This is a genomic window from Martinezella calliandrae, from assembly GCF_030272695.1.
Lineage (GTDB): Bacteria > Pseudomonadota > Alphaproteobacteria > Rhizobiales > Rhizobiaceae > Rhizobium > Rhizobium calliandrae.
On record NZ_JARFYN010000042.1, the window covers coordinates 1 to 57,671 of the forward strand.

At 59.7% G+C, this 57,671-nt stretch carries 49 protein-coding genes and 1 pseudogene; 36 read left to right on the plus strand and 14 right to left on the minus strand.

Annotation, left to right across the window (positions count from 1 at the left end):
* Positions 1–164: 164 nt before the first annotated feature.
* Entirely contained in the window at positions 165–635 is a 471-nt protein-coding gene (locus tag PY650_RS25665) for a chromate resistance protein ChrB domain-containing protein (RefSeq protein ID WP_285882406.1), read from the minus strand.
* A 188-nt stretch (positions 636–823) separates the two neighbouring features.
* On the opposite strand from PY650_RS25665, the gene PY650_RS25670 reads away from it, so the two are divergent.
* From PY650_RS25670 to PY650_RS25695, 6 genes are all read left to right on the plus strand, one after another.
* A complete protein-coding gene (locus PY650_RS25670) occupies positions 824–1,810 on the plus strand; it encodes a chromate resistance protein ChrB domain-containing protein (protein WP_285882407.1) in 987 nt (328 codons plus the stop codon).
* A 14-nt stretch (positions 1,811–1,824) separates the two neighbouring features.
* On the plus strand, positions 1,825–3,240 hold the full coding sequence (chrA, locus tag PY650_RS25675) for a chromate efflux transporter (protein ID WP_285882408.1): 1,416 nt from the start codon (positions 1,825–1,827) through the stop codon (positions 3,238–3,240).
* Positions 3,241–3,363: 123 nt separating this feature from the next.
* Positions 3,364–3,630 carry a PepSY domain-containing protein gene (locus PY650_RS25680; RefSeq protein WP_285882409.1) on the plus strand — a complete coding sequence of 89 codons (267 nt, stop codon included), beginning with the start codon at positions 3,364–3,366 and terminating at the stop codon, positions 3,628–3,630.
* A 3-nt stretch (positions 3,631–3,633) separates the two neighbouring features.
* Complete coding sequence (locus tag PY650_RS25685; protein ID WP_285882410.1) at positions 3,634–4,200, plus strand: cytochrome b/b6 domain-containing protein; 567 nt, start codon at positions 3,634–3,636, stop codon at positions 4,198–4,200.
* Entirely contained in the window at positions 4,197–4,874 is a 678-nt protein-coding gene (locus PY650_RS25690) for a response regulator transcription factor (protein WP_285882411.1), read from the plus strand. The genes PY650_RS25685 and PY650_RS25690 overlap by 4 nt, the downstream gene beginning before the upstream one ends.
* Complete coding sequence (locus PY650_RS25695) at positions 4,871–6,226, plus strand: sensor histidine kinase (RefSeq protein ID WP_285882412.1); 1,356 nt, start codon at positions 4,871–4,873, stop codon at positions 6,224–6,226. The genes PY650_RS25690 and PY650_RS25695 overlap by 4 nt, the downstream gene beginning before the upstream one ends.
* A gap of 360 nt (positions 6,227–6,586) precedes the next feature.
* Here PY650_RS25695 and PY650_RS25700 read toward each other — a convergent pair whose 3' ends face one another.
* Positions 6,587–7,651 carry a four-carbon acid sugar kinase family protein gene (locus tag PY650_RS25700; protein ID WP_285882413.1) on the minus strand — a complete coding sequence of 355 codons (1,065 nt, stop codon included), beginning with the start codon at positions 7,649–7,651 and terminating at the stop codon, positions 6,587–6,589.
* A gap of 161 nt (positions 7,652–7,812) precedes the next feature.
* Here PY650_RS25700 and pdxA point away from each other — a divergent pair, with 161 nt between their 5' ends.
* Together pdxA and PY650_RS25710 are read left to right on the plus strand one after the other, a co-directional pair.
* Entirely contained in the window at positions 7,813–8,805 is a 993-nt protein-coding gene (pdxA, locus tag PY650_RS25705; RefSeq protein WP_285882414.1) for a 4-hydroxythreonine-4-phosphate dehydrogenase PdxA, read from the plus strand.
* A gap of 86 nt (positions 8,806–8,891) precedes the next feature.
* Positions 8,892–9,653 carry a DeoR/GlpR family DNA-binding transcription regulator gene (locus PY650_RS25710; protein WP_285882415.1) on the plus strand — a complete coding sequence of 254 codons (762 nt, stop codon included), beginning with the start codon at positions 8,892–8,894 and terminating at the stop codon, positions 9,651–9,653.
* A gap of 105 nt (positions 9,654–9,758) precedes the next feature.
* On the opposite strand, the gene PY650_RS25715 is transcribed toward PY650_RS25710, so the two are convergent.
* A complete protein-coding gene (locus PY650_RS25715) occupies positions 9,759–11,318 on the minus strand; it encodes a B12-binding domain-containing radical SAM protein (RefSeq protein ID WP_285882416.1) in 1,560 nt (519 codons plus the stop codon).
* Between the two features lie 367 nt (positions 11,319–11,685).
* On the opposite strand from PY650_RS25715, the gene PY650_RS25720 reads away from it, so the two are divergent.
* The gene (locus PY650_RS25720; protein WP_285882417.1) at positions 11,686–12,192 is read left to right on the plus strand and encodes a hypothetical protein; all 507 of its coding nucleotides are present in this window, start codon (positions 11,686–11,688) and stop codon (positions 12,190–12,192) included.
* Between the two features lie 39 nt (positions 12,193–12,231).
* Here PY650_RS25720 and PY650_RS25725 read toward each other — a convergent pair whose 3' ends face one another.
* Together PY650_RS25725 and PY650_RS25730 are read right to left on the minus strand one after the other, a co-directional pair.
* On the minus strand, positions 12,232–12,582 hold the full coding sequence (locus PY650_RS25725; protein ID WP_285882418.1) for a hypothetical protein: 351 nt from the start codon (positions 12,580–12,582) through the stop codon (positions 12,232–12,234).
* A 336-nt stretch (positions 12,583–12,918) separates the two neighbouring features.
* Positions 12,919–13,380: a DUF4168 domain-containing protein gene (locus tag PY650_RS25730; protein ID WP_285882419.1), complete on the minus strand. Its 462-nt coding sequence runs from the start codon at positions 13,378–13,380 to the stop codon at positions 12,919–12,921.
* A gap of 486 nt (positions 13,381–13,866) precedes the next feature.
* On the opposite strand from PY650_RS25730, the gene PY650_RS25735 reads away from it, so the two are divergent.
* The 6 genes from PY650_RS25735 (at position 13,867) to PY650_RS25760 (ending at position 20,691) form a co-directional block, all read left to right on the plus strand.
* Positions 13,867–14,919 (plus strand): alpha/beta fold hydrolase, encoded by a 1,053-nt coding sequence (locus PY650_RS25735; RefSeq protein WP_285882420.1) that lies wholly within the window; start codon positions 13,867–13,869, stop codon positions 14,917–14,919.
* 255 nt (positions 14,920–15,174) lie between these two features.
* Complete coding sequence (locus PY650_RS25740; RefSeq protein WP_285882421.1) at positions 15,175–15,915, plus strand: response regulator; 741 nt, start codon at positions 15,175–15,177, stop codon at positions 15,913–15,915.
* Positions 15,912–17,234 carry a sensor histidine kinase gene (locus PY650_RS25745; protein ID WP_285882422.1) on the plus strand — a complete coding sequence of 441 codons (1,323 nt, stop codon included), beginning with the start codon at positions 15,912–15,914 and terminating at the stop codon, positions 17,232–17,234. The genes PY650_RS25740 and PY650_RS25745 overlap by 4 nt, the downstream gene beginning before the upstream one ends.
* Positions 17,235–17,415: 181 nt before the next feature.
* On the plus strand, positions 17,416–19,182 hold the full coding sequence (locus PY650_RS25750) for a cytochrome c biogenesis protein DipZ (protein WP_285882423.1): 1,767 nt from the start codon (positions 17,416–17,418) through the stop codon (positions 19,180–19,182).
* A gap of 11 nt (positions 19,183–19,193) precedes the next feature.
* Positions 19,194–19,931, plus strand: coding sequence for a peptide-methionine (S)-S-oxide reductase MsrA (gene msrA / locus PY650_RS25755; RefSeq protein WP_285882424.1), 738 nt, complete (start codon positions 19,194–19,196; stop codon positions 19,929–19,931).
* Between the two features lie 343 nt (positions 19,932–20,274).
* A complete protein-coding gene (locus tag PY650_RS25760) occupies positions 20,275–20,691 on the plus strand; it encodes an organic hydroperoxide resistance protein (protein ID WP_285882425.1) in 417 nt (138 codons plus the stop codon).
* Here PY650_RS25760 and PY650_RS25765 read toward each other — a convergent pair.
* Complete coding sequence (locus tag PY650_RS25765; RefSeq protein ID WP_285882426.1) at positions 20,688–21,158, minus strand: MarR family winged helix-turn-helix transcriptional regulator; 471 nt, start codon at positions 21,156–21,158, stop codon at positions 20,688–20,690. The genes PY650_RS25760 and PY650_RS25765 overlap by 4 nt on opposite strands.
* Positions 21,159–21,434: 276 nt before the next feature.
* Between PY650_RS25765 and PY650_RS25770 the strand changes: the two genes are divergently transcribed.
* The 5 genes from PY650_RS25770 (at position 21,435) to PY650_RS25790 (ending at position 26,701) form a co-directional block, all read left to right on the plus strand.
* Positions 21,435–22,391, plus strand: coding sequence for a S1C family serine protease (locus PY650_RS25770; protein WP_285882427.1), 957 nt, complete (start codon positions 21,435–21,437; stop codon positions 22,389–22,391).
* Between the two features lie 187 nt (positions 22,392–22,578).
* Entirely contained in the window at positions 22,579–23,523 is a 945-nt protein-coding gene (locus tag PY650_RS25775; RefSeq protein ID WP_285882428.1) for a TIGR03571 family LLM class oxidoreductase, read from the plus strand.
* A 78-nt stretch (positions 23,524–23,601) separates the two neighbouring features.
* The gene (locus PY650_RS25780; RefSeq protein WP_285882429.1) at positions 23,602–24,726 is read left to right on the plus strand and encodes an NADH:flavin oxidoreductase/NADH oxidase; all 1,125 of its coding nucleotides are present in this window, start codon (positions 23,602–23,604) and stop codon (positions 24,724–24,726) included.
* Between the two features lie 157 nt (positions 24,727–24,883).
* Positions 24,884–25,255, plus strand: coding sequence for a hypothetical protein (locus PY650_RS25785; RefSeq protein WP_285882430.1), 372 nt, complete (start codon positions 24,884–24,886; stop codon positions 25,253–25,255).
* A 246-nt stretch (positions 25,256–25,501) separates the two neighbouring features.
* Positions 25,502–26,701, plus strand: coding sequence for an MFS transporter (locus PY650_RS25790; RefSeq protein ID WP_285882431.1), 1,200 nt, complete (start codon positions 25,502–25,504; stop codon positions 26,699–26,701).
* A gap of 36 nt (positions 26,702–26,737) precedes the next feature.
* Here the strand turns inward: PY650_RS25790 and PY650_RS25795 are convergent, their stop codons facing one another.
* Positions 26,738–27,109, minus strand: a complete 372-nt coding sequence (locus PY650_RS25795) for a DUF4143 domain-containing protein (RefSeq protein ID WP_490390931.1) — start codon at positions 27,107–27,109, stop codon at positions 26,738–26,740.
* Positions 27,101–27,229: pseudogene (locus PY650_RS37695) on the minus strand (DUF4143 domain-containing protein); the annotation flags it as partial. The gene PY650_RS25795 and the pseudogene PY650_RS37695, both read right to left, overlap by 9 nt.
* 111 nt (positions 27,230–27,340) lie before the next feature.
* Here PY650_RS37695 and PY650_RS25800 point away from each other — a divergent pair.
* From PY650_RS25800 to PY650_RS25815, 4 genes are all read left to right on the plus strand, one after another.
* Positions 27,341–27,601: an AAA family ATPase gene (locus PY650_RS25800; protein WP_285882432.1), complete on the plus strand. Its 261-nt coding sequence runs from the start codon at positions 27,341–27,343 to the stop codon at positions 27,599–27,601.
* 459 nt (positions 27,602–28,060) lie between these two features.
* Positions 28,061–29,905, plus strand: a complete 1,845-nt coding sequence (locus PY650_RS25805) for an MFS transporter (RefSeq protein WP_285882433.1) — start codon at positions 28,061–28,063, stop codon at positions 29,903–29,905.
* A gap of 151 nt (positions 29,906–30,056) precedes the next feature.
* The gene (locus tag PY650_RS25810) at positions 30,057–31,448 is read left to right on the plus strand and encodes an FAD-binding oxidoreductase (RefSeq protein WP_285882434.1); all 1,392 of its coding nucleotides are present in this window, start codon (positions 30,057–30,059) and stop codon (positions 31,446–31,448) included.
* A gap of 222 nt (positions 31,449–31,670) precedes the next feature.
* Entirely contained in the window at positions 31,671–32,387 is a 717-nt protein-coding gene (locus tag PY650_RS25815; RefSeq protein WP_285882435.1) for a hypothetical protein, read from the plus strand.
* A 162-nt stretch (positions 32,388–32,549) separates the two neighbouring features.
* On the opposite strand, the gene PY650_RS25820 is transcribed toward PY650_RS25815, so the two are convergent.
* The gene (locus PY650_RS25820; RefSeq protein ID WP_285882436.1) at positions 32,550–33,512 is read right to left on the minus strand and encodes a dihydrodipicolinate synthase family protein; all 963 of its coding nucleotides are present in this window, start codon (positions 33,510–33,512) and stop codon (positions 32,550–32,552) included.
* Positions 33,513–33,810: 298 nt separating this feature from the next.
* On the opposite strand from PY650_RS25820, the gene PY650_RS25825 reads away from it, so the two are divergent.
* The 5 genes from PY650_RS25825 (at position 33,811) to PY650_RS25845 (ending at position 41,045) form a co-directional block, all read left to right on the plus strand.
* Entirely contained in the window at positions 33,811–34,527 is a 717-nt protein-coding gene (locus PY650_RS25825) for a GntR family transcriptional regulator (RefSeq protein ID WP_285882437.1), read from the plus strand.
* Between the two features lie 235 nt (positions 34,528–34,762).
* Positions 34,763–35,833, plus strand: a complete 1,071-nt coding sequence (locus PY650_RS25830) for an HlyD family secretion protein (RefSeq protein ID WP_285882438.1) — start codon at positions 34,763–34,765, stop codon at positions 35,831–35,833.
* A complete protein-coding gene (locus tag PY650_RS25835; protein ID WP_285882439.1) occupies positions 35,833–38,172 on the plus strand; it encodes an ABC transporter permease in 2,340 nt (779 codons plus the stop codon). The genes PY650_RS25830 and PY650_RS25835 overlap by 1 nt, the downstream gene beginning before the upstream one ends.
* A complete protein-coding gene (locus tag PY650_RS25840; protein WP_285882440.1) occupies positions 38,162–39,154 on the plus strand; it encodes an HlyD family secretion protein in 993 nt (330 codons plus the stop codon). Before PY650_RS25835 ends, PY650_RS25840 begins: the two co-directional genes overlap by 11 nt.
* Positions 39,155–39,830: 676 nt before the next feature.
* Positions 39,831–41,045: an SfnB family sulfur acquisition oxidoreductase gene (locus tag PY650_RS25845; protein ID WP_285882441.1), complete on the plus strand. Its 1,215-nt coding sequence runs from the start codon at positions 39,831–39,833 to the stop codon at positions 41,043–41,045.
* 74 nt (positions 41,046–41,119) lie between these two features.
* Here PY650_RS25845 and PY650_RS25850 read toward each other — a convergent pair whose 3' ends face one another.
* Positions 41,120–42,328 (minus strand): acyl-CoA dehydrogenase family protein, encoded by a 1,209-nt coding sequence (locus PY650_RS25850; RefSeq protein ID WP_285882442.1) that lies wholly within the window; start codon positions 42,326–42,328, stop codon positions 41,120–41,122.
* A gap of 74 nt (positions 42,329–42,402) precedes the next feature.
* Positions 42,403–43,446, minus strand: a complete 1,044-nt coding sequence (locus tag PY650_RS25855; protein ID WP_285882443.1) for a substrate-binding domain-containing protein — start codon at positions 43,444–43,446, stop codon at positions 42,403–42,405.
* A gap of 229 nt (positions 43,447–43,675) precedes the next feature.
* On the opposite strand from PY650_RS25855, the gene PY650_RS25860 reads away from it, so the two are divergent.
* The 7 genes from PY650_RS25860 to PY650_RS25890 all read left to right on the plus strand — a co-directional run bounded on the left by PY650_RS25860 (position 43,676) and on the right by PY650_RS25890 (position 52,381).
* The gene (locus tag PY650_RS25860; protein WP_285882444.1) at positions 43,676–45,160 is read left to right on the plus strand and encodes a sugar ABC transporter ATP-binding protein; all 1,485 of its coding nucleotides are present in this window, start codon (positions 43,676–43,678) and stop codon (positions 45,158–45,160) included.
* Positions 45,157–46,206 carry an ABC transporter permease gene (locus PY650_RS25865; protein WP_285882445.1) on the plus strand — a complete coding sequence of 350 codons (1,050 nt, stop codon included), beginning with the start codon at positions 45,157–45,159 and terminating at the stop codon, positions 46,204–46,206. The genes PY650_RS25860 and PY650_RS25865 overlap by 4 nt, the downstream gene beginning before the upstream one ends.
* Before the next feature lie 115 nt (positions 46,207–46,321).
* Entirely contained in the window at positions 46,322–47,329 is a 1,008-nt protein-coding gene (locus PY650_RS25870; protein ID WP_285882446.1) for a sugar ABC transporter substrate-binding protein, read from the plus strand.
* A gap of 57 nt (positions 47,330–47,386) precedes the next feature.
* Positions 47,387–48,925 carry a sugar ABC transporter ATP-binding protein gene (locus PY650_RS25875; RefSeq protein WP_285882447.1) on the plus strand — a complete coding sequence of 513 codons (1,539 nt, stop codon included), beginning with the start codon at positions 47,387–47,389 and terminating at the stop codon, positions 48,923–48,925.
* A gap of 16 nt (positions 48,926–48,941) precedes the next feature.
* On the plus strand, positions 48,942–49,934 hold the full coding sequence (locus PY650_RS25880) for an ABC transporter permease (protein WP_432761583.1): 993 nt from the start codon (positions 48,942–48,944) through the stop codon (positions 49,932–49,934).
* A 2-nt stretch (positions 49,935–49,936) separates the two neighbouring features.
* The gene (locus PY650_RS25885) at positions 49,937–50,914 is read left to right on the plus strand and encodes an ABC transporter permease (RefSeq protein WP_285882449.1); all 978 of its coding nucleotides are present in this window, start codon (positions 49,937–49,939) and stop codon (positions 50,912–50,914) included.
* 33 nt (positions 50,915–50,947) lie between these two features.
* Positions 50,948–52,381 (plus strand): LLM class flavin-dependent oxidoreductase, encoded by a 1,434-nt coding sequence (locus tag PY650_RS25890; protein ID WP_285882450.1) that lies wholly within the window; start codon positions 50,948–50,950, stop codon positions 52,379–52,381.
* Positions 52,382–53,123: 742 nt separating this feature from the next.
* On the opposite strand, the gene PY650_RS25895 is transcribed toward PY650_RS25890, so the two are convergent.
* From PY650_RS25895 to PY650_RS25905, 3 genes are all read right to left on the minus strand, one after another.
* Positions 53,124–54,335 (minus strand): DUF3422 domain-containing protein, encoded by a 1,212-nt coding sequence (locus PY650_RS25895; RefSeq protein WP_285882451.1) that lies wholly within the window; start codon positions 54,333–54,335, stop codon positions 53,124–53,126.
* A 130-nt stretch (positions 54,336–54,465) separates the two neighbouring features.
* Positions 54,466–54,696 (minus strand): hypothetical protein, encoded by a 231-nt coding sequence (locus tag PY650_RS25900; protein WP_285882452.1) that lies wholly within the window; start codon positions 54,694–54,696, stop codon positions 54,466–54,468.
* A 153-nt stretch (positions 54,697–54,849) separates the two neighbouring features.
* Positions 54,850–57,132, minus strand: a complete 2,283-nt coding sequence (locus PY650_RS25905; protein WP_285882453.1) for a CDC48 family AAA ATPase — start codon at positions 57,130–57,132, stop codon at positions 54,850–54,852.
* Between the last annotated feature and the right edge of the window lie 539 nt (positions 57,133–57,671).

Genomic DNA, 57,671 nt, shown 5'->3' on the forward strand with positions numbered 1-57,671 from the left:
TCGTTTTATCTTCGCATGGTCACTCTGGCGGCGCATGCATCAAGCGTCTGCAATGATCGCTCACTATAAATCAAGAGATCAAACGCAACTGTAGTACTACCCCGCTCGCGCGCGGCAGCATATCGACATCGGCAATCGTACCCCGTTCGACCGGTCAATAAAGCTCAAGCGGCCGTAGGCTTCATCGCCGGCGGCCAGCTATGCGTCTCGGTCTTGCGCCGAGAGGCCCAGGCGTAGAGCGCGTCATAGATGACGAAGCCATGCTTCAGTACCTCCTGATCATCGGGCGTCAGATCCCGAAGTCCCATGGAGATCGCGAGCAGCCCGGCCGATTGCGGCGTGAGCTCGTGCCGGTCCGTGTCCGCGCCGCGAACAATGGCGGTGATGGTCATGATTGCCGGATCACTGCCGAGTCCATGCTTGGCGACGAAGGTGTCGAAGCTGCAGCCATCGCCGACATGGGTGTATTCGACGCCGGGAACATCGTAGGGGATGGCACCGGTTTCCTCCGCCACCTTGATCACCTGGTCCGGCGGTACGAACAGGAATTCTGGTTCCTTGTCGATGAACCGCGCGATCAGCCAGGGGCAGGCGATACGGTCGATGACCGGACGTTCGCGAGTAACCCATTTCATGTCACTATCCTCCTTGAGGGATTTCCAGCATGTGCAAATGGGGCGGTCGGGCGCCGATTGCATGCCCAGTAGCAAATTCGCGGGAGAGCGCGTACGCGTTCAGGCTCGACACGACCGAACCAAGGCTACGCCCGAACTGAAATAGATACAAGTGTTGCATTTATACGCCCTGATGATACAGTATAAACATGAGCGATAATGCAACCTCGGTGGAGCGACGCTGGCTGCTTCTGATCCACCAACTGCCGAGCAAGCCAGCCTACTTCCGGGTGAAGATCTGGCGCCGCCTACAGCGCATCGGCGCCGTCGCCGTCAAGAGCACGGTCTACGCGCTGCCAGCGAATGCCGAGACACAAGAGGATTTCGAATGGCTCTTGAAGGAGATCATCGAAGGCGGTGGAGAGGCCATGGTGTGCGAGGCGCGCCTCATCGACGGCCTCTCCGACGCTCAGGCGCACGCCCTGTTCGACGCGGCTCGCGACGAGGACTACGAGGCGATCGCCAACGAGGCACGGATGCTTTCAGCACGACTGGTGGCGCATGCGAAGGCGGAGGAACGGGCAGACGTTCGCGCGATGACCGGTCGTTTGCGCAAGCGGCTTGCCGACGTGGCCGCGATCGATTTCTTCGGAGCGACCGGCCGGCTTTCTGCGGAGAGCTTGATTGCGGAACTGGAGCACATGCTAATAGAGGACGCGGACATGGTCGAAGAACGCCAGGAGGCTCCACCGCTCAAGGTGGCCGATCTGAAGGGGCGCATCTGGGTCACCCGCAAGGGCGTGCATGTCGACCGGATCGCCTGCAGTTGGCTCATCCGCCGCTTCATCGACCCGGATGCTGCGATCCGCTTTAGGCCGGGCAAAGGCTACGTCCCGAATCCGGGCGAAATTCGCTTCGACATGTTCGAGGGCGAGATAACCCATGAAGGCGATCGATGCAGTTTCGAGACCCTGATTGCCAAGGCCGGCATCGCCGATCCCGCGTTGCACGCCATTGCCGAGATCGTTCACGACATCGATTTGAAGGACATGAAGTTCGGACGCGAGGAGACGAGCGGCATCGCCAGTCTGATTGCCGGAATCTGCGCGGCCAACCCGCAGGATGAACAACGCATCGCTCAGGGGGCGCCCGTCTTCGACAACCTCTACCAATATTTCCGCGCGAAGCGCGGCTGACGCGGACCCCAACAATGAACAGGATCAAGAGTCTCGATGCTACCCCGGTACAGCGCGCTGGTCCGCCTTCCCATGGGATTTCATTTGGCGAAGCAGTCCGCGTCTGGGCGCGCGTGGCCGCGCTGAGCTTCGGCGGCCCCGCCGGTCAAATTGCCGTCATGCACCGGATCATTGTCGAGGAGAAGCGCTGGATTGGCGAAACGCGCTTCCTGCATGCGCTGAACTACTGCACGCTGCTGCCTGGACCAGAGGCGCAGCAGCTTGCGATCTATATCGGCTGGCTTCTGCACAAAACCAAGGGCGGGCTGGTGGCGGGGATTTTGTTCGTGCTGCCCGGCGTCGTCGCTATCATGGCGCTGAGCTGGATCTACGCCATCTTCGGTAACATCGGAGCGGTACAGGCGCTTTTCTTCGGATTGAAGGCGGCGGTCTTGGCGATCGTGCTCGAGGCTGTTCTCCGGATTGGTCGGCGGGCTCTCAGGAACAACGTCATGGTAGGCCTTGCTGTAGCGGCCTTCATCGCTCTCTTCCTGTTCCATGCCCCCTTCCCGCTCGTCGTGCTGGTCGCCGGTGTCGTCGGCTACCTCGGTGGCCGGGGCGGCTGGGTAGCATTCCGCGCGGCCAACAGCCACGGCAAGGTCGGAGGCGAACAGGTTGCCGACGCCGACAGCGTTGTCGGCGAAGAGATCCCCGAGCACGCCCGCCCGCCGATCAGTTGGTCGCTCAAGGTCGCGACAGTCGGGCTGCTGCTTTGGGGCGGTCCCGTCCTTGCACTGCTGATATTTCTCGGACAGGGCAACGTCTTCACGGACATCGCGATCTTCTTTTCGAAGATGGCCATGGTCACCTTCGGCGGTGCCTACGCCGTCTTGTCATATGTTGCTCAACAGGCGGTGGACCACTATCACTGGCTGAAGCCCGGCGAGATGCTGGATGGCCTCGGCATGGCCGAAACCACGCCCGGCCCGCTGATTATGGTGACGCAGTTCGTTGGCTTCATGGGCGCCTATCGCGCGCCGGGGGTCCTCAGTCCATTGCTTGCAGGTACGTTGGGCGGCCTGCTGACGACATGGGTGACGTTCGTCCCCTGCTTTCTCTGGATCTTCCTTGGCGCGCCGTTCATGGAGACCATGCGCAACAACAGGGCGCTCTCGGCGGCACTGGCGGCAGTCACCGCGGCTGTCGTCGGGGTCATTTTGAATCTCGCGGTATGGTTCGCGCTGCATGTCCTGTTTCGCGAACTCCACGAAGTTCGCGGCTTTGGCATGGCCATCGATCTCCCGGTACTGAGCTCCGTCAACGTCCCGTCCCTGGTCCTGACACTGGGCGCCATCGTCGCGGTGTTCCGCTTCAAGATCGGCATGCTGGCGGTGCTCGCCGCTTGCTCGATCCTTGGGCTTGCCTATGGACTGCTCATGGGTTGGGTGTAGCGACATTGGGCGCGTCGTTCGCGCCAAATCCGGCTAATCACGAACACGGACAGCAAACAGACAGGTTCGCCGTTCTATCGATTTTCCCGTCGGCCTTAAGGGGCAATAGCAAAGGGTAAAATCATGAAGCTGAAACTTGTAACCGCACTCGCGATCATAACCGCCACTCCCGCACTGGCGCTTGCCAGCCCGAGCTGCACCGGCGAACCGAAGTCCAAATGGATGTCCGAGGATGCCATGAAAGCGAGGATCGACGCGATGGGCTACAAGGTCAAGACGTTCCAGATCACCGGCAATTGCTATGAAATCTACGGCAAGGATAAGAGTGGCAGTCGCGCCGAGGTCTATTTCAACCCGGTCTCGGGTGACATTGTCCAAATGGGCGACTGACCGATGACGACGATCTCATCGAAAAAGGGGGGCGCCCAGCCCTCCACCGCCACCTTACGCGTGATCAAGGTGTGGGATCCGGTGGTAAGGCTGTTTCACTGGACCATTGTAACGGCTTGCGTCCTCAACCTCTTCATCCTGGATGAAGGCAAATACTGGCACCGCGTTACAGGATACACTGTTGCCTTCGCTATCGCTCTCCGTTTCATCTGGGGTTTCGTTGGCACGAAACACGCGCGGTTCGCTGACTTCCTGCCGACGCCGGCAAAGGTCATGAACCAGATCCTTAGTATTCTGGATGGCAACGAGAAGCGGTACGTTGGCCACAATCCACTGGCATCGGTCATGATGCTCTGCCTGATGATGCTTCTCGCGGCGACGGCGCTGACCGGCTGGATGACAACGCTCGATGCCTTCTGGGGCGAAAAATGGCTGGAAGAATTGCACCGCAGCATCGCCAACGGCATTATGGTGCTCGCATTTGTCCATGCCGGCGCTGCCGTCATCGAAAGCTGGAGGCATAGGGAAAATCTCGTCTGGTCGATGGTCACAGGTCGAAAGAAGGCATGAGGATACTGCTAATCGAGGACAGCGCCCGGCTTCGCGAACTGCTTTGCGAGACCATCCGAGATGCCGGATGGAAAATTGATGCCTTCGCAACCGCGCAGGAAGGGCGGCTTACACTCGAAAGCGCGAATTACGATCTCCTTCTTCTCGACCTCGGTCTGCCTGACGAAGACGGGATTGACATGTTGAAATCGCTCCGGGCGGCAAGGGTTCAAATGCCTGTCCTCGTGCTGACGGCACGCGGGGCTATTGACGAACGCATCATCGGCTTGGATGCGGGCGCGGACGACTATCTCGCCAAGCCATTTCATAATGGCGAGTTGATCGCGCGCATTCGCGCCCTGATGCGCCGGGCGCCTGTGACGGCCATGCCAACATTGGAGTTCGCGGCCATTCAGTACGAGGTGGCTCAGGGCTGCGTAACCTGTGCCGGGAGCGAGATTGCGCTGACACCGTCGGAGAAGGGGCTGCTCGAACTACTGCTGCGTAACGGCGGCACGGTAGTGCCCAAGCCAAAGATCGAACATGCTCTTTCCGAATTCGGCGGCGAGAAAAGCAGCAATGCCATCGAACTGGCCATTTCGCGATTACGCAAGAAGCTCGAAGGACATCCGACCAGAGCGGTCATCGAAACCATCAGGGGCGTGGGATATATGATGCGCGAGGTACGCGATTGAGCCGGTCACGTCCTACGCTTGGCACCATTCTGACACGTCGGATCGCGTTCTTTGCGGTGCTGGCGATGGTCTTTCAGCTCGCCGTCGTCGTCTTCGACTACTATTGGAATGTCGGCGAGCTCTCGCGCCTATTCGTCGAACAGGAAACCGAGAGGCTCGCGGCCGGCATCGCCGCGGCGGCCGGAGGTGTCCGCTACGATCTTCCCGAAAATGTGCGCCAACGTTACCAGCATTCGCAAACCGGCTACGTCGCACAAATTCGGGACGCCAAAGGCAGTCTGGTTTTCGAATCCTGCGACGATGCGTGTGAAAGCCGGTTTCTTTCCCGGGAAGTCAATCCGCCAGACTTCTGGCTAAGATCGCTTAAACCAGGCCGGCCCCTCACGCTGGTCGGTGGCCGCGCGTTCCTCATCGGAAACCAGCGCTTCGTCGTCGACGTAGCCACGATGGGGGACCCACAAAATGTGGTCTCGGATGTCCTCTGGAACGAAATCATCGAACACATGATCGTCCCGATGAGCATTCTGCTGGTGCTCGTTCTTGGCGCGACTCTGCTCTCAGTGCGCCAGGCGCTCAAACCAGTGCGGGCGGCGGCCGAGGCGGCCGACCAGATTGACCCGATGAATTCGCGCTCGCACCTGCAGTTTCAGGAGATGCCGCGCGAGGTTGCGCATCTTGCAATTGCCGTCAACCGCGCCTTCGAACGCGTCGGGGAGCTTATGAAGTCCCAGAAGGTTCTGACGTCCGGAATCGCGCACGAAGTCCGCACTCCGCTTGCAGCGATCAAGCTGGAACTCGGCCGCATCGATCATCCGAGGGCGAGAAAGGCAGAAGCAGATCTCGACGATCTCGTGCGTTTCGTCGGACAGCTGACGACGCTCGCTCGCCTCGACACGTTCGATCATGCGATGTTCGAAAAGATCGATCTCGTCGAACTGTCATCAAGTGTCGTCGAGCAGCTTGCTCCATGGGTCTACGAAAACAAACGTTCGCTCGAGCTTTCCGCTCAGATCGACACATCAATCGTTCAGGGTGTTGCGGCCCTCTTGAGAGATGCTCTGCGCAATCTCATCGAAAATGCCGTGCGCCATACCCCTGAACATACCAATATCGTCGTGCATGTAGGCAGCCGCACTGTTCAGGTCGAGGATCGATATCAGGAGGGCTGTCGGCAAAAAACCAATGTTGGCCACCGTCCCGACAGCCTTGGCATAGGCCTGAAAATTGTGGAGCGCATCGCCGAAATACACGGAGGCTCGCTCCGCTGCTCTTCGTCCAAGCATGGCCACGTGTTCGAATTGGAAATTGGTCCGCGAATTGGCGAAGGAACAGCGATGCGTCAGCGCGCTTAGTTCCCTATGAACGGCCCCAGAACAGGTGCTGGCGCCGGACGGTTACTTGTCGCGGCTCCCGGCGGCTATGTTGGCTAATATTAGTTGAAATTCTCAGATGCCATCGCAGCAACGGTCGAGAAGAGCAATGATACTCGAAGCTTCGTAGCCGGTGTCTACGTACCATTGTACCACCGTTTCCTGAAGGCTTTTGATGATGAACGGTCTATGGCTCATGGCAAAGCTATTGAGCATGCCAACGCCCAATATGGCCAGTCGTGCCGTCTTTTCGAAACGAAGGCCGCTTTCTAGCCGTCGAACGCTTTCCACGACGTCGGATTTGTGGCGACGTCAGCACCCTTCTGGCCGGCTGCATGCCGATCAGGCCGGAGAACACGCTCCGCCCACGATTTCACTTAGGACGTCTTCAGCACCGAAACCTCCAGATTTGGTGATCAGATGTGCGGTCCTGCCCCCGAGATTGAAGGAGGAGATCGGCAGACTTGCCTCGATTTCGCCGATCGGGTGCAAAGTATCGACACCGGCAGCCCGCAGAATGGCGGCCGCGGTATCTCCGCCCGATGCGATCAAAGTGCGCGGTGTTTGGCGCTCAATCAGCGCAGCGATACCTTCGCCGAAACGGCAGGCGACGGTGGCGCCGTCCTCGGCGGGTCCGGCCTCGATGCATCGCACCAGCGTGACGGGCGAACGCTGTGTCACAATCGCGGGAACCTCTCCCTTTGGAGCGACTATATCCGTCACGTCGGCGCGGACACGCGTTAGATGCTCCATTTGGCGGATGGTGATGGGATCACGCGAGCCCACGGCGATCAGCAGGGGAAACTCGAAAGCGATCGGGGCGACGCAATCAGTTCCTCGCGCCAAATGTTTCGCCAGCGCCTGCCCTAAGCCCCTAGCTCCGACCGCAAGCACATGAGGATCGGCCAAAATCTGTGCGGCGACGGCCGAAAGATCAGCCTGAGTTACTATGTCGGGGGCATGAACGCCGATTGAAGCGGGGAAGGCCGGCAGCGGGATCGGCTGATCGACACCCATGCCCGTCACATGCCCCGCCCGCTGCAAGCGCCCCTGTTCGGGAATGGCCGGGACCAAGGCGATCTCGTCGCGCTGCAGGCCCCGCAACATGGCGACGGATTCCGCCACCACGTTTCCCTTCAATCGACTGTCGATTTTCTTAAAATAGACCCTTGGCGAGAACCGCCGTAGAAGATCTGTCGTGTGGAGCAGGCGCTCCTGCGCCTCGGCCTCGCTGACATGGCGCGTGCCGGTCGCGACGGTCAGCACGACCGGATCCTCTTTCATCGCCTTGTCCAAATGATCCGGGCTGAGAGCGACTGCGACCGACATTCCACATTGCGCGAATGGCGTCGCTGTATCGATGGCGCCGGTCAGATCGTCTGCGACAATGGCAATTTCCAGAAACATGGTTGTTCCTCACGATGAATAGTTCACTCAGATTGCTAGCGGAGAGTGGACCAAAGCGTCAAACAAAATGATCGAATCATTCATTTCTGAAATATTTGATTGAAAAGATCACTGAGATGCGTTTTCATGATGCTTAGCGGCGGATATCCGAGGACGGACGAATGACTAAGCCAATCATAGCAATCACGATGGGCGATCCTTCCGGCATCGGACCGGAGATCATCGCCAAGGCGCTGTCGTTGCCGATAGTTCGGGAATTTTGCCGACCGGTGGTCGTTGGTGATTTGGACAGGATGCGAAAGGCCGCCGCCATCTTGCAAACAACGGTGGCGATCCGGCCGATCACTGCAATCGGCCATGCCAGCGAGAAGATCGGGATCGACGTTCTCCAGACGGGCGATCTTCCGTCCGAACTGCCCTTCGGCGTCGTAAGCCGCGAGGGCGGTGAAGCCGCCTATCAATTCATCGTCTCGGCTGTCGAGCTTGCGCAATCCAAGCAGGTCGACGCCATCTGCACGGCGCCCTTGAGCAAGGAAGCGCTGCATCTTGCAGGACATCGATATCCGGGACACACCGAACTCATCGCGCATCTGACACACACCAAGGAAGTCTCGATGATGCTGGCTTCGCCGAAGCTGCGCGTCGTCCATGTCACGACCCATATAGGTCTCATCGACGCCATCGCGAAGATCGAACCGGGGCTGGTTCTGCGGACCATCGAACGCGGGCGCGCGGCACTCATCGGCACGATGGGCCGTGAACCACGCATCGGCGTCTGTGCCATCAATCCGCATGCCGGCGAAAACGGGCTTTTCGGGCACGACGAGGAAGCGATCAAGATCGCGCCGGCCGTCGCCGAAGCAATCAGGAAGGGCTATGACGTATTGGGTCCACTCGCCGCGGATACCCTCTTCTTCCGGGCTGTGCGGGGCGATTTCGACCTCGTCGTGGCTATGTATCACGATCAGGGACACGGACCAGTCAAGGTGCTCGGCATCGAGGAAGGCGTCAACGTTACCGTGGGCCTGCCGATCGTTCGCACGTCGGTCGATCACGGAACCGCCTTCGATATTGCCGGCCAGGGCAAGGCCGATGAGCGCAGCTTGATCTATGCTCTGCGTCAGGCCGCGATTCTATCCGGCAAAGCCGCCTGACCATGTTATTGGCCCATCGGTGGGTTTGCTGGTTTGCCGGGCGCTTCTCTGTGGCTGGCTTGGATCGAATGGTCACGAGGGTCATCATGAGTGGTTTTAACCAAAGAAAGGACGCACTGCTGCGGCTGCTCCAGATAGGAGCGCCGACTGTGCAGGCTTTGAGCGCCGCGCTTGGCGTTTCGGTCGCGACGGTGAGGCGCGATCTGGCGACCCTTGCGGACGAAGGTGTGATTGCCCGCACCTATGGAGGCGCGACGCTGCTGCAACGAGCCGAGCCGACCTTTGATTTCCGCATGCGGGTCGCCGCCGCCGCAAAGCGCAGGATCGCCGAAGCGGCCTTCGATGCACTCGACGGAGCCTCTACGATTTTTCTGGACGCCGGCACGACCATCGGCGCGTTTGCCGAAAAACTCGCCCTCATGCAGGACAGCCTGAACGGTCTTGTTGTCGTCACGCAATCGCACCGCGTCGCTGCCATTCTGGCGAATATCGCCTCTATCGAACTTTTCCTGCTCGGTGGCCGCTACCGGGCCAATTCGGAAGGCGTGTTCGGTCCGCTTGCGGAACGAACCATCGAAGCCTTTCGCTTCGAAAAAATCTTTCTTGGGGCGGATTCCGTTTCCGCTGAATTCGGGCTCGGCGAAACAACGCTGGAACAGGTCCGCCTGAAAGAAATCGCCATGCACCGAACCAAGGCGACCATCGTGCTCGCCGATGCGACCAAATTTCAGGATCAGAACTTACCCTTTTGGGCAAGGCTGCCCGAGGGCGCAATATTGCTCACCGATGAAGCAAGCGAACATTTGCGGAAGCAATATCGTGACGCGGGCCTTACGATTTGCACATGAGTTGCACCGCCCAGCGACAGGCATTTCAAGATCCGGCCCGGCACTCATCGATCAAAAGTCGGCAGCCAAGTCTCGCAGTCCTTGGCGCCTGCCTCGGCTTTCCAATCAGAACGAATTGACGATGTCACCGCCGGTTTGCATTTGCTGGACCATCTTGTGCGCGTGATAGTGCATGGCGCATTTGATGGCATAGATCTGCAGGATCACCGGAGAACGGCGGCGCAATAGGAGTTTCCAGAGGCGTTTGCGATAGATATTGCGCAGGTCCGCCTCTTGTACCCGACGCATCAATCTTGTGAAAATCCCCGCAGCCTCAAAAGCCCACATCAGATTTAGGGCAATCAGGCGGATGGGATGGCGACGCAAATGGCGCAGGCGCGTCCGCTCCGGCTGGATTCGAGCATCGAGATAGAGCGCGTCCAGCCTGTCGAAATAAGCAGCAGGTTGGTGAAGGTCGCTCAGCACAGCGAGATAGCCGTCACGCAAAGTTTCCCGGCTGAGATTGAGGGGAATGACGTTGGTGCCGTAAGCCGGTGGATCGGCGTGGTCCAGCCGTCCTTCCTTTTCCAGGCGCGTATAGAGCGGCGTCTTGGGAATGGCGGCCAGCATGCCGATCATCGCATTGACGATCCGTGCGTCCTTGATGAATATGCGCTGGGCGTCAAAGATCGTGGCGTCGTCGCTATCAAAACCCAAGATCATACCGCACCAGACCTCCATGCCGGTCTGCTGGATGGAGTGGATCTTCTCCAGCATCGTTCCACCTTTTCTAAGATTCTGGAGCTTCTTGGTCTCTCGTAGCGCTGCTTCGTTCGGCGTCTCGATGCCGATGAAAACGATGCGGATATTGGCATCGACCATGAGCTGCATCAGCTCGTCATCGTCGGCAAGATCGATCGAGGCTTCCGTGAGGAACGTCATCGGATAGTGGTTGCGCTCCTGCCAAGCCACGACTTCGCGCAGCACTTCCTTGATCGCCTTCTTGTTGCCGATGAGATTGTCGTCGACGATAAATGCCGTATCCATTCCGGCGGATAGCAATGCCTCCATCTCGGCGATAATTTGTGCGCTGGTCTTAATCCGCGGCTTTCGACCGAACACGACAATGATATCGCAAAAGTCACAGGTGAACGGACAACCTCGCGAGAACTGGAGACTGCCGAGCGCGTACTCATCCATTTTCAATAGATCGAAACGCGGGATCGGCACCTTACTCATGTCGGTCTTGTCGGATTGCTCGTAGCGCCTGACATGACGACCCTCTTTCCATTCGAGCAGGAATTGCGGCCAGGTCTCCTCGGCCTCGCCGATAAATGTGACGTCCACAAGCCCTTCGAAATAGTCCTCCTTGACGGTGACCCATGGTCCCCCGACGACGGTGAAACAATTGCGCCCTTTGAGCTCCGTCAAAATTTCCTTCATCCGAAACCGTTGTACGATCATGCCGGTGAGCGCGACGATATCCGCTTGCGCGCAGAGATCGTAGTCGATCGGCTCCACATTCTCATCCACGAGCGTAACGGTGTGTTCGGCGGGCGTGAGTGCTGCCAGCAAAGGCAGACAGGCGACGGGAAGGTTTGCTTTTACGTCAAACAACGGAAGCGCGTGTTCCATGCCCCAATAGGAGGTTTCGAAACGCGGATTGATGATGATGATATGAGCCATTGATCCCACCGCTCCATGACTTTGAAGACTTAGTTCGGCATTCTGTTAAGGCTTTTCGTTCGGATCGGCTTGGTACCTGGTTGCCCTGCCCCAAACGGAACGGGACCACCCTCCCGCGGCACCGCCAGGCGCTGTATTAGCAGTGTTAAATGAGCTCAAAATTAAAATACAGGAAGCCGCGAAAGTCCCGACCCGCGATTGCCCAAGCAATCGCAATTTATCAGAGCCGGGCGCCGGAAGCAGATCCAACTTCTTTGCTACATCTTTCCGGGCGTTAGTCGACGACAAAGAGCATCCGCGTGCAAAATATAAGGAACTATACGAACATATGCGCGTTGAGGAAAATTCGTCGTTCGGGGGTTCAGTCATGCCGTGCTTCGCTCGCGTCCTCCTGATCTTGTCTATCGGCCTTTTCCCAAGTTTGGCAGCCGCAAATGAAAGCGATTTTCTGCAATCTCTGCAGGGAAAATGGACCGGCAAGGGGACAATCCTGCGTCGGATCGGGACGTCACCGATCAACGTCGCATGTACCTTTGCATTAACAACAAGCGGGCTCTCGCTCTCCATGCGCGGCGATTGCCGGGGCATGCTCGTCGTCAGTCGCCCGATCTCTGCCGACCTCAGAGTGAATGGCACGCACTATAAGGGCGTCTATGTCGGCCCCGCGGGGGGACGTTCAGGATTGTCCGGAAAGCGCCAGGGAAATACCATCGATCTTGCCGTTCACTGGGCAAAAGAGGTCAACGGCAACCGGACGGCGAGGATGACGCTACAGGAAGTCGGCGGCAGTGGCCTCAATCTGCGAACGATCGACCGCGATCCGAAAACCGGCAAATCGGTAATAACGAGCGATATCGCTCTTCGCCGGATCTAGCATGACCGCCGGCTCGAAGACCCGAAGAAGCGGTACAGTCTAGCCGAGCATCTTCTGACTACTGATCCCAAGGATGTCGTTGGCGAGAGCAAGAGCAATGCCAGCGGCAACGATGATGACCCCAATCAGAAAAAGACGGCGGGCGCGGTCGTATTTGACCACCAGCAGAGAATCCCGTGCAAGCAAATCGGCGAAGACTTTCACCTGCACAGCAATTCCGACGACCATCACCGTCATCGGCAGAATATCGACGCGGCTCCAATCGTTCGGATTGGAAACCCAGCGATTGATGAAGCTCAGCGAGAAACCGACGATGATCCCAACGGCGGTCAACGATCCGTTGCGAAAGGTCGCATCAATTTTTTCCTGATCGTCTATTTCCGGCGCCATGTCGCTTCCCGCCAAATGACGACCTGGTCGTCAAGTTTCCCAGGTCAGCCAAGCATCCTCGCAGCCTTATGTCCAGATCTATCGGTTCTCTGTTTGGTTCCGCACAGTCCTTTTGCGTTTCGCCGAGATATTTGTCATGCAAGTCCTCCGTGCGGCGCAGCAGGTAATTTTAAGAAATCGTCGGGAAAGCTTTGTGAAACTCAAGCTTGGTTCCCGTCTGGGCGTATTTCACCGTGGCAGAGGTCATTCCTTGGAAACGACGAAGCCGCGTCAAGATTACGATACTCGACGCGGCTCGAGTTGCCGATCAATTTGCTTGTTGATCGCAGCCGCAGCTTACTGTTGCGCAGGCGGAGCGGCCTGCTGTCCAGGTGCCGATTGCTGTGCAGGCGCCGCCTGCTGGATCTTTGCCTGAACTTTTTTTACGAGCGCAGGATCCTTCTGAGCAGCGGTTAGAATTGAGTTGTATTCCTTTACAGACATGCCCGAGGAGGCCTGGACAGCCTGCACCATCTGTTTGCCCGCTTCGGCCTGTAACTGTTGCTTCGCGTTCGCATCCGGCGTTGCTCCGATCTTGGCTGAATATTCCTGCCTGATCTTGTCCACCTGGAGATACGCGACTGCAAAAGCCTGAATTTTCTGATCGCTGATAGCCGCACCCTGAGTATCTGGTTGCCCCTGGGCAGGCTGCGGTTGCTTGTCTTGCGTTGCCTGCTGCGCGGACGCAGGGCTGATGAGAAACATCAAGCTCAAGGCCGCAGCGGTCAACGATGTAGCGGTGATATTGCGAGTGATCATCTTCATTCCTCTTTAATAGCGCGGAGAGAGAGAACGCCTCTTTGATGGCGCAGAGTGAAGGGCGGCATATCGCATTGATTAAGCCGTCGGTTAGGGTTGAGGAGCGAACCGGCGACAATGTGGCTCTCAAACGTTTTCTGTGGGGCAATAGCGCGGCGATCTGCTGACCATAGGGTGGCAGCTTTGTGGCTCCGCCAGCTGGGGCTCACCACCCCGCCACTTCACAGCACGATGCGGGCTGAACGAATTCCGCCGCATAAGGCTGGTTCCGCTTACAGAACCACAGAGATAAAGATGCCGTCGCCGGGTCGACATGCAGTCAGGCAGGTGGAGAGGCTGACCACGAAAACGCGGTCCTTTGTAACCAATTGTATCAAAACGTCGGAAAGCTACATCCCCATTCAAAGCCCATGAGATCGTGACACATCGCGGATACATGGAAGCGGTTTCTTCATCACCACGTCGGATCCACTTGGAGAGAGATCAATGTCAGAAGATATCAACCATCAACGCCGCCGTTTTTTTGGCACCGCGGCCATGACCATCGCTGCCGCGCAGCTCGGTATGCTTGGCGTCGCGCAAGCGCAATCCGCTCAGCCCAAGCCGACGGCCCTGCCCCCGGTCAAGCCGGGAGCCAACACGACCTTTAGTTCCCTCAAGCAGATCAATGCCGGTGTGCTGAATATCGGATATGCCGAGGCCGGTCCCGCCGACGGTCCGCCTGTCATTCTTCTGCATGGCTGGCCCTATGATATCTACAGCTTCGTAGACGTCGCTCCCGTGTTGGCGTCGCAGGGCTACCACGTGATCATTCCCTATCTGCGCGGTTACGGCACGACGCGCTTTCTTTCCAATGATACGGTCCGCAATGGCCAGCAGTCGGTCGTGGCTGTCGATATCCTTGCCTTGATGGATGCTCTGAAAATTCAAAAAGCGATCCTCGGCGGTTTCGATTGGGGCGCCCGTACGGTCAACATTCTCGCTGCGCTGTGGCCGGAGCGCTGCAAGGCCATGGTGTCCGTCAGCGGCTATCTGATCGGCAACCAGGAAGCCGGCAAGACCCCGTTGCCGCCGAAGGCTGAGCTCCAATGGTGGTACCAGTATTATTTTGCCACTGAACGCGGTCGAGAAGGCTACGACAAATACCGGCGCGACTTTGCCAAGCTTATCTGGCAGATCGCTTCGCCGAAGTGGAACTTCGACGACGCGACCTTCGATCGCAGCGCCGCATCCTTCGACAATCCGGATCATGTCGCCATCGTCATTCACAATTATCGCTGGCGGCTGGCTCTCGCGGAGGGCGAGGCGCAATATGACGATCTGGAAAAGCGGCTGGCAAAGGCTCCGGTGATCAATGTGCCCACCATTACGATGGAAGGCGATGCGAACGGCGCCCCACATCCCGACCCCGCAGCCTATCGCAACAAATTCACGGGCAAGTATGAGCATAGAACCATCGAGGGCGGCATCGGCCATAACCTGCCGCAGGAAGCGCCGCAGGCATTCGCCCAGGCAATCATCGATGTCGACAAATTCTAATCCTCCGAGCATGTCGCCAGCAGTGGTATAAAATACCATGCTGGCGACTTCAGACGGGCTCAAGCTCCCCCTGATGCCCATCCCGGGCAAACTCCTATACATTTGTTTTGTCATAATTATTAATGTGATAAGCGAAATGAGGTTGCCCGGTTTGAACAGCGGCGGCATAGCCGCCGGCAACAATCCGTTCAAGGGCATCCAGCTGCCGTTCAAATATTGCTGTTGCGCCGTTCCGCAGAATAGAGGGCCCCGACGATGGATCACATCGACCACATCTTGATCGTCGATGACGATCGCGAAATCCGTGAGCTGGTTTCGAACTATCTCAAAAAGAACGGACTGCGCACCACCGTCGCGGCGGACGGTCGGCATATGCGGGCGTTTCTGGAAACAAGCTCCGTCGATCTCATCGTCCTCGACGTGATGATGCCCGGCGATGACGGCCTGGTTCTTTGCCGGGAGCTGCGCGCCGGCAAACACAAATCGACGCCGATCCTGATGCTGACGGCGCGTGATGACGAAACGGATCGGATCATCGGCCTGGAAATGGGAGCGGATGATTATCTCGCGAAACCCTTTGCCGCACGCGAGTTGCTGGCTCGCATCAAGGCAATCCTGCGCCGAACGCGCATGCTTCCGCCAAATCTTCAGGTCACGGAGGTCGGCCAGCTCTTGTCTTTCGGCGACTGGCAACTCGACACGACCGGCCGTAACTTGCTCGATCGCGAAGGAACCGCCATAGCGCTCAGCGGCGCGGAATATCGCTTGCTTCGCGTCTTCGTCGACCATCCGCAACGCGTCCTCAACCGGGATCAGCTTTTGAACCTCACGCAAGGGCGGGATGCCGAGTTGTTCGACCGCTCCATCGACCTTTTGGTCAGCCGGCTTCGCCAGCGCCTCCGCGACGACGCGCGCGAGCCTGCCTACATCAAGACCGTACGCAGCGAGGGCTATGTCTTCGCGATGCCAGTCGAAATATCCGAGCTGCGCCAATGAGTACCGTCACAGGGTTTCGGGGAATTCGGCCTTGGCCCCGCAGCTTGGGATCGAGGCTGTTTCTCATCCTTCTCGCCGGCTTGATGCTTGCGCAGGGGCTGACTTTCAGTGTCCAGTCCTTGGAACGCTACATAACGGCCAAGACCGTGATGCTTAATACGCTGGAGAGCGATGTGGCGACCTCGATCGCCGTTCTCGACCGGCTGCCGGCGGCCGAGCGCGCCGATTGGCTGGACCGCCTTGACCGCGGAACCTACCGATTTGTGCTTGGTCCGGGCCTGCCTGGAGTGCCCAGCCTGACTGATCAGGGCAGGCAGATTGCGGGCAAAATACAGGATGCCGTCGGTGAGCATTTTCCCATCAGGTTCGAGTCGATACCGGGTGACGGCAAACGCCTCCAAGCCCACCTGACCTTGAGCGACGGCAATCCGCTTACGATCGACGTCAACCCCGCACCCATCATGCCGATGGCGCAATGGCTGCCCTTCGTTCTCCTCTTGCAACTCGGTCTCCTCATTGTCTGCACCTGGCTCGTCGTCCGGCAGGCGATCCGTCCGCTTGCTGACCTGGCCAACGCCGCCGACGCGCTTGACCCGAACAAGAAGACGCCGCGTTTGGTTGAAGCAGGCCCGAGTGAAGTCGCCCATGCCGCCCGCGCCTTCAATGCCATGCGCGACCGGATCGCTCACTATCTCGAAGAAAGGGTGCAGATACTCGCGGCAATCTCGCACGATCTTCAAACGCCGATCACGCGCATGAAGCTTCGTGCCGAGATTGCGGAAGACTCCCCCGAGAAGGAAAAACTGGTGCAGGACCTGGCCGAAATCGAGCGCCTTGTCCATGAAGGCGTGGCCTATGCTCGCAGCGCCCACGGAAACACCGAGAAACCTTCCCGCATAGATATTGGCTCCTTCATCGAGAGCCTCGCCTATGACTACCAGGACACTGGAAAAGCTGTGATGGTCGCCGACAAGATCGATGGCGCCATTGTCACGCGGCCGCATGCGCTCCGGCGGGTCCTGACAAATCTTATCGACAACGCCCTCAAATTCGCCGGCACCGCGGAGATATCTGTGCAAAAGGACAACACCGGCGCAGTCCTCATAAAAGTGCTCGATCGCGGTCCCGGCATTCCGGAGGATCAGCTCGACGCTGTTATGCAGCCTTTCTTCAGGCTCGAACAATCCCGAGGCCGCGGAACCGGCGGAACTGGACTGGGACTGGCGATCGCCGGACAGCTTGCCCAAGCGATTGGCGGCTCGCTCGCATTGCGCAATCGCGTGGGCGGTGGGCTGTCGGCGGAAATCTCGCTCCGCTGATGGATGCAAGGCGCCGCTACGTTTGTATCCCAACGTAGCGGCCCACCCTCTTCGAACACTTCGTTACATTTTCGCCCGATCGGGACACATCGAGGATACGTCAGCTCCCCCTAATGCGGTCAATGACTGCTCGCCAGTCGTTGCGCCCCGGCGCCCGATCAATCCTCGAAAGGAAACGATGATGACACTTCTTGTCATTGCCTATCTCGGAGGCGTGCTGACGATCCTCAGCCCGTGCATTCTCCCCATTCTTCCCTTTGTCTTCACCCGCACCGGGCAGCCTTTCGTCAAAAGCGGCTTGCCCATGCTAATCGGCATGGCGATAACCTTTGGTGCAGTCGCGACGCTTGCGGCCGTCGGTGGCGGCTGGGCGGTGCACGCCAACGAATATGGTCGCTATGCGGCCATCATGCTGCTTGCTTTATTCGGTGTGACCCTTGTCTCGCCGCAACTTGCCAGCATCCTGACCCGGCCGATCGTCGCCTTGGGAAACAGGCTGCTAAATTCACCCGGCCACCGGTCCGGCTCGACAGTTGGTAGTTCGCTGGTTCTTGGCATCGCAACCGGGTTGCTGTGGGCACCCTGCGCCGGCCCGATCCTCGGTTTGGTCTTGACGGGCGCTGCGCTTCAGGGGGCGAATGCTCATACGACTTTGCTGCTTCTGGCCTATGCTGCAGGCGCGGCAACATCGCTCGCCATCGCGCTTCGGGTTGGCAATCGGGTCTATGCAGCCATGAAAAACTCGCTCGGTTCCGGCGAAAGAGTTCGCCGGGCGCTTGGCGCGGCGGTCCTCGCCGGTGTTACCGCGATTGCGCTTGGCCTAGACACAGGATTCTTGGCACGCCTGTCCTATGCCAATACCTCGACATTCGAGCAGGCCATTCTCGACACATTCGGCGCCGACCGCGAGGACCAGGCTGCGACCATGGTAGCCAGCAACACTCCGATGCTGGCCGCCGCCAAGCCTCGCTTCAAGAGCAAGCTCCCGGTCGAGGGCCGGCTTCCTTCGCTGGACGGCGCCGTCGCGTGGCTAAACTCGCCGCCGCTGACTGCGGAGCAACTGCGCGGAAAGGTCGTGCTGGTCGATTTCTGGACCTATTCCTGCATCAACTGCATTCGCACCATCCCCTACGTCAAAGCCTGGGCGGAGAAATACCGGGATCAGGGGTTGGTCGTCATCGGTGTGCACGCTCCGGAATTCGCCTTCGAGAAGAAGATCGACAACGTCAAGGGAGCCCTCAAGGACTTCCAGATCAACTATCCCGTCGCCATCGACAACAATTACAGCATTTGGCAGGCGTTCCAGAACAGCTACTGGCCAGCGCTCTATTTCGTCGACGCCAAGGGGCAGATCCGGCACCATGTTTTCGGCGAGGGCGAATATGACACCTCCGAAAAGGTCATTCAGGAACTGCTGGCCGACGCCAGCAACCAGATGCCTGAAAACAGTATGGTCACACCGAATGCGCAAGGCGCGGAGGCAGCACCCGATCTTGGCAATATCAGATCCGGCGAGACCTATATCGGCTACAAGGAGGCCTCGAACTTCGTATCGCCGGAAGGTCTGAACGGGAATACCGGTAAGGATTACACGACTGGCGAACCCGGTCTCAACCAATGGGGTCTCTCCGGTAACTGGACGATCGGTTCCGAGCAGGCGACGCTGAACAAGGCCGGCGGTGGCATCACCTATCGCTTCAGTGCCCGTGACCTGCATCTTGTTCTCGGTCCTGCCGCCGACGGCAAGCCCGTGCGGTTTCAGGTGACCGTCGATGGCAAAGCGCCTGGTGCAAGCCACGGCGCCGACACGGACGCCGACGGCAACGGCAGTGTCACTGAAACACGCCTTTATCAGCTCGTTCGTCAGGCCGGCGATGTCGGGGAAAGGATTTTCACGGTCCGCTTTCTCGATCCCGGCGTCGAAGCCTACGTATTCACTTTTGGATGAGGAGCAGAACGATGCAGATCAAAACGCATTCGAAGTCTATCAGCCGTTTCGGGATCCTACGTCCCGTTCTAATCGCCGGGGGCTTGCTTGGCGTTGTCGGGGCGACGCTTCTCGGCAATTCATCAGCCGCCGGGGCGCCGCGGTTAGTTCCGCCTGCGATCCATGATGTGGCAAATGCTTCCAGCCCGCAGACCGCCGTGTTCGCCGGTGGGTGTTTCTGGGGTATGCAAGGCGTATTCCAGCATGTCGAGGGAGTCATCAGCGCGACGTCCGGTTATGCCGGCGGCAGTGCAGAGACTGCGAATTACGAGCTGACGGAAAGCGGAACCACCGGCCATGCCGAAGCTGTCCAAATCGTCTTCGATCCAAAGACAATCAGCTATGGCAAGCTGCTGCAGATCTACTTCTCGGCCGCCCACGATCCCACACAAATCAACCGGCAAGGGCCGGACATCGGCACGCAGTATCGCTCCGCGATCTTTCCGGTCGATGCAGATCAGAAGCAAGTCGCCTCGGACTATATCGCCCAATTGGAAACGGCTCATGTCTTCAAGGCGAAGATCGCGACGACGATCGAGCCCGGCAGGCCTTTCTATAAAGCCGCGGCCTACCATCAGGACTATATGGCCAATAATCCGCGCCAGCTCTATATCGTGATCAACGAGCAACCCAAAATCAACAATCTGAAGAACCTCTTTCCCCAGTCCTACAGGGAAAAGCCCGTCTTGATTTCAGAAACCCAGGGCTGACGGAGGCGTCGAAGCGCTTCGCTTGAATTGCGAGACCGTCACACAGCCTCGTAAACGACTATCTGCCGAAACAAGCCTCCCCCGGCGTCAAGCCGGGGGAGTTTTTCGAACTCATAACCCCAAACTGTCCTAAAAAAAAAACCAGGCCTCAGCGGTGTATCGCGGACGTCCGCTGTCCTACTTTGTACGGCAATGTAGGAAGCCGTCCGCCTCCCACACTCCGTTACACTTCTGCTTAATCCTGACACATGCGGGATACGTCGCCCCTGCTTTATACGCGCAATGGCTGGTCGCAGTCATTGCGTCTCATCAGGGCGCCATCCGCTTTAAAGGAACCGACATTATGACCCAAACCGACAAGGTACTCTACACCGGCAAGACCCACACCACCGGAGGCCGCGACGGCGCCTCGCGCAGCTCCGATGGCCGTTTGGACGTCAAGCTTTCCTCCCCCGGCACTTCCGGCGCAGGCACCAATCCGGAGCAACTGTTCGCTGCCGGCTGGTCGGCCTGTTTCGAGGGCGCGATCGGGCTTGCAGCTCGCAAGATGAAGGTCGCCGTCCCGCCTGACGCGGCCATCGACGCCGAAGTGGATCTGTGCCTTGTTGACGGCGCATACTTCCTGCAAGCCCGCCTAAACGTCAGCCTGCCAGGCTTGGAACACGATGTGGCTCAGGCGCTCGTGGAGGCCGCGGACCAGACTTGCCCCTATTCCAAGGCGACCCGCGGCAATATCGATGTCGTGATCAACCTGGTCTAACCGGAGCTTGCCATGCTAGCCGTCACAAGATTATCGCGAAGCCTCGTGACGGCTTTCTGCAGGAGCGCAAATTCCTCTGCCGTTAGACCCGAGGCTTTCGCCGTCACCTCGGCGAAGCCGAAGCCCTTTTCTCGAAGGCGGCGACCTGCATCGGTCAGTGATATCCGAAGGTTGCGCTGGTCGTCCGTATCTCTTGTACGCCGGACATAGCCCATGGCCTCCAGCCGCTTCAGCATCGGCGTCATGGTGCTCGGCTCCAAAAACAGCTTCTCGCTTAGCCCTTTGACCGTTTGTGCGTCCTCCTCCCACAGGCAGACGATCGTTATGTATTGCGGATAGGTCAGGCCAAGCTCCTCCAGAACCGGCTTGTAGACCCGCGAATAGGCAAGGTTGGCCGAATAGACCGCAAAGCACATGAAGTCCGCCAGTTTCCCGGTCTTGGTGCGGGGAGGGCTTTTCTTGGCCATCGGCGTCTCCGGAAGCGGCGAAAAATAATTATGATGCGAAGGATTATCGCAGGTGTAAGCGTCTTAATCGGCTCAAACAACTGTTATCCTAATGATTACGACAATAAATAGTTAGCCGGTAGCGGACACCCCGATCGAGACCCGGCATCGCGACTTGAACGCAGGCCGACGCCCATCCATTTAATCCTTAACGACAGCGCCGTAGCGGGCCAGGCATCCCTATGATCGGTCCGCTGGCGGCAGCGACGATGGGCGTCGCTGTTTGAGGATCAAACGATGGGTTTCATAGATAAGGACATAGTGCCCGCGGATGACGGGGCTCTGATAGATGCATATTCACAATCCATAGCAGCAGCGGTGGACACGGTCGGACCGGCGGTCAGCCGGATCGAGCGCGTTGGCGGAAGAGGCGGGCATGGTTCCGGCTTCGCCGTCTCGCCGGACGGGCTGATTGTCACCAACAACCATGTTGTCGACGACGCCAAGATCGTCCGCATCACCACACCCGACGGTTCAGTGACGGAAGGACGCGTCCTCGGGCGTGACGTCGATACCGACATCGCTCTCATCCGAGCGAATTCGGGCGTTGGAGCTTGGGCGCGGCTAGGCGACTCCAAGCGTCTTCGCAGAGGCCATATCGCGATCGCTATCGGAAATCCGCTCGGCTTCGAGTGGACGGTGACGGCCGGCATTGTGTCGGCGCTTGGCCGCTCGATGCGGTCTGCCAGCGGCCGCCTGATGGACGACGTCATTCAGACTGACGCCGCGCTCAATCCCGGCAATTCCGGAGGGCCCCTGGTGTCGTCAAGCGGCGAGGTCATCGGTGTCAACACGGCCGTCATCCAGGGTGCGCAGAGCATCGCCTTCGCGGTGGCCTCCAACACGGCGAATTTCGTGGTGTCCGAAATATTGCGCTATGGTCAGGTCCGGCGCGCCTTCATCGGGATCGCCGGCGATACGATTGAGTTGCCGCGCAGGATCGCTCTTGAAGCCGGCACTGGCCAGACAACGTCCGTGCGCGTCAGGCGGGTCGAACCCGGCGGTCCGGCTGAGCGTGCGGGCTTGCGGGACGGCGACTACATCCTGGCGATCGACGGCACGCCGGTCGGCGGCGTCGACGACATCGTAAGACTGATGAGCGGCGACAGGATTGGTCAGGATACCGATCTGCTCGTGTTCTCCGTCGCGGGTCGGATCGAGAAGCGCACATTGCTACCGGTTGCCCGATCATAAGATATCCGATGAAAATGCAAACGCCGGTCCGTTCAGCTGATCTGACCTTCCGATATGCTGCGCGGAACGGTGTCGCTCCGCGCCCGCATGAGTGCTCTTGGTCTGCCGCTGAGGTAAAGCGCAGCTCATTGGCTCCCACATAATTGTGGTCGTCAGAGCTACGCAGGGCCGACGAAAGAGAGTTTGAATGGAGAACTCAAGGCAACATCCGGCATTTGAGGCCGTCTTCAAGCCGGGCAACCTTTCGTTCGGTTTGGTGCTTCCCCTAACGCGCGCCGGCGAGACCCGGCCGGATCCGCATGCGCAGCTTTATTTCGCTCGCCTGGCCGACCGGTTGGGGTTCAGCGCCCTTTGGGTCCGGGACGTACCCTTGAACAGCCCCGACTATCCTGACCCGGTCGAACATCTGGATCCCTGGGTTCATCTCGGCGCCTTGGCGGCCGCCACCGACCGGATCACTCTGATTACTGGCGCCATCGTTTCCCCATTGCGGCATTTCATCCATACGGCCAAGGGAGCGGCGTCCGTCGATTATATGTCGAAAGGCCGCTTTCTGCTTGGGCTGGGCTCAGGCGATCGACCGGGAGAATTTCGGCCGTTCGGGCGGGAACTATCGGACGCCGCGGAGCGGTTTCGGGAGAACTGGGAGCGGATTTCCGCACTCCTGAATAAGGACGGGCGCATCGACCCCTCAGGTACAGCGGCCGATCCCAATGCCGAAATTCGTCCGAGACCATTGCACGGAAACATTCCGATGCTGGCGGTCGGATCCGCTGGACAGACAATCGGTTGGATCGCCCGCAACGCCTGCGCCTGGGCAACCTATTATAGACCTCTGGCAAGGCAGCGTGACCGCTATGCGATCTGGCGCGCGGCGGTGCAGAAGGTCGATCCAACGAAATCGCCGGCCTTTGCATCATCCCTTCGTTTGCAGCTTGAAGACAATACCCATGCACCAACCCGGCAGCTCGGCCTCGGTCTGCGGCTCGGCCGGAACGGCCTGATCGAGGAACTTCTGACATTGCGCGAAATGGGCGCCGAGCACATCATGTTCAACCTGACCAGCAACGAACGGCCGGCAGAGGCGGTAATCCAGGAACTCGCATCAGAGGTCATTCCGCAATTTCGTTAGCGCCGACTCATGATCTATGAAGAACCGACCACTCACAGCAACCATGCGCATGCCCCACATTACACAAAGGATATCATCATGGCCCAACCCGCCCTATTCACCCCGCTCCGAGTCCGCAACCTTGACCTGGCCAACCGCATCGTAATCGCTCCCATGTGCCAATATTCGGCGGAAGACGGGTGCATGAACGACTGGCATTTGATCCATCTCGGTCAGCTTGCCCTTTCGGGAGCGGCATTGCTGACCATCGAAGCAACAGCGGTTCTTCCGGAAGGTCGCATCAGTTGGGCGGATGTCGGGCTGTGGAACGATGAAACGGAAGCGGCAATGCACAGGATATTGGAGGGCATCCGGCGCTGGTCGGACATGCCGATCGGAATCCAGCTGAACCATGCCGGCCGCAAGGCGTCGACCGAAGTACCGTGGCTCGGAGGGGCGCAGATCGCTCCGGGCACACCAAACGGCTGGCAGACGGAGGCGCCCTCGGCGGTACCGTTTACCGAGGGCAGGGTTGCGCCGACCGCGTTGGATCGAGACGGGTTGCGACGGGTTCGCGATGCCTTCGCGGCTTCGGCCGTCCGCGCCGGTCGACTTGGGCTCGACTTCGTCCAGCTTCACGGAGCCCACGGCTATCTCTTGCACCAGTTCCTTTCGCCGCTCTCGAACCAACGCAAGGACGAGTATGGCGGTTCGGTGGAGAACCGGATGCGGTTTCCGCTGGAGGTCTTCGATGCGGTGCGGGCCGCCTTCCCCTCCGATAAGGCGGTCACCATGCGGGTGTCGGCTACGGATTGGGTCGAGGGTGGCCTGAACGTTGACGAAATCGTTGCATTCGCCAAGCTGCTCGACGCCCGTGGCTGCGACGCGATCCACGTCTCCAGCGGTGGCCTTCACCCAGCACAACAGATTCCGATCGGACCAAGCTATCAGGTGCCGCTTGCCCGTGCCGTCAAAGCCGCCGTTCGCATGCCGGTGGTTGCCGTCGGGCTGATAACCGAGCCGACGCAGGCCGAGGCGATCGTCTCGACCGGCGACGCCGACATGATCGCGCTGGCGCGCGCAATTCTCTACGATCCTCGTTGGCCCTGGCATGCGGCCGCAGATCTCGGAGCCCAGGTGCGCGCGGCCAATCAATATCTCCGCAGTCAGCCCCATCAGTTCAAGGACCTGTTCCAGATCGGAGGCACCGCTACCCGCACATAAGCGATGCCACTTCAGCAATGAGCATCATCGCAGATTTGGGCCAATGTCCTCGCGACATGCCGTCTTAGCAATTGCATCAGGATACGGCGCGCAACCCCGGAGGAACCGCGAACTGCCCCCATCGTTATGACTTCAGGTATAGCGATGGAGAAACACCATGGAAATCGCAGGAAAACCCGGTTCGCATGCGCTCAGTGCATTTTTTGATGAAGAGTCCGACGCTGAAAAGGCGTCGGAAGAGCTCCAGAAGGCCGGCATATCGAAAGATGCCATCACCATGACGCCTGGAAACCGGCCCGGCATACCACCGATCGATCATCTCGGCTTCATTGACGCCTTGACCGGGCTTTTCTTCACGGACAAGCAGCGCAAGACCTATGCCGAAGCGCTTCGACGCGGCGGCGTCCTGGTAACCGTGCAAGAAGTCAGTAAGGAGCAGCACGACGCCGCGCAGACAATCCTCATGGAAAGGGGAAGCATCGATATGGATGAGCGCGTCGAGGAATGGCGGCGCTCGAATTGGAACTAGGCGCTATGCGCGCGGCGTTCGGCCAGCTCTTCATTGAAGAGGGATCGATCGTCGGCTCAAGCAGCGATTGCTGAAGCGCTCATGTGAATTGGTGCGCCGGACAACCGTCCACGAGACAAATAAAATGAAAGGAACTTGTCGAAATCGCGCTGGTCCGAGCGTCTTTAGGGAATGGGCCGGCGCAGCCGAATAGGCGCGTCCATGCCGCATTAAAGATCGATCGCACAAATATGGGGTTTAGCGGATATGAGCGTTTCCTATCGTTGGGTCATCGTGGCTGCCGGCGCGCTAATGACCTGCGTCGCACTTGGCGCAATGTTTTCACTTGCTATTTTCCAGGTGCCGATTGCCGCCGCCACCAGTTGGTCACATGCCGGCATTGCGAGCGCGATGACGCTCAATTTCCTGGTGATGGGTCTGGGTGGTTTCCTTTGGGGCACGGCGACCGATCGTTTCGGCCCTCGTATTGTCGTGCTGACGGGCGCAGTGCTATTGGGGCTCGCGCTTGTTTTGGCGAGCCGCGTGGGATCATTGCTCGAATTTCAATTGACCTACGGCATTCTCGTCGGCCTTGCGGCCAGCGCATTCTTCGCGCCGATGATCGCGGCCACCACCGCATGGTTCGAAGAAAACCGCAGTCTCGCCGTTTCGCTGGTCTCCGCCGGCATGGGCGTTGCACCAATGACGATTTCGCCCTTCGCCCGCTGGCTGATTTCGGCCTATGATTGGCGGACGGCCATGATGCTCATTGGTATTCTAGCGTGGGTGTTGTTGGTGCCGGCAGCGCTTTTGGTGCGACGCGCGCCAGCAGTTGCAGGCGGCCCGTCTGCCGACCCCGCAGCCGAAGGGCCCACTGTACCGCTCGGACAGATATTCCGATCGCCGCAATTCCTCGTTCTCGGCGGAACCTTCTTTGCCTGCTGCGCAGCGCATTCGGGACCGATCTTCCACATGGTGAGCTATGCGACGATCTGTGGCGTAGCCCCGATGGCAGCAGTCAGCATCTACAGTGTCGAGGGGCTGGCGGGGCTCGGCGGCAGACTTCTATATGGCACGCTTGCAGACCGGTTTGGAGTCAAGCCAGTCCTGGTCACGGGCTTGCTGGTGCAGGCCGCCGCACTCGCGACCTATCTCTTTGTCAGCCAGCTCGGCGAATTCTATGCCCTCGCAGTCATCTTCGGCAGCGCCTATGGCGGGGTTATGCCGCTTTACGCGGTGCTGGCACGCGAATATTTCGGCCCGCGCGTCATCGGCACGGTTTTCGGCGCCGCAACAATGCTGTCGAGCATTGGAATGGCATTCGGTCCGCTGGCGGGCGGTTGGATCTTCGATACCTTCGAGAATTACTCCTGGCTCTTCATCGGATCATCCATGGTCGGGCTCGGCGCTGTCGCTATCGCGCTTGCCTTTCCGCCATTGCAACGCATCAGGCTTCAACCGGCATAACCCAGTTTCCAGCATCAATGCGCAGAACCGAAATGATCAAGGCCCCCATAGACACGAGATGGGGGCCGCGTAGAGCCGGTCGCCGAATGGTAGGATTTTGTCTCCATCGTAAAGAACAAGCCCGATGCGAAAGGCATCACTGGCCACCTGCCCAATTTTCCGCAGACCCTTAAAATCCGCATTCGTGACAGTGGCAGCGGCCTTGATTTCGATACCGACGATGGCGCCGGTGTTGTCTTCAAGAACGATATCAACCTCGTCCTGGTCCTTATCGCGATAGTGGTACAGGGCAGGAGCAGTCTCGCACCACGTCGCCAGTTTGAGGACCTCGCTCACCACGAAGGTTTCCAGCAGCGGCCCAAAGGGGGAGCGGTTTGTGGCGATCCGGTCCGGAGCAACGCCCAACATGGCGGCGAGCAGTCCGGAATCCAGAAAATGCAGCTTCGGCGTTTTTACAAGCCGTTTGAGCTGGTTACGAAACCACGGCTCAATCCGCCTCACGAGAAAGAGTTGCTCGAACAGCCCGACATAACGCGAGGCTCTCTGCTACGGTCGGAAGAGTGAGAATATTCGCCGATCCCGTGAGCAGGAATCGTCCCGGCCGACGATCGTCATCGACGGAGCGTAACCAAGCAAATCTTGGCAGCTCTCGTCGATACACCCGTCGTGTTGGTCAACGGTCCGCGGCAGTGCGGCAAGACCACTATGGTGCGTAGGCTGATGACGGTCGATCGGCCTTACTTCACCCTTGACGACGACACCACCCTTGCTTCGATCCGTGCTGACCCGGCGGGCTTTGTCCGAGACCTCGACGTGTCGACCATCGATGAGGTACAGCGCGCACCTGACCTATTACGGGCTATCAAACGCTCGTCTAATCCGGAATTCAACATCGTCTGATCCGGATTCTAGTGCATCTGATTCGGACTCAACGTCCGTCCAATTCGGATTGAATGCCGTCCGATCCGGAATTGCCATGAAAAGACGGCTTTTGCGTGTGCTTCGTCTCCGTCAACCACGGCCGCTCAGGAATGAGCGATACCGAGGACTACCTTGCCCGCGCTTGCCGCCTTACACACAGTTTTAGACCATGGTCGCAAGTTGCGGCCATTGCATTTTTCAATTTTTGCTTAACACTTCTCTTGTGCATCGGGTGCGTGACCTCTGGGGGGAGGAAATCCAGAGACGCGCACCGGCGCTGGCATATCGCGCCAGTCCGGCTGGGGAGCCTATGTGCGACGTCAATATGGAGGACATGGCACGCGTCTGCTGGCCATGTCCTTAGTGCAATTGGGAGGAATAAAAATGGTAACCACCTCTGTAGGTGAGACTTCTGGTCGGGGTACTTCTGGTCGAGGTATGACCAGGGAAGAGAAGAAGGTGATATTCGCATCTTCGCTCGGAACTGTCTTCGAATGGTATGACTTCTATCTCTATGGCTCCTTGGCCGTGTTCATCGGTGCTGCCTTTTTCAGCGATTATCCGGAGGCAACCCGCAATATTTTCGCACTGCTCGCATTCGCGGCCGGCTTCCTTGTCCGGCCATTCGGTGCGCTGGTGTTCGGACGGCTTGGCGACCTCGTCGGCCGCAAATATACGTTCCTGATCACAATCACGATCATGGGCCTGTCGACTTTCCTAGTCGGTGTTCTACCCGGCTCGGCCAGTTGGGGCATCATTGCCCCGGTCATCCTGATCGCATTGCGCCTGCTGCAGGGCTTGGCGCTTGGTGGCGAATATGGCGGCGCGGCGACCTATGTCGCCGAACACGCGCCCAACGACCGGCGCGGCTACTACACTTCCTGGATTCAAACGACGGCAACCCTTGGGCTTTTCCTGTCGCTCATCGTCATCCTCGTGGTGCAGAATCGGTTGGGCAAGGACGCCTTTGCCGACTGGGGCTGGCGTATCCCCTTCATCGTATCCTTCATCCTTCTCGGCATTTCCGTGTGGATTCGCCTGTCGCTCAGTGAATCGCCGGCCTTCCAGAGGATGAAGGAAGAGGGCAAGGGCTCCAAGGCACCGCTGTCGGAAGCCTTCGGGCAGTGGAAGAACGCCAAGATCGCCCTGCTCGCGCTTCTCGGCCTCACGGCCGGTCAGGCTGTTGTCTGGTATGCGGGCCAGTTCTATTCGCTGTTCTTCCTGCAGAACGTGTTGAAGGTCGATGGCCAGTCAGTCAACATCATGATCGCCATCGCGCTCCTGATCGGCACCGGCTTCTTCGTGCTGTTCGGTTGGCTGTCCGACAAGATCGGCCGCAAGCCGATCATCATGGCCGGCCTTGCCCTGGCGATCCTGACCTACTTCCCGTTGTTCAACGCCTTGACCTTTGCGGCAAATCCGGCTCTCGCCCAGGCACAACAAACGATCCGCGCCACCGTCACCGCAGCGCCGGGCGACTGCACATTCCAGTTCAACCCTGTCGGCACAGCGAAATTCAACAACTCTTGCGACATTGCCACCTCGTTCCTGTCCAGGAGCTCCGTCCCCTACGTCATCGTTCAAGGTCCCGCCGACCAGCCGGCGACGGTCAAGGTTGGCGAAACGACCGTCACTTCATTCAACGCCGTCACCGCGGGCGCGGGCGCGGCGGCAAAAAGCGCAGCATTTGCGCATGATCTGAACCTGGCCCTGCAGAAGGCCGGCTTTCCGCTCGCACGCGATCCGGCAAAGGTGCCGGACGCCAAGCTTGACAGCTTCATTGCGGCAAACCCTGAACTTGGCCTGAATGCGGCCACGATCCGTGCCGGCGAAAAGACGGTCGTGCCGGTTACCGATCTGGTCAAGGCGAAGCTGCTCACTGCAGAACAAGCTGCCGGGGCAACGGAAATGCCTGTTTTCAGCATAGCGAACGCTGGTGCGTTCAAAATGGTCGCCGATCCCAATGCAGTCAATTGGCCGCTCACGATTGCCATTCTCACCATTCTCGTCATCTATGTGACCATGGTCTATGGTCCCATCGCCGCGATATTGGTTGAGATGTTTCCGACCCGAATCCGCTATACCGGCATGTCCCTGCCCTATCATATCGGCAACGGCTGGTTCGGCGGCCTGCTTCCAGCAACGGTCTTTGCGATGAGTGCCGCCAAGGGGGATATCTATTACGGCCTTTGGTATCCCATTGCGGTTGCGGCGATGAGCTTGGTGATCGGCCTTATCTTCATCCGCGACACAAAGGGCATTGACCTTAACACCATCCAATAGCAACGCGTCAAAGCCCGGCGGGAACCGTCCCGCCGGGCTTTTTATCTCTGCTATCTGGCTATATTCGGCCTCGCGCCGTCTACGGATACTTACCTCTGCCAATTCTGTTATCAGAATTGACAAATGTTTTCGGGTAAATCGAGGCCACGTGATGAGAGAAGCTTTCCTTCAATCGCTCAAGGACGAACTCGGCAGCGACGTCATTTTCGGTGCCGACATCCCCGCGCGTTTCCACAATGACTGGGCTGGACTCGAACCCATCGTGCCATTTGCCCTGGTCCGCGCGCGCACCACCGAACAGGTCTCCGCGACGCTTCGGCTTTGCGACCGCTTCCGGATATCGGTCGTGCCGCAAGGCGGTTTGACCGGACTTGCCGGCGGTGCTCGTCCGATCGAAAACGGCATCGCGCTCTCGCTCGACCGCATGAATGGCATTGATGAGATCGATCCCGTCATGGCGACGATGACCGTGCAGGCAGGAACGCCGCTCAGCATCATCCAGGCGGCTGCGGAGGAAACAGGGCTTTTCTTCGGCCTTGACCTCGGCGCTCGCGATTCCTGTGTCATCGGCGGCAATCTCTCAACCAATGCCGGCGGCAATCGTGTCATTCGTTTCGGCATGGCGCGCGAACAGGTGCTTGGCATCGAAGTCGTTTTGCCAGACGGCACAATTGTGCGGTCGCTCAACAAGATGCTGAAGAACAATGCCGGCTACGACCTGAAGCAGCTTTTCATCGGATCGGAAGGGACACTTGGCGTCATCACCCGCGCCGTATTGCGCCTTCAGGCAAAACCCGCCGCTCTCGCAACCGCCTTTTGTGGATGCCCCGATTTTCCGGCAATGCTCGAATTGCTGAAAAGCGCGCGGCAGCGCATGGGGGCGGCTCTTATATCCTTCGAGGTCATGTGGCCGAGTTTTTATGATTTCATGAGCGGCAATCTGCCCGACCTGCGCCGCGCCTTTTCCGAGCCGCACGGCATCTACGTGTTGATCGAAGCGGCCAGCCGCGATGCCGACGAAAACCGGGCAATGCTCGAACAGGTACTGTCCGACGCGCTTGAGCAGGGCTGGGTATCAGACGCCATTCTGCCGTCCTCCGAGCGCGAGACACGCGATCTGTGGGCAGTCCGAGAAAGCGTCTCCGAATATGGACGGCTGATGGGGCCGCAGACGGCTTTCGATGTCGGATTGCCCACCGGCGCCGCCGGCCAAGTAGTGAGAGACATCGAAGCCGCGATAAAGGGCCGCTGGCCGGATGCGATCGCGCTGAGTTACGGCCATATCGGCGACAGCAACCTGCATCTGGTCTGCAATATCCCTTCGGCCGGCGGGACGCAGCCGCATAAAGAGATCACCGAGCTTGTCTTCGGTGCAGTCAGACAGGCGGGCGGCACGATTTCCGCCGAACATGGGATCGGCCTCCAGAAAAAGCCCTATCTCAGGCTTTCCCGCACACCGGAAGAGCTGGCGCTAATGGAGCGTATCAAGCGTGCCATCGATCCGAACAACATCCTCAACACCGGCAAAGTGCTGTCGATTTGAGACGATTGCGCGACATGCCGTCGAGCGGGCATTTCAGGTCGATGCGGGTGCGCTTTCGAGCGAACTCGTTTGCGCGCTGGCTTTCCATCTAGAGAAGGATCGCGAGATAGTTTACGTTTAAACTTGTTTTTTCCGCTGCCCGACTCGATACTGAAATCTCCGCGGTGGGCCATGGATTCCGGCTCGACCGCACAGTTTCATCGCGAGCACGGAGAGTTCAATATGGCTTTCGCCTATCTTGCTTTTTTCGAAAGCGCCGACGATGGCGATCTTGCCGTCAGCGAAACCGAACGCGAAACCGCTGCAGCGATCATCAAGGCAACACCGGGCCTCATCTCCGCCAACATTTATACGCCCGAAACAACCAACGACATGTACAACAAGACGGAGCAATCGCCGGTATTCGGCATGCAGCTCTATTTCGAGGAACTGACAGACCTCGAAAATGCTGTCGGCGCGGCGGGCCACTTACAGCAGCTTGCGGCACCCGGCATTCTCACTAGCATAAAAGGCGCAAAGGCGACGCAGCAGGCGATGTATGTGCGGCCTTTTCCGGTCGACGACAACAGACTCCGTACCGGCGAGAACGTGTTGCCGTGCAGCTACGTGGTCCACTATACAGGTCCGGCCGAGGACCTTAACGTATGGCTGCATCACTATGTCAGCCACCATCCCCAGGTGATGCGAACCTTTCCGGACATCCGCCAGATCGAGGTTCTGTCCCGCGTGGATTGGTGCGGCTTCCTGCCCTGGGAGCGCGTCGACTATATGCAGCGCAACCGGGTGATGTTCGATAGCCCGACCGCGTTGCAGGTGGCATTGCAATCTCCGGCGCGCATAGCCATGCGAGAGGATTTCAAGACCTTCCCGCCGTTCGAAGGCGGCAATTCGCATTATCCGATGGCAACGCGGATCATCGTCCCGAAAACGGACGCCTAAGGCCTGATATAACGGCGGTCGAGCTCGGCCATCGAGCCGCGTCGGAGAAGCACAGCAACACAATCACAAACGAGGCCGGAGCATCAGAACAAATGCTCCGGCCTTCCAATCTACGAGACCACCGATGTGGTGCACTTCCATTCAAGTTTCGTCAGTCGCCTCTCAGGATTTCCACTTCTGAACCGCGCCCGGAAGCTTGCTCCACTCGGCATACCACGTGTTGAACAGCTTGTATTGCGCCTCCACATAGCCTTGCTGGCTCTCGGTCAGCGCGTCGGTTTCGTTGAAGTGGAGCGCATATTCCTTGTCGCCCTTCAGCACCATCATGTGCTTGAAGTAGAGCACGAGGTCCGGCCCTTCGTCGAAGGACGACAGGACACCTAGCGCCTGTTCCAGTTCATGCGCGCGCAGGCGGGCATCAACATCGCCGGCCGCGGCGGCCTGCGCGAGGTTGCAGAGATGGAGGACTTCTTTGGGAAGCACGTTGCCGATGCCGGTGATGGCGCCAGTCGCACCGCAATTGACAAACCCGTGGAAGACGGCCGTATCGACGCCGATCATCAGCGATACGTCATCGTCACGGCTGGTGATGTTTTCGGCGGCATAGCGCAAATCAGCGGGACCGCCGAATTCCTTGAAGCCGACCAGATTGGAATGTTCGGCGCGCAGCGCGAAAAACAGATCGGCGCGGGTAGCAAAGCCGTAATAGGGGCTGTTGTAGATGACCGCCGGCAGATCGGGAGCAGCCGAGAGGATCGCCTTGAAATGCGCTTTCTGGGCGACGAGCGACGGGCCGCGCGACAGGACGCGCGGGATGACCATGAGGCCCTGTGCCCCGACCTTCTGTGCATGCGCGGCATGCGCGACCGCCGAGGCGGTATTGACGGCGCCCGTGCCGACGATGACCGGCACGCCGGCCTTGACGAGGCGTTCGACGCCTTCCATGCGCTGCTGGTCAGTCAGCAGCGGCCAGTCACCCATCGAACCGCAATAGACGACGGCCGACATGCCTTCAGCGATGAGTTGCTTGCCCTTGCGGACCAGCGCCTCGAAATCCGGGCTGCGGTCTTCCTTGCAGGGGGTCATGAGCGCCGGGACGACGCCTGTAAAAATCTTGGCTTTCATTCAATATCCTCTGGGACTGCGGGCCTCGTGACACAATCGTCCGCCTGGAAAGGCTGAGCCTCGCAACGGTCATAGCTCCTTGTATTCTATTTGTCGACATAAATCGTAAAATGCTATAGAGATTTGCAGGGAACGTGCGGACGGGGAGCGCAGCCTGACAACCGCCGTCGCGCGTCGCTGGCGGCGGCGCGACGGCGGTTGTCAGGGCCCGCCGGGGGCACCCTGCTTGACGAGGCGGCATCCGTGGTCGACAAGCTGCATTCATCCCGGTGGCGGTTCCGAGAAAAGAGGACGAGAAATGGCGCATGTCGAATCTGAAGAAAGCGATTTTCGTCGCGCGCGCGGCACCGGCACTCAAAGTGTCTATACGGTACTGCGCAAGGAAATCCTCGATATGACGCTGCCGCCGGGCGACGCGCTGGAGGAAGTCAGGCTCTCGGAACGCTTCGGCATGTCGCGTACACCGGTCCGCGAGGCGCTGCTGCGACTCTCCGGCGAGGGCCTGGTTACGACACTGCCGAACCGTAACACGATCGTCTCGCAAATCGACTTTGCGGCATTGCCAACCTATTTCGACGCCCTGACGCTGATGTACCGTGTGACCACGCGCGGTGCAGCGCAGCGCGCAAGAGCCGAGGCCATGGGCGATATTCGAAAGCGACAGGAGGAATTCGCCGCCGCCGTTACGGCCCGCGATGCCCTGGCGATGATCGAGGCAAACCGCGAATTTCACGTCGCTATCGCCGAGCTTGCTGGCAACTCCTATTATACGGCCTTCTTCAGCCGGCTCCTTGACGAAGGACGGCGTATTCTCCGGCTCTATTACCGCACCTTTGACGACCGGCTGCCTCGCCAATATGTCGACGAGCACGAAGAGATGATCGCCGCGATCGAGCGGCGCGAGGTCGAACTTGCCGACAAGCTTGCCTCCAAGCATGCCGAACAGATCGTTAAGCAAATCCAGGATTATCTCGCACGCGATCTCAACGACCCGATCGACCTTTCGGCCGGGTAGACCAGCGTCCCGTTTGCGCATCGAGCGGGTATTGGCCCCAGTCTGATTACCGCCGGAACGCACGATTGTAATTGCTGATGAGCTGCGCGGCATCCGGCGAGAGCACTCGATGCGGATATTCGAGAAAGTCAACTGCCCCTGCGAGCCGGCGAGCGGCAAACTCCCCTTCACCGGGGCCCCCAAAGTGAATTAAGGTGGACACAGGCAAAGTGTGCCGGGTCAAGGAGAGTTTGCGATGGACGACCAGGGGCAGTCTCGAACCGAACAGGCCGGTCCGGCCGAGAATTCCTCTTCGCCACCCGACAAGCCCGGGCCTCACTCGGGCTCTTCCCGCACAGCCGCCCTCATCGTCACCGTGACGGTTGCGGCGATCGTCGGCTTGTCTCTGTGGTATCTTGTCCAGCCTCAGCCCTTGCTGGTGCAGGGAGAGGCTGATGCCACGCGCATCGACATCGCCGCCCGTGTCGAAGGTAGGGTCGGCGAGCGACCGGTGGATCGCGGTCAGAACGTGGCCGCCGGCCAAGTGCTGGTGAAGATCGACAATCCTCAAATCATCAGCCAGCTGAAACAGGCGGAAGCGGCAAAAGCAGTCGCTATCGCCGAACTCGCCCGCATCGATGCCGGCATCCGCCAGGAAGTCGTCGCGCAGCGCAAGGCGGCAATCGCCGCGGCCGAGGCCAATCTGGTACTCGCCCAGCAGACTTACAACCGTACGAACGAACTGACCACCAAGGGCGTCGCCTCGACGCAGACGTTGAACGAGGCAACAGCATCGCTCGATGTGGCAAGGCGCAGCCTCGAACAAGCAAAGCTCGCCTATGACGAGGCCGTTGCAGGCTACACCAAGGAAGAGCGTGGCGTTGCGCAAGCCGACGTGGATAAGGCGGCAGCAGCGGTTGCCACCCTCAATACCCAAGTCAACGAGATGACGGTGACGGCGCCGGTCGGATCGCAGGTCTACCAGGTGGGTGCCGAAATCGGCGAGTTCGTATCGCCCGGAGTGCCCCTTCTCTCGCTGGTGGACCTCAGCGATGTCTGGCTAAGCTTCAATCTGCGCGAAGACCTCGTGAAGGGCCTTAAGGTCGGCGATAAGCTCGATGTCCGCATTCCCGCCCTCGGCGATCGGCTGGTGCCGGTCGAGATCAGGACCATCGCGACCCGCGGCGAATATTCCGGCTGGCGGGCGACGCGTGCGACCGGCGATTTCGACCTGCGCACCTTCGAAGTGCGCGCCTATCCGACCGAGAAAATTCCAGAACTTCGTCCCGGCATGAGCGCCTATCTCCAATGGAGCGGTGAACGCTGATGTCTCAGCACGCAACCCCGGGTCTTTTTGCGGTCGTCTCGCGCGAGGTGACGTGGATCTGGCGCGACCGGGTGGCGCTGCTGCTCGTGCTCGCCATTCCGCTGATCGCCTTTTCCATCCTGACCGCAACCTTTAGCAATGCGGTGGTCCGAAATCTCAGCGTCGACGTGGTCGACATGGACCACTCCGATACGTCGCTGCGCTTCATCCAATCCATCGATGCCGCGCCTTCCGTCGCCGTGGCGCACCGATCCTCCGATCTTGACGGCGCCATGCACTCGATCCGCTCGGGTGCCGCGATTGCTGCGGTCTATATTCCCGAGAACTTCGAGCGAGATATTGATGCGGCTAAACGCCCGCAGATCGTGATCTTCTACAACAAACAATATTTCTCACCCGGCAATATCGCATCGGGCGGATTGCAGGCGTCGATCGCAGCGGCCGTTGCGACACTGCCCAGACAGGCAGGCGGAGGCGGATACCGCCCCGGGCCACTTATCACCGAGCAATATGTGCTCACTAATCCCGCCCTCAACTATGTGCAGTTTCTGTTGCGCGCCATTCTGCCGACTGTGCTCCATGTTTTGACGGCGATCGCGGGCGGCTATGCCGTCGGCTCCGAATTCGGATCCCGCAGCGTGCGGGCGTGGCTGGACGCCGCGGGCGGCAGTCCCCTCACAGCGCTAATTGGCAAGCTCGCACCCTATTTCGGCATCTTTGTCCTGATGATGGTCGTGGGGCTCGGCATCATTCACGGACTGAATCAGATTCCCTTCCGCGGCGATGCCGTTCTGATGGGCGCTTCTGCTCTTCTTCTCGTCATAGCCTATTTGTCGCTCGGGGCGCTGCTCCAGTTGCTCGTCAGGAACCTCCCCCTCGGCCTGTCGTTGACCGGCATCATCTGCTCGCCCGCATTCGGCTTTGCCGGCGTTGGCTTTCCGGTTCTCGCAATGGGTGGTTTTGCGCGGGTCTGGGGCGATATGCTGCCGCTTCGCTGGTATATCCAGATCCTGTTCGATCAGGCCGCTCGCGGCGTACCCGCCTCCGACTCCGTGCGGCCATTCATGGCGCTTGCCGCTCTCGCCGCCCTCTATTTCGCGCTATCCTGGCTGCGGCTGAACGCCGTAGCCCGCGCGCCCGACCGCCATCCGGAGCCAGCCGCGGCACAGCCTGTCGCGCAGCCAGGCATCGTCGGGGCGTTCGTGGCCGAATACAAACGCGTGCTTGGCGACAGCGCGGTCTTCGGCCTTATCGTGCTGGCGCCGGTCATCTACGGCGTATTCTACCCCCAGCCCTATCTCGGGCAGCTGGTCCGCAAAATCCCCGTGGCGGTCGTCGACGACGACACGACGAATCTGAGCCGATCGCTCATCCAGATGATCGATGCCGACGAGGCGACCCAAGTGGTGGCTCGTCCGAACACGCTGGAGGCCGCCCAGGCCGCACTCGCCCGGCGCGAAGTATTCGGCATTGTCGGGATCCCGGAAGGCACGGAGCGCGAAGTTCTGAAAGGTGCCGGAGCTCGGCTGCCGATCTATGTCGATTCCGCCTACTTCCTGCTCTACAATCGCACCCTGCAGGGCATAACGGAGGCGGCAGCGACCGCCTCCGCGGACGTCGCGGCGGGCACAGCAAGGGGCGATGGGAGCCTGTTTCGGGCCGCACTCGTCAGGAACTCGCCAGTCGAAATTCTGAATCAGCCGCTATTCAACCCGACTGGCGGCTATGCCAGCTACGTCGTGCCCGCCGCCTTCATCCTGATCCTGCAGCAGACCCTGCTGATGGGCGTGGCCACGCTCGGCGGCGTTGCCTTCGAACGGGGAGGACAGGCGTCCCGAGGCGGTCGTGGCCGACCGGCGGCAGTGTTGGGTCAGGCGCTTGCGCATCTGCTACTCGTCCTGCCCGGCTTCGCGCTCTACCTGATTATCCTGCCGCGCATCTACGGGTTCTCGACGAATGGCCGCCTTCCGGACATGCTGGCGCTCGTCATCCCCTTCATCCTTGCTGTGAGCTTTTTGGGGCAATTCGTCGGATCGTGGTTCACTCGACGCGAGACGGCGGTGCTGCTGTTCATCGCCATCAGCCTGCCGCTGTTCTTCCAGGTGGGCGTGGCCTGGCCGCTCGAGGCGATCCCCAAGTCGATCCGCATCGCGAGCCAAGTGCTGCCGAGCACTTCGGCGATCGACGGCCTGGTGCGAGTGAACCAGATGGGCGCGTCGCTGGCCGATGTGCGCAGCAATTGGCAGGCCCTGTGGGCGCTGGCGATCGTCTACGCGGCTTTCGCCATGGCCTCTGCGTGGTGGGCAACGAGGCACGAAGGAGGCAAGAATGAAGGCTAGGATGTTTGGACGCTCCGTCTTGCGCACGCCGCTGCTGATGGCGTCGCTCGTCGCGGCTGCGCTTGGCAGTGGGGCGGCCACCTTCGCCGGCGACACCGGCGCGACCGGTAATGCCGCGCCCGGCATGGTCCAGCGTACCGAGATCCGTATCGCGCCGGAGGTCGGCGGGCGGCTGCTCAGCCTTGTCGCCCGGCCGGGCCAGCTTGTGAAGCGAGGCGACCTGCTGGCAACGCTGGACAGCCCGGAACTGGCCGCTGCGCTGGGAGAAGCCAAGGCAGCAGCAGCCAGCGCCAAGGCGAACCGCGACCACGTCTATGCCGGCGTTCGCTCGGAAGAAGTGGCCATGGCCGAGCAATCGGTCAAAACCGCCGAGGCAAACCTTCTGCTCGCCCAACAGCAGAACACGCGCGCAGCCGCGCTCTTTGCGAAGGGCTCCGGCAGCCGTCAGGTCCTCGACGATGCCGCGGCGCAACTTCAAAAAGCGCAGGCGGATCTCGATCTCAAGCGCGCCCAGTTGACCGCAGCAAGCGCCGGCCCGACCAAGGAGGAACTCGCGCTTGCCGACGCCCAGGTGGCGGCGGCCCTGGCAGCTGTCGATCAGGCACAGATTGCCTTCAACAAGACGCACCTGACGGCGCCGGCGGATGCCACCGTCGTCATTCAGGTCGCAGAACTGGGTGAGGCCCTGTCCCCCGGTACACCCGTGATGACGATCGAGCCGGAGGGTCAGAGATGGTTTGCCTTCACGCTGCGCGAAGATGCTTTGAAGGATCTGACGATCGGCAAGACCGTCACCTTGAAGACGAACAGCGGCACCATCGAGGCACGCGTCACCGAACTTCGGCCACTTGGCGAATTTGCCACCTGGCGGGCAGCGCGCGCGGTCGGCGATCACGATCTCAACAGTTTCTGGCTGAGGCTCGATCCCACCAGCGGTGACAGCGGCCTGGAGCCCGGCATGACCGTTTGGCTTCCAAGATGAACCCCTTGCTTGACTAAAAAAAGGCCGCCTTTGCAGAGGCAAAGACGGCCTTAAGCGCGGACGGGGGGCGGAGGTCCGCTGGCTTCGGGCGAGGAACCGAAGCTTATGTCCACGGCGGCTTGGGAGGTGTGCGTCGGGACAGGATCGACTGTAGCTCGGTTGGCCGGACCGGCGTAGTATACACTGGTGTAATGCGCCTAGAACCTGCGGTTAGCCGGGCCAAGTCTCTTGCCGCCCCTCTTAACGGCCGGAAATGATCTCCGGCCTTATGCCCCAGATTTTGCCATCACAGAAGCTACGAAGTCCGTGAACAACTGTTGACGAAAGCTTGGCATCCTGCCTGAAGCGTGAAGGGCCTGAAACGGGACTGTTGGCAAGGCTAGTTGAGGAAGTAACTCGACAAGCAAACCATTATCAATGTCATCCTCGACAATGTTTGATCAGGTAGGCGCCTCCGACACCGGCGACCGCAGCATCACGTAGTTACTAAGGCGACGTCTCCCGTCGGAAATAGCGTTTTATTATCTAGATATTTTATAGAAATTATGTCTTTGCTGATCGAGCGAATTTTCTGCCAAGATTAAGGTCAGATACGTCGGCGCCGGCCTGTTGCCGTCGCCAGTCGACAACGTTACCGACCGGCGCCATTGCTCCGGCGCAAATCAGGAGCTAACGCGTGAACGCGCCCTTTCCGAACCATGAATTACGGCCGGTAGCACACCGACTCGCGAGCCCCGAGGAGGCCATACAGATTGCGCATGAACTTGCGCAAGAATTCGCAGTTAAGGCGTCGCAAAGAGACAGCGCTAGGCGACTTCCTCACGATGAAATGAACCGCCTGTCGGCCTCCGGCCTCCTCGGTGCGGCGGTGCCGGGTGAATATGGCGGGCTCGGCGTCTCGAACGCCGTTCTTGCGGAGATCACCGCCATCATCTCCGAGGCTGACGGCTCACTTGGACAGATTCCGCAAAATCACTTCTATATTCTCGAGGCGCTGAGAACCGACGGCAGCGAAGAACAGCGGAGCTTCTTCTTTGCTGAAGCCCTTGCCGGAAGGCGATTCGGCAATGCTCTTTCCGAGCGCGGCACCAAGACTGTCGGTCACTATAACACCCGCATCGCTCGCGACGGCGACGGCTACCGGATCAATGGTACCAAATATTACTCGACCGGCGTCATCTTCGCCGACTGGATCACCGTCTTCGCGCTCGATGACGAGGAAAGACTGGTCATGGCCTTCGTACCCAAGGGCGCCGACGGCGTGGAAATCGTCGACGATTGGGACGGATTCGGGCAGCGGACCACGGGAAGCGGGACGACAAGGTTGAATAATGTCTTCGTCAAAGCCGAAGCGGTCGTCTTTCACCATAGAGGCTTCGAGCGCCCCTCGACCATAGGCTCCGTGGGCCAGATCATCCATGCCGGCGTGGATCTCGGCCTTGCCCGTGCTGCTTTCTCCGAAATGCTCGATTTCGTGCGAACCAAGTCCCGTCCCTGGATGGATAGCGGCGTGGACAGAGCTTCGGACGATCCCTTGACGATTGCAAAGACCGGGCAGATCGCTATCCGCCTGAAGGCTGCGACGGTACTTGTCGCCCATGCCGGACGAAAGGTCGATGCCGCGCAGGCCAATCCGAACGAGGAAAACGTTGTCGAGGCAAGCCTTGCCGTTGCCGCTGCCAAGGTGCTGACGACCGAGATCGCCATGGAAGCCACCAACACCCTGTTCGAACTCGCCGGCACCTCCTCAGTCAAGGCTAATCTCAATCTCGACCGCCACTGGCGCAACGCCCGCACCCATACGCTGCACGATCCCGTTCGATGGAAATATCACGTTGTCGGCAACTACCATTTGAACGGCGTAATCCCGCCGAAGAACGGCGCTCTTTGATCTTTTCGAGAAAACAAAGACCCCATTTCAGCGGCCGGGAATGGGGTCTTCGGTTACGCAGATTTCAGTCGAGATCAGCTGTATAGGCTGACCTCGGGAATCCTGTCGTTTAGCACGAATTGGCCGACTTCCTTGGCCTTGTAGAAGACCGGATCGTGCAGCGTGTGCGTGCGCACATTGCGCCAGTAGCGATCGAACCGATATTTCTCCGCCGTCGAACGAGCACCTGTCAGTTCGAACACCCTAGAGGTAATGTCGAGCGAGACTTGGGTCGCGTGTACCTTGGCCGCATAGGCCTCCGCGGCCGCCTCGCCGCGCTCGCGGGCCGAAACGCCATGACCCCTGGCGAGTCCCGACTGGACAGCGGCGGCGGCAGCATCCGCCAATGCTGCAGATGCCTTCAGCTGGGCCGTGAATTCGCCGACGCGTTCCAGAATATAGGGATCGTCGGTAGCGCGCTCGACACCAGATGTCACCCATGGCCGTGTCGTCGTGCGGACATAATCGGCGGCCTCCCGCAAGGCGCCTTCCGCCGTGCCGAGGTAGAAGTTTACGAAGACGAGCTGGATCAGCGGGGTGTTGAAGGTCGCAAGGACGGGCGGCGACGCGTCGGGCGCGGCGGGAGGAGCGACGAAATCCTCCTCATAGACCGGGAAATCGTGAAACTCGACGCTGCCGCTATCGGAAAGTCGCTGGCCGAAATTGTCCCAATCGTCATTCGCCTTGTAACCCGGCCGGTTGGTCGGCACGGCAAAACCCACAACCTTGTCGTCGAGGGCGGCATGCGCATTGATGTAGTCCGAGACATGTGCGGCGGTGGAAAAGGACTTGCGGCCGTTCAGCACGTAGCCGTTGCCACGCCGGCTTAGAACGAGACCAGGATCGCGCGGATTGACGGCGGCACCCCAATAGAGGCTCTTCGCAACCGTATCGGAACCGAGCGCTTGCGCCCGTGCCTCGTCGAAAGACCAGTAGACATACTGGCTATTGACATAGTGATAACCAAGCAACTGGCCGATGGAGCTTTCGCCGCGGGCGAGGATGCGTACCAGCCGCAGGCCATCGACCCAGTCGAGGCCCCCGCCACCGATCTGGCGAGGGTGGAGCGCACTCAAGAGGCCGGCACTCTTCAGCTTCACGATCTCCTCCAGCGGCGGACGACCGGCGCGATCGAGTTCGGCGGCGCGCCTTGAAAGATCAGCCGAAATATCCTCAGCACGCGCAAATATCTCCTCACGCGTTCCGTTGCGGGTGGTGGCAAAGACGACATTGGACTGGCTCATGGATTAAAACTCCAATTCATGGAAAAAGCCGGCGGACAAGGGGACTGCCGCGCCGGCGGATCGAGGAAAGGCGGCTAGAAAAGCTTGTCCGGAATCCAGCTCGCAGTCGCCGCATCGCTGGTGCTGAAAGCCGGGATCTTCTGTGCCAGTTCCTCGATCGTCTTGACGCCGGCGGCACGCAGGCTTTCCTGTGTGAGCAAAGTCGGCTTGACCGTAATCTGATGAGGTATCTCCTCGCCCGCGATCTGAAGCGCGGCGGCGCGAACTGAAACCGCGCCGACGACGGCCGGATTGGTGGCGACAGTTGCGACCCACGGGCTGCCGGGCTCGGTGATCTCCTGAATGTCGGCGGTTGAGACGTCGGCGGAATAAATCTTCAGCTTGCCCGCGACACCGAGGTCGCCGGCGGCGAGTTTCACGCCGCGCGCGAACTCGTCATAAGGTGCAAAGACGACGCTGATATCGGGGTTGGCGGTCAGCGCGGCTTTGGCCTGGTCGGCGGTCGAGGTCGCTGTCGTGTCGTTGACGACCCCGAAATGGGCTTTCTCGACCACGCCGGAATTGTCTGATTTGAACTTTTCCCAGACTTCGTTGCGGCGATCGAGTGGCGCGAAGCCAGCGACATAGACGTATCCGGCGTTGAAGACTTTCCCGTTCTCCTTGACGGCCTGCGCCAGTGCCTGCTCTGCGATCTGGTGATCGCTCTGCTCCACCTGCGGAATTTCGGGATTGTTGAGATTGACATCGAACGCCACGACCTTGATGCCCTTATCCAGCGCCTGCTGCACGACATCGCTAAGCGATTCCGGCAGGCCGTGATCGACGACGATGCCGGCGACTCCCAAATTGATTGCCTGCAGGATCTGCTCGCGCTGCTCGGCGGCATCCTGTCTTCCGGGGAAGACGCGCAGATCGATATCGAGCGCCTTGGCCTGCGCTTCGGCGCCCGCCTGGTAAGCCTGAAAGAAGTCGCCGGCGGAGATGTAGCTGATCAGTGCCACCTTCACGTCGCCCTTATCGAAGGGAGCCGGCGCTCCCGAAAGGCCGCCTGCAAAGGCGACCTGCACTGCGAAAAATGGAATGGCGGTGCTCAAGGCCAGCCGTGCAAGAGAAGTCATCGTTGCGTTCCTCTGATGATTTGGAGCCGCCGCTTTGGACCCCAGGTCCTCACGGCACATAATTTATTAGATATAAACTCTATGTTTTTAGTAGATTGATTTGTGCAATTTTCGGGGCTGACGGAGATTCTTTATTCCGTCCCAACGACTGCCCGGCAAAGGCTTACCTGGAAGATCGGCCATCTGAAGGGCCAATATGGCGCCCACCAAACTGAGACAGGCGCGATCCATGCCACTTCTTTCCATTGAGAACCTGACCCATCGCTTCGGTTCGACCGTGGCACTCGCCGGTGCCGATCTTTTGCTGGAGCGTGGCGAGATCGTCGCCTTAATGGGCGCAAACGGCGCGGGCAAATCGACGCTGGTGAAAATCCTCTCAGGCGTGCTGACGGCCGATGGCGGCACCATCACGCTGGATGGGCGCATGTTTGTTCCGAAAACGCCAGCCGAAGCGGCAAGAGCCGGCATAGCAACCCTGCATCAATCGACCGACATAATCGGCGCGGCCGGCATGAGCGTCGCGGATGCCCTGCTCCTCCACCGCTTCGCTGATCGCAGCACGCCCTTTTTTGTATCGCGTGCCGGTCTGCGCCACGAGGCGCAAGCGGTCCTTGCATCAGTCGGATTTTGCTTGCCGCTCGATCGCGACTTCGGCAATCTCTCGGCCGCCGACAGGCAGCTTGTCGCCATTGCCCGCGCAATCGCCAAACGGGCGAATCTCTTGATCCTAGACGAGCCAACAGCAAGCCTTTCCGGGGAAGAAAGCAGGCGGCTTTTCGATGTCCTCCTGCGGTTACGCGGCCAGGGGCTTGCGGTCCTCTACATCTCCCATCGCACTGCCGATCTCGAAGCCATAGCAGACCGCGCGCTCGTTATGCGCGGCGGATGCATCGTCGGCAATTTCAGCCGACCGATCGATTTTCCGCACGCGGTCGAGACGATGATCGGGCGCAGTCTGCAAGCAGCGCGACCGGCCGGTGGTCGCATCGCCGGCCCCGTCATTCTTGAAATGAGCGGCATCCAGCTGTTGCCTGCAAGCGCACCTTTCGATTTGACATTGCGCGAGGGCGAGGTCGTTGCCATCACTGGCGTCCTCGGCGCCGGCAAGAGCCGCCTGCTTTCCGCGATCTTTGGACTACTGCCGCTTGCCCGCGGGCACATGAGACTGGGTGGGCTGCCTTACGCGCCACGCTCGCCAGCCGAGGCGCTTGCTGCTGGCGTTTCGATGGCGGGCGAGGATCGCCACCGCTCTTCGTTGATGCCTGTTGGTTGGCCGGGTAGCACGATCGCCGCGACCATCAGCCTGCCGCACTTGGCAAAATGGTACCGCCACGGATTCCTCTTCGGCAATCGCGAAGGCAACGAAGCGAGCAGGGCGATCGCCCGCCTCGGCATCAAAGCATCTGGTCCTTTCGCCTCAATCTGGAGTCTGTCCGGCGGCAACCAGCAGAAGTCCGTGATCGCGCGCTGGGAAGCGGAGCCAGGCCCATTGCTGTTGCTCGACGAACCCTTCCAGGGCGTCGATGTCGGCGCCCGTCACGACATCATCGAAGCGATCCGCGCCCGCAAAGACCGCGCGACCCTGATCGCCACCTCGGATCCAGAGGAGGCGCACGAGGTCGCCGACCGCATCCTGACCTTCGATCGGCATTCACTGTCGACGAGCGCGGAGCACAAATCGCCAAATCCGACCATCCAGGAAACCTATGCATGACCACCATTGACGACGACGTCCTTGCGGTAGCCCCGACCGAAACGCCAACGGCTGGCAGACACAACACGGCGGGAACGCTCTTGCGCTCGGGCGCTGTCTTCCTCCTGCTGGCGCTGATGCTGATCGGCTTCACGATCGCTGAACCGGCGTTCATGAATATCGCCAACCTGATGAGCATTCTGCAGGCCGTCTCCGTCGTCGCGATCCTCGGCGCGGGCGTAACCGTGACACTTGCCGTCGGCGGCTTCGATCTGTCGATCGGCGCGGTCGCCGCCTCCAGCGTCATGGCGGCGAGCTATGCCATGATCGTCTGGCATCTCGATGCGGCCGCAACGGTGCCGCTGGTCCTTGCCTTCGGTGCAGCGGTCGGGCTGATCAACGCCTTCCTCATCGTGCGCCTCAAAGTTCCGGATCTTCTGGCGACGCTGGCCATGATGTTCCTGCTCTCAGGTCTGCAGCTCATTCCAACTGCCGGCCGGTCGATATCCGCCGGCCTTATTTTGCCCGATGGCTCCAAGGCCACCGGCGCATACGACCCCGCCTTCCTGCTGATCGGCCGATACAGCCTCTTTGGCACGCTGCCTGTTTCCGTCGTGGTGATGATTGTCGTCGCAATCCTTCTCCACGTCCTGACTGAGCGCACCCGCATCGGCCGCCTGCTGTTTGCGACCGGCGGCAACGAAGTTGCAACGCGGCTTGCCGGGGCCTCCACCGCGCGACTGAGAACGCTCGCCTACGTCATATCAGCGGTGCTGGCCTCGATCGGTGGCATCGTCATTGCGGCCCGCGTCGGACGTGGCGATGTCTCATCCGGTGGCTCGCTGTTGATGGATTCCGTTGCCGCAGCTCTCATCGGCTTTGCCGTCCTGAACCTGCGCCGTCCAAACGTGCTCGGCACTGTCGTAGGCGCTGTCTTCGTCGGCGTGTTGCTGAATGGGCTGACGATGCTGAATGCGCCCTACTACACGCAGGACTTCGTCAAGGGCGCAGTGCTCGTTGGCGCACTGGCCCTAACCTACGGCTTAGGCCGTAACAGCGACCGCTGAGGCGCAATCAACCCTCTCGAAATTTTCCCGCCGAAGCTTGGTTTTGGAATAACGTTCCTCTTTTATCTGATAAATCTATATATTTTATGTGGTAATTGAAACGAGAGGGACGTTTATGACTGAGAAAACTTTATCCGGCCTCGGACGCCGGGATATCCTGAAGCTCGCGGCTGTTGCCGGCGCGACGGTTGCCGGAGTCGGCATTTCCTCGACCGGTGCCGCTTTTGCCGACGATGGGCTTTCGCTGAAGGGCAAGCGCATAGCCATCAGCGCCACGGGCACCGATCATTATTTCGATCTCCAGGCCTACAATGCCCAGATCGCCGAAGTTAAACGGCTAGGCGGCGAACCGATCGCCGTCGATGCCGGGCGCAACGACGGTAAGCTGATTGCCCAGCTGCAGACGCTTATCGCGCAGAAACCCGATGCCCTTGTACAGATTCTCGGCACGCTCAGCGTCATCGACCCGTGGTTGAAAAGGGCGCGCGACGCCGGCATCCCCGTGCTGACGGTCGACGTCGGCTCGACCAACTCGCTCAACAACACGACGTCCGACAACTGGGGGATCGGCAAGGACCTTGCCCTCCAACTCGTCTCCGATATCGGTGGCGAAGGCAATATCGTCGTCTTCAACGGCTTCTACGGCGTGACACCCTGCGCCATTCGCTACGACCAGTTGGTGAACGTCATCAAGTACTTCCCGAAGGTGAAGATCCTACAGCCAGAACTGCGGGACGTCATTCCGAACACGGTACAGGACGCCTTCACGCAGATCACCGCCATCCTGAACAAATATCCGGAGAAAGGCTCGATCCAGGCGGTCTGGTCCGCCTGGGATATTCCGCAGCTTGGCGCCACACAGGCGATCGTCGCCACTGGCCGCAATGAAATACGCACTTACGGCGTCGACGGCAGCCCGGAGGTCCTCCAGCTGATCGCCGATCCCAAGTCGCCGGCAGGGGCAGATGCCGCCCAGCAGCCCGCCGAGATCGGCCGCACGGCGATCCAGAACGTCGCAAAGCTGCTCGCCGGCCAGACGTTGCCGCGCGAAACCTATGTTCCCGCGCTTCTCGCCAACAAGGAAAATGTCGGCGAGATCGCAAAGAGGCTCGGCATCGGCTGATGTCTTACAGCGATGCGGCATTGGCCGCATCGCTTCCTTGCCAATGAGAGCCAGCTTATGACCGTTTCCGCCAATATGCAGGAAGAGCACATCATCCGCTTCGAGAACATCGTGAAGCGCTTCGGTGGCGCACAGGCCTTGGCCAGCGCATCGCTGGAGGTGCGTCGGGGGACTGTTCATGGTCTTGTCGGCCAGAACGGCGCGGGCAAATCCACGCTGATAAAGATCCTCGCCGGCCTACATCGACCGGATGGCGGGCATATCAGGATCGAGGGTCGATCGTTCGATCGGCTGACACCGCATCTGTGCGAGGAGCGCGGCATTCACTTCATTCATCAGGACCGTTTGCTGGTCCCGAATTTCACCGTCGGCGAGTCCTTGTTTCTGGGCCAGGAGACGCGGTTTGCCGGCACCCCGTTTCTTAACCGCCGCGCCATGCAGCGGCGCGCCGAAGAACTGCTGGCGAATTATTTCAGCGTCGAGTTGCCGAGGAATGCGCTGATCGGTGAACTCTCTACCGCCGAGAGGCAGATCGTCCAGATCACCCGCGCATTGCTGCGCGGGCCAAAGGTGCTGGTCTTCGATGAGCCCACGGCTGCGCTTGTTCGGCCAGAGGCCGAAGCTCTTTTCCGCCTGATCCGTCGTCTTCGCGACGAAGGCGTGACCATCATCTACATTTCACATTATCTGAACGAGATCGAGCAGCTCTGCGACCATGTCACCGTGCTCCGCAACGGGCACACGGTCGCTTCCCTGCCGATCGGCGAAACCTCGGCTCAGGCGATGGCCGGCCTGATGATCGAGCGCGATATCGCGGAGATGTTCCCCAAACGCCGGGTCGAGCTTGGCGAGGAGATCCTGAACGTTCACGGTCTGTCCGCGCCGAACCGGTACGAGGGGGTTAATTTCTCCCTGAAGCGTGGGGAGGTGCTCGGCCTCACGGGCCTTCTCGGCTCCGGTGCGAAGGATCTGATGCGCACGCTGTTCGGGCTGGAGCCGGCTGGCTCCGGTGAAATCAACATCGCCAGAAAGGCGGTGAAGCTGCGTGATCCCGCCAGAGCTGTCGCCCAGAAGCTTGCTCTCGTTCCCGAGGACCGACGCGGCCACGGCGTCAGCCTCGACCTCAGTGTATCGGAAAACATCACGCTTCCGAACCTTGGCCGTTACACGCGATTCGGCTTTCTCGACGGTAAACGGGAACGCTCGGACACAGGCGAACTGATCAGGCGGCTGGGGATAAAGACATCGGGGCGCGATGCTCTGGTCCGCACACTTTCCGGCGGCAACCAGCAGAAGGTCGCGATTGCCAAGTGGCTCGGCCGCCAATCGGAAATCTATCTGCTCGACGAGCCGACCGTCGGCATCGATATCGGCTCCAAGATCGAAATCTATACGCTGATTGGCGAACTGGCTGCCCGAGGCGCCGGCGTCATCATTCTTTCCTCGGACCTGCTGGAATTGGTTGGCATCACTGACCGGATACTGGTCTTTTTCCGCGGGCGACTGATCCGCGAGATCTTGTCCTCCGAGACCACGACCGACGAAGTGTTGTCCATCTCCACCGGTGTTTCAGAAGGATTGCGCCGTGTCAGCTGATGCTCAAATTGCTCCCCTGCCAGAGGCTTCTTCCGACCAGGTATCTGCGCCGAGCGGAAAGGCAGCGGTCGCCGTCCTCCGCTTCGGATCCTTGCTCGCCTTCGCAGCGATCCTTGCTTTGTTTTGCCTGACGGCGCCGTATTTCCTGTCCGTCGGCAATATCGGCAACGTCCTCGGGCAATCGGCAATTTCGGGCGTGCTGGCGATCGGCCTGACTGTCGTCCTGATCGCGGGCGGATCGAATGTCGTCACCGGCGGAATAGACCTGTCGCTGGCGGCGAATATGGGTTTGAGCGCCGCGGTCTATGCCACGCTGATCAAGCTCGGCTTCTCAGATGTCGTGGCAGCTGGCGGCGCTCTTGCCACCGGGCTTACAATCGGCGCGGCAAACGCCGCGGCCGTCGTCCTTGCGGGTATCGTGCCTTTGCTGGCCACGCTGGCGGTGATGAACGTCGTCGCTGGTCTCGAACTCGTCCTCACGCAAAATACTGTACTGCCCGCCTCGACGGATTTTCTGACGTTCGTTTCGAATTCCGACGGCCTCGGCATCCCGATCCTCGCCTACGTGCTGCTCGGCTTTGCGCTCATCGCAACAGCCATCGTACAATATACGCCTCTCGGGCTGCGTCTCTATGCGGTCGGCGAGTTTCCGGCGGCGGCGCGAGCGGCCGGCCTGCCACTCAAGCGGTTGCTTGCCGGAGCCTTCATCGGCAGTGGTCTCTGCGGTGGATTCGCCGGAATATTGTCCGTCGCCTATCTCAGCGGCAGCACCACCGGCTCCGGTGAAGCGCTGCTCCCGGTCGTCGTCATCGCCCTGCTCGGCGCGGTATTTTCCCGTCGCTTGCTGCCGACCGTTCCCGGGACATTGCTATCGGCGCTTGTCGTCGGCTTCTTCGCCAACGGCTTCCAGCTCCTGAATCTACCGAGCACGCTCGTAAGCGGTGTCCAGGGCGTTCTCATCCTACTCGTCGTCTCTGCCACGACATTGCTGCGCAAACAGGAGATATGATGATGTCCGTCTTGCCCGCTGCTGGGGGAACCGGCGCCAACCTCGCGCGCTACAGCTTGATCCTGGCACTCATCGTGGTTCTGTTGACCTTCTCGATCGTGACACCGACTTTTCTGACGGTGGCCAATCTGCAGAGCATCCTCGTCAACAATTTCACGCTGCTCGCCATCGTCTCGATTGCCATGACCTTCGCCGTTGCGGCCGGCGGTATAGACTTGTCGGTCGGCACCGCTGTCGATTTCGCAAGCTTCGCCTTCGTCTCTCTCGTACTAGCCGGACAGCCGGTGGTTCTGGCCGGTCTGGCGGGGCTTGCCGCAGGAGCTCTCGTCGGCCTCTTCAATGCGCTCTTGATCTCCGCCGTCGGCGTAACGCCCTTCCTGGCAACGCTCGGCACCTTGTTCATCGGGCGCAGCATCCAGCAATTGCTGACCGATGGTGGCAATCCCGTTTATCTGCCGCCCTCAGGCGTTCCGGCCGCATTTCGCTTCCTTGGACATGGGACGATCGGCAATGTGCCGGTGTCGCTTGCGGTGGCCGGTCTAGTTATAGCGGCGGCGGCACTCGTGCTTGCCTGGACCCGCTTCGGGCGGGTGGTGTTCTCTATCGGTATCCAGCCGAGCCTCGTTCGCTATTCCGGCATCGGGCTCCGGCTTCCCGTCGCTGTGACTTTCGTCCTGGCAGGCTTGATCGCAGCCGTCGCGGGGCTTCTGCTAACGGCAACGATCACCGTCTACATCCCCTCCTCGGGAAACGCCTTCCTCCTGAACGCCATCGGTGCGACCTTCATCGGCACCACCCTTTCACCACTCGGCCGGCCCAATGTCCCCGGCACAGTTCTCGGCGTCCTGCTCCTCAGCATCGTCGCCAACGGTCTGCTGTTGACCGGCCTCAATTTTTACTGGCAGCAAGTCGGCACAGGTACGCTGATATTTGCCGTCCTCGCTCTCAGCTTCATCAACAGGAAAACCGTCGGCGCGTGAACCCTCAGCACCGACAGACCCAGGAATCATCACATGACCCGCGAAATCAGGCTCAACGCCTTCGACATGAATTGCGTCGGACACCAGTCTCCGGGGCTCTGGCGCCATCCACGCGACAAGTCCTGGACCTACAAGGACCTGGATTACTGGGTGCATCTCGCCAAGACACTTGAGCGCGGCAAATTCGATGGCCTCTTCATCGCCGATGTGCTCGGGGTCTACGACGTCCTAAACGGTAATGTCGATGCTGCTTTGCGTCACTCGGCCCAGGTACCGGTCAACGATCCGCTTCAGCTGATCCCGACCATGGCCTACGAGACCGAACATCTCGGCTTCGGCCTGACCGCGTCGCTCTCCTTCGAGCATCCCTATACTTTCGCACGCCGCATATCAACGCTCGATCACCTGACCAAAGGTCGAGTCGGCTGGAACATTGTCACCTCGTATCTAAACAGCGGCGCCCTCAATATCGGTCAGCAGGCGCAGACGAACCATGACGACCGCTACGACCTCGCCGACGAATACCTCGAAATTTGCTACAAACTATGGGAAGCAAGCTGGGAAGACGGCGCCGTCGTCCGCGACCGGGAAAAAGGCATCTTCACTCACCCGGACAGGGTGCATCCGATCAACCACTCCGGAAAATACTTCACCGTTCCCGGCATCCACCTGAGCGAGCCCTCGCCGCAGCGCACGCCCGTTCTCTATCAGGCGGGTGCCTCCAGCCGCGGCAAGGATTTCGCCGGTGCGCATGCGGAATGCATTTTCGTCGCCGCGCCCTCCAAAGCGGTCCTGAAGCGCTATGTCGCCAACGTGCGTCAGGCGGCAGAGCGGTTGGGACGCAATCCGCGCGATATCCTCTCCTTCAATCTGCAGACCGTCATATTGGGAGAAACGGATTCGGAAGCACAGCGCAAGTTCAACGAATACCGCCAATACGCCTCCTTTGAGGGAGCGCTGACGCTCATCTCCGGCTGGACCGGCATCGATTTCGGGCTGTTCGGCCCTGATGAAATGCTGCGCCATCGCCATACCAATGCCGTGCAGTCTGCCGTCGAGACCTTCACGACCATCGACCCCGGCAAGGAATGGACCGTGCGCGAGATGGCGGATTGGGTTGGCGTCGGCGGCTTCGGGCCGGTCTTCGTCGGTTCGCCGTCAACCGTCGCCGACCTGATGCAGGAATGGGTCGAAGAGACGGATGTGGACGGCTTCAACCTTGCCTACGCCGTGACTCCGGAAAGCTTCGAGGACGCGGTGGATATGCTGGTACCCGAGTTGCAGAAGCGCGGTGTCTACAAGACTGACTATCGGCAGGGCACCCTGCGAGAAAAGCTTGGCGGTAGCGGCCCAAGGCTCACAGCGCCGCATCCGGCCGCGTCGTACCGGCGAATTCGTTCCCGGTTGTCCGTGGCACCGCCCTCAGTGAATGCGCCCACTGGAAATGATCTGTACCGGGCCACGTGATCCACGCAGGACGGAATAAACGAAAGATGCGTGTTGATGTCTCAAAGTGCTGATTGAAGTCATGAAAAATGTGGCGTCAGCTGTTATAGTTGAAAGAGAGCATCTTCTGCTGGGAGGCAGCCACGTCCGCGAGAAAAGAGCAAGCTCGTTCGAATACTGTCCCTGTCCGAGGGTATCGCCTTCGTGGAAAACGGAGGCGACAATCTCGCGTCCTCCAACGCGCCAATCGGCAGGTCACCCTGATGGCGGCGGCCGTTATCATCCTGTTCTTTGCGGCTATCGCTCTGCAAGCCTTGCTGACGTAATGCGAGCGATCTACGCAGTAACCGGGGTTCCTCTCGATGACGTCGCTTCCCTGATCGCAGAACAATGGACAATCGCGCAGTCGATTGCGAACTCCTGGAGGTCGTTTCTACCGGCTGCATTTGTTGCAGCACGCCAGATTTTACGTGCAAGGCATCGCGCTGAAATGCGTCCGCGAGGAAGTGACCCGGCGTTCCCACCGAGACTTTCTCAATGAAATATCTGGCTGCACAAGGATCGGCTCAAAACGGGAAATCGACAGTCGTGGCCATTCCAATCGGTCCAAAGCGAACTCTTGCCATAGATTACCGCCACAGCGAACCCGATTCTAAGTTTTATGCACCCTTGGCGTCAGCCGCCGCCAACCCGCTCGTCTGGAGAAATATGATCAAATGCGAGGTCGACGCCTCGATAGACGCGCTCCATGCGTGCTGGTTTTTTAACTCTCATGCTTAAGCGCATGCTTGACGCGGAAGATCAAGAGAGCGACCGCGGTAAGAACAACGGGGATCGAGATGAGCATTACGGCGGGATCGATATGAACGCCAGCGTGTTCCGACGCCTCAACGACGACCTTGAGAATTCCTAGAAGATAATAGCTGATCGCGATGATCGAAAAGCCTTCCACCGCTCGCTGGATCTTGACCTGCACGGCGGTGCGGTCCGCCATCGCTTTGATCTGGCTGGCATTCTGATACTCGATCTCGAACTGAATGCGCGTTTGAAGGAGGTCGATCAGATGCATCGTGGCGCGCGACAATTGATCGAGGCGCAGGGACGTGGCCTCGCACGTCCGGATCGCGGGCTTGAACCGTCGAACGACAAAGACGCCGAAGCGCTGAAACCCAGGAAAATGCTCCTCTCGGAGCTCGGCGATCCGTTCCTCGACGATCTTTGCATAGGCTGTCGTTGCGCCGAACCGATGACGTGTCTCGGCCGTCGCCGAAATAACCTGTGCGGAAAGGACGGAGATATCCTCGAGGAGATCCTTGTGCTCGCCGGGCGCAGTCTTCAGATTCCTCTCGGTCAGTTCGATAAGCTTGGCGTCGAACCGGTCGAGCAGCGGTCCAAGGCGCCTAGCTTGCGGTAGCCCGAGCAGCGCCATCGAGCGGTATGTCTCGATCTCATAAATGCGCCTGACCATCCGGCCGAGGCGGTACGAATTGAGGTCCCTATTGAAAAGCAGGACCCGGCTCGTGTTGTCGCGTCCAACACGGAAGTCTGAACATACATGCGCCGAGCCGCCTCCGATGTGGGAGGCGGCCGAATCCTTGAAGCCGAGCTGGGCAATGAAGGGGCCGAGCTCCTCCGGTGCCGATCCAAGTACAATGATCCCAACGCGGGAAACCAGACGGGCGGATCCGATCCCCGTGATTTTCGTGAAGTCGTGCACCGTCAGACGCGAAGCGGGCCAGTCCGTGACCGGCTCTTTAATCTGGGTCACTCGCGTCACGGTGACGAACTCGGTGTGATGTTCGACCCGTGTTCGGGCCTCACCCTCGGCGCCCTCTAATTCTATCGATGACGGTCCTCCTTCGCGGAGGTGTTCCGTTGGCCTCTCGGGCATCAACGCGACGTGCTCGACATATGCCGGGCCAGTGAAGTAGATGGACGGCCGCGCGTGGAGCTCGGCGTTGAAATCATGTGACATTGAATTCCTTGCCTCACGCTCCTGTGCCCACCGAATTGGGACGACCCCTATCAAGAAGGATTCGGCCGTGTGAAGCAAGGGATCGGAGGCGGCTTTAAAGAGCCGCGCACGATCCCGAGATCGTTCGGGTCTACTTCGGAAACTCGCTGATGTAGTCCTTCGTGACGACGTCGAGACCGGATCGGATCACCGCGTCGGCCTTCCTGCGCTTTTTCAGGGACACTATGGAATAGATCGCGACGGCATCCGTCTGGATAGGACGCTGGCCGATCGCGCCGTTGACATAGCCGTCACGGGGCGCCTCAAGCTCGACCTTAGTTAGGGGTGTCTCTCGCGACGACGGAAAACTTGCCTTCGTCAAAGTCCGCCCTGTTCTTACCGATGAAGCTCTGCGGGCCTCGAAAACATATGCCGCCATCCCCCACGACGACGATGGCCGCGAGTTCCGGATTGGCGGCCTTCAGGTCGCGTTCATCTGCGGCAAAAGAGGTCAGAGTTGCGAGCCGATGAACAGCTACTCCTTTGCCTGGCGTAGCGGTGTGAAGCCGATTTGCATCCGCTGTTGTGGATTTTCTTGTCGGAGAGTCCGAAGCATTTCCTCATAGTCCCGTTCGACTTCCGGGGTGACTGACGGGCGAACCTCCTGGAGAGCCTTGTCGAAGTCCTCCTTTGTTACCTTTGACGCATCGATCGACTGCCGCAATGCGATGAGACCGGACCGACGCGTGAGATCCTCAAGATCCGCGCCGGTGAAACGTTCAGTTCGCTCAGCGAGCGCGTCGAGATCCACGTCGTCGGCGAGCGGCATTTTTTTCGTGTGTATGCCCAGGATTTTGCGCCGAGCCTTCGCGTCCGGTACCGCTACATAAACCAGCTCGTCGAAACGTCCCGGCCGGAGCAAGGCGGGATCAAGCAGGTTCGGCCGGTTGGTTGCCGCCATGACGACGACGCCTCGCATGTCCTCCAATCCGTCCATTTCGGCCAACAGGGTATTGACGACGCGCTCCGTTACCGCCGGTTCTCCGAGACCACTCCCTCGGACTGGAGCCAGAGAGTCGATCTCGTCGATGAAGATGACCGTCGGCGCGACCTGCCTCGCGCGTTCGAAAAGGCGTGAGACCTGCTGTTCGGACTCACCGTACCATTTCGAAAGAAGATCGGACGATTTGGTCGCTACAAAATTCGCCTCCGCCTCGCGGGCGACGGCTTTGGCCAGCAATGTCTTACCAGTTCCAGGAGGACCGAAGAGGAGGAACCCCTTGGCGGGACGGATTCCCATCCGCTTGAACGATTGAGGGGACCTGAGAGGGAGTTCGACCCCCTCCTTCAACTTTATCTGGGCTTCGTCGAGCCCGCCAACATCGTCCCAGCGCACGTTGGGAGCCTGAATCATGATCTCGCGCAGCGCAGAGGGTTGGATACGCTTCATCGCGGAGAGGAAGTCGTCCTGGGAGACAGTAAGCTTATCGAGAACCTCCCTGGGGATGCCTTCTTTCAGGTTGATATCTGGCAGTACCCGACGCAATGCGTCCATGGCGGCTTCGCGCACCAAAGCACCGAGGTCTGCTCCAACGAAGCCATATGTGGTCCTGGCGATCTCATCGAGGTCGGTATTCTCGGCAAGCGGCATGCCTCTCGTATGGATGGCGAGAATTTCTCGTCGACCAATCTGGTCCGGAACCCCGATGACAATCTCACGGTCGAAGCGCCCCGGGCGGCGCAGCGCCTCATCGATCGCATCCCGCCTATTTGTCGCGCCGATCACAACAATATTCTGCCTCGGCTCCAATCCATCCATGAGGGTTAGCAACTGCGCGACAATGCGCCGTTCGACTTCTCCGGTCACTTGCTCGCGCTTTGGTGCGATGGAGTCGATTTCGTCGATGAAGATGATGGACGGCGCATTCTGCGAAGCCTCTTGAAAGACTTGCCTCAAGCGCTCCTCGGACTCCCCGTAACGGCTGCCCATGATCTCGGGACCGGCGATATGGTAGAAATTGGCTTCCGTCTCATTGGCGACGGCCCTGGCCAGCAGCGTCTTGCCGGTCCCCGGGGGCCCATAGAGAAGCACGCCTTTCGGCGGCTCAATGCCCAAACGCTGAAACAGCTCCGGATGGCGCAATGGCAATTCCACCATCTCGCGGACTTGCTCGACGGAGGTGCCAAGTCCGCCGATATCGTCGTATGTCACGTCAGCTCGACGTGCTTCCTTTGGCTCCTCAAACTGCGAACGCAATTCGACAACCGTCTGCTCGTTCATCTGGACGATGCCTCTGGGTTGTGTCGAAACAACCACGAGCCTGATTTCCTGCAGACCGTAGGCTGGGAGATCGGGTAAGTTGCGAAGGCGTGGGTCCGCAGCGCGCGGATCTCTTACTCGTTGCTGGACCGACGTCGAAACAACGTCGCCCGCCACCATGGGGCGGTGAAGAAACGTGCGTTGCAAAGCTTCTCCAGAGCCCTGCAACATTAAGTTTTTCTGGGCCGGACCGAGGACAACCTTTGTAGCCGGCTTGGCGTCTGCCTTGCGAACCTCGATATGGTCGCCGCTTGTTGCGCCTGCATTTACTCGCTGAAGACCGTCGAGCCGGACCAGGTTTAGGCCCTCATCATCAGGATAGGGCCTCATCGCGATCGCGGCCGTATGCCGCTTGCCGATCAGTTCAATGAGCTCGCCCTCTCTTATGCCCAGCTTGGTCATCGCCGTTGTGGATAGTCGGGCGATGCTGGCGCCTGCATCCTGCGGTCGCATGTTTGCAACCTGCAAAGTGAATACGTGGTCGTCCGAAACAGACATGGGCCCCTCCAAAGTGCTTTCCTTAAAAAGGTATCCTGATAGTTAGGAAGCCGACAGAAAAGGCAAGCAATTCTCCGACGATCGAGCCTTCCTGCGAACGACGACGTGCCCGGCGATTGTTTCTAGGGTAAACGGGTAGCGCGCCGAACTATACAAAAATATTGGCCAATCATGCTCTCTGTCGCGTGATTGCGGGCGACGGCAGACGTGAGCTAGCTGCAGCGAAATCTATGGCGCGCGACAGTATCGACGTATCTCGTTCCCGTCGAGATGGCGTTGCGTTGCGACAGCTATCGCTGTGTTCGATACCGTCCGGGTCAAAAAAGGGGCGCAGTTTGTCGAGCGCCTGAAATCAGCGCCTGAAATCAGCGCCTGAAATCGACCCTGATTCGACAAGGAAAAAAGAACGGCGTTCGCAGCTCTGGCTCGTCGTTTGCGCTCACGCGCGGGCTGCGCAATCCCGGCGCCTCGTCCTTCGCAGGCTTCGTGCCGCGCTTGTTCTTCGCCGCAGGGCTGTTTTGTTGTCATATGGCGTCCAG

What these genes read in the sequence shown, in the direction of transcription:
- PY650_RS25665 (WP_285882406.1), bottom strand. Translation starts at nt 635, where the DNA reads ATGAAATGGGTTACTCGCGAACGTCCGGTCATCGACCGTATCGCCTGC.
- PY650_RS25670 (WP_285882407.1), top strand. Translation starts at nt 824, where the DNA reads ATGAGCGATAATGCAACCTCGGTGGAGCGACGCTGGCTGCTTCTGATC.
- chrA (WP_285882408.1), top strand. Translation starts at nt 1,825, where the DNA reads ATGAACAGGATCAAGAGTCTCGATGCTACCCCGGTACAGCGCGCTGGT.
- PY650_RS25680 (WP_285882409.1), top strand. Translation starts at nt 3,364, where the DNA reads ATGAAGCTGAAACTTGTAACCGCACTCGCGATCATAACCGCCACTCCC.
- PY650_RS25685 (WP_285882410.1), top strand. Translation starts at nt 3,634, where the DNA reads ATGACGACGATCTCATCGAAAAAGGGGGGCGCCCAGCCCTCCACCGCC.
- PY650_RS25690 (WP_285882411.1), top strand. Translation starts at nt 4,197, where the DNA reads ATGAGGATACTGCTAATCGAGGACAGCGCCCGGCTTCGCGAACTGCTT.
- PY650_RS25700 (WP_285882413.1), bottom strand. Translation starts at nt 7,651, where the DNA reads ATGTTTCTGGAAATTGCCATTGTCGCAGACGATCTGACCGGCGCCATC.
- pdxA (WP_285882414.1), top strand. Translation starts at nt 7,813, where the DNA reads ATGACTAAGCCAATCATAGCAATCACGATGGGCGATCCTTCCGGCATC.
- PY650_RS25710 (WP_285882415.1), top strand. Translation starts at nt 8,892, where the DNA reads ATGAGTGGTTTTAACCAAAGAAAGGACGCACTGCTGCGGCTGCTCCAG.
- PY650_RS25715 (WP_285882416.1), bottom strand. Translation starts at nt 11,318, where the DNA reads ATGGCTCATATCATCATCATCAATCCGCGTTTCGAAACCTCCTATTGG.
- PY650_RS25720 (WP_285882417.1), top strand. Translation starts at nt 11,686, where the DNA reads ATGCCGTGCTTCGCTCGCGTCCTCCTGATCTTGTCTATCGGCCTTTTC.
- PY650_RS25725 (WP_285882418.1), bottom strand. Translation starts at nt 12,582, where the DNA reads ATGGCGCCGGAAATAGACGATCAGGAAAAAATTGATGCGACCTTTCGC.
- PY650_RS25730 (WP_285882419.1), bottom strand. Translation starts at nt 13,380, where the DNA reads ATGATCACTCGCAATATCACCGCTACATCGTTGACCGCTGCGGCCTTG.
- PY650_RS25735 (WP_285882420.1), top strand. Translation starts at nt 13,867, where the DNA reads ATGTCAGAAGATATCAACCATCAACGCCGCCGTTTTTTTGGCACCGCG.
- PY650_RS25740 (WP_285882421.1), top strand. Translation starts at nt 15,175, where the DNA reads ATGGATCACATCGACCACATCTTGATCGTCGATGACGATCGCGAAATC.
- PY650_RS25745 (WP_285882422.1), top strand. Translation starts at nt 15,912, where the DNA reads ATGAGTACCGTCACAGGGTTTCGGGGAATTCGGCCTTGGCCCCGCAGC.
- PY650_RS25750 (WP_285882423.1), top strand. Translation starts at nt 17,416, where the DNA reads ATGACACTTCTTGTCATTGCCTATCTCGGAGGCGTGCTGACGATCCTC.
- msrA (WP_285882424.1), top strand. Translation starts at nt 19,194, where the DNA reads ATGCAGATCAAAACGCATTCGAAGTCTATCAGCCGTTTCGGGATCCTA.
- PY650_RS25760 (WP_285882425.1), top strand. Translation starts at nt 20,275, where the DNA reads ATGACCCAAACCGACAAGGTACTCTACACCGGCAAGACCCACACCACC.
- PY650_RS25765 (WP_285882426.1), bottom strand. Translation starts at nt 21,158, where the DNA reads ATGGCCAAGAAAAGCCCTCCCCGCACCAAGACCGGGAAACTGGCGGAC.
- PY650_RS25770 (WP_285882427.1), top strand. Translation starts at nt 21,435, where the DNA reads ATGGGTTTCATAGATAAGGACATAGTGCCCGCGGATGACGGGGCTCTG.
- PY650_RS25775 (WP_285882428.1), top strand. Translation starts at nt 22,579, where the DNA reads ATGGAGAACTCAAGGCAACATCCGGCATTTGAGGCCGTCTTCAAGCCG.
- PY650_RS25780 (WP_285882429.1), top strand. Translation starts at nt 23,602, where the DNA reads ATGGCCCAACCCGCCCTATTCACCCCGCTCCGAGTCCGCAACCTTGAC.
- PY650_RS25785 (WP_285882430.1), top strand. Translation starts at nt 24,884, where the DNA reads ATGGAAATCGCAGGAAAACCCGGTTCGCATGCGCTCAGTGCATTTTTT.
- PY650_RS25790 (WP_285882431.1), top strand. Translation starts at nt 25,502, where the DNA reads ATGAGCGTTTCCTATCGTTGGGTCATCGTGGCTGCCGGCGCGCTAATG.
- PY650_RS25795 (WP_490390931.1), bottom strand. Translation starts at nt 27,109, where the DNA reads ATGTTGGGCGTTGCTCCGGACCGGATCGCCACAAACCGCTCCCCCTTT.
- PY650_RS25805 (WP_285882433.1), top strand. Translation starts at nt 28,061, where the DNA reads ATGACCAGGGAAGAGAAGAAGGTGATATTCGCATCTTCGCTCGGAACT.
- PY650_RS25810 (WP_285882434.1), top strand. Translation starts at nt 30,057, where the DNA reads ATGAGAGAAGCTTTCCTTCAATCGCTCAAGGACGAACTCGGCAGCGAC.
- PY650_RS25815 (WP_285882435.1), top strand. Translation starts at nt 31,671, where the DNA reads ATGGCTTTCGCCTATCTTGCTTTTTTCGAAAGCGCCGACGATGGCGAT.
- PY650_RS25820 (WP_285882436.1), bottom strand. Translation starts at nt 33,512, where the DNA reads ATGAAAGCCAAGATTTTTACAGGCGTCGTCCCGGCGCTCATGACCCCC.
- PY650_RS25825 (WP_285882437.1), top strand. Translation starts at nt 33,811, where the DNA reads ATGGCGCATGTCGAATCTGAAGAAAGCGATTTTCGTCGCGCGCGCGGC.
- PY650_RS25830 (WP_285882438.1), top strand. Translation starts at nt 34,763, where the DNA reads ATGGACGACCAGGGGCAGTCTCGAACCGAACAGGCCGGTCCGGCCGAG.
- PY650_RS25835 (WP_285882439.1), top strand. Translation starts at nt 35,833, where the DNA reads ATGTCTCAGCACGCAACCCCGGGTCTTTTTGCGGTCGTCTCGCGCGAG.
- PY650_RS25840 (WP_285882440.1), top strand. Translation starts at nt 38,162, where the DNA reads ATGAAGGCTAGGATGTTTGGACGCTCCGTCTTGCGCACGCCGCTGCTG.
- PY650_RS25850 (WP_285882442.1), bottom strand. Translation starts at nt 42,328, where the DNA reads ATGAGCCAGTCCAATGTCGTCTTTGCCACCACCCGCAACGGAACGCGT.
- PY650_RS25855 (WP_285882443.1), bottom strand. Translation starts at nt 43,446, where the DNA reads ATGACTTCTCTTGCACGGCTGGCCTTGAGCACCGCCATTCCATTTTTC.
- PY650_RS25860 (WP_285882444.1), top strand. Translation starts at nt 43,676, where the DNA reads ATGCCACTTCTTTCCATTGAGAACCTGACCCATCGCTTCGGTTCGACC.
- PY650_RS25865 (WP_285882445.1), top strand. Translation starts at nt 45,157, where the DNA reads ATGACCACCATTGACGACGACGTCCTTGCGGTAGCCCCGACCGAAACG.
- PY650_RS25870 (WP_285882446.1), top strand. Translation starts at nt 46,322, where the DNA reads ATGACTGAGAAAACTTTATCCGGCCTCGGACGCCGGGATATCCTGAAG.
- PY650_RS25875 (WP_285882447.1), top strand. Translation starts at nt 47,387, where the DNA reads ATGACCGTTTCCGCCAATATGCAGGAAGAGCACATCATCCGCTTCGAG.
- PY650_RS25885 (WP_285882449.1), top strand. Translation starts at nt 49,937, where the DNA reads ATGTCCGTCTTGCCCGCTGCTGGGGGAACCGGCGCCAACCTCGCGCGC.
- PY650_RS25890 (WP_285882450.1), top strand. Translation starts at nt 50,948, where the DNA reads ATGACCCGCGAAATCAGGCTCAACGCCTTCGACATGAATTGCGTCGGA.
- PY650_RS25895 (WP_285882451.1), bottom strand. Translation starts at nt 54,335, where the DNA reads ATGTCACATGATTTCAACGCCGAGCTCCACGCGCGGCCGTCCATCTAC.
- PY650_RS25905 (WP_285882453.1), bottom strand. Translation starts at nt 57,132, where the DNA reads ATGTCTGTTTCGGACGACCACGTATTCACTTTGCAGGTTGCAAACATG.